Origin of the sequence: Rhizobium sp. 268, from assembly GCF_036571585.1 — a bacterium.
In the GTDB taxonomy this organism is placed as follows: Bacteria; Pseudomonadota; Alphaproteobacteria; order Rhizobiales; family Rhizobiaceae; genus Rhizobium; species Rhizobium redzepovicii.
The window spans coordinates 57,672-114,488 of the sequence record NZ_JAPPSO010000012.1; the positions used below are offsets into that span (position 1 = coordinate 57,672).

The 56,817-nt window shown below is 60.6% G+C and carries 53 protein-coding genes and 1 pseudogene (2 of these 54 running past the window's edge); 19 read left to right on the forward strand and 35 right to left on the reverse strand.

Annotated elements, in window-relative coordinates:
- Both OS035_RS23120 and OS035_RS23125 read left to right on the forward strand, forming a co-directional pair.
- Window positions 1-13, forward strand: the 3' end of a protein-coding gene (locus OS035_RS23120) for an ABC transporter permease (RefSeq protein ID WP_331814100.1). 1,007 nt of this gene lie to the left of the window's left edge; 13 of the gene's 1,020 nt are visible here — the last part of the coding sequence; the start codon falls outside the window, past its left edge; it ends in the stop codon at window positions 11-13.
- A gap of 2 nt (window positions 14-15) precedes the next feature.
- Complete coding sequence (locus OS035_RS23125; RefSeq protein WP_097627820.1) at window positions 16-1,020, forward strand: ABC transporter permease; 1,005 nt, start codon at window positions 16-18, stop codon at window positions 1,018-1,020.
- Window positions 1,021-1,043: 23 nt separating this feature from the next.
- Here OS035_RS23125 and glpK read toward each other — a convergent pair whose 3' ends face one another.
- From glpK to OS035_RS23190, 13 genes are all read right to left on the reverse strand, one after another.
- Window positions 1,044-2,546, reverse strand: coding sequence for a glycerol kinase GlpK (glpK, locus tag OS035_RS23130; RefSeq protein ID WP_097627821.1), 1,503 nt, complete (start codon window positions 2,544-2,546; stop codon window positions 1,044-1,046).
- Between the two features lie 149 nt (window positions 2,547-2,695).
- The gene (locus tag OS035_RS23135) at window positions 2,696-4,420 is read right to left on the reverse strand and encodes an ABC transporter substrate-binding protein (protein ID WP_097627822.1); all 1,725 of its coding nucleotides are present in this window, start codon (window positions 4,418-4,420) and stop codon (window positions 2,696-2,698) included.
- 81 nt (window positions 4,421-4,501) lie between these two features.
- Window positions 4,502-4,798: a DUF2160 domain-containing protein gene (locus OS035_RS23140; RefSeq protein WP_054184982.1), complete on the reverse strand. Its 297-nt coding sequence runs from the start codon at window positions 4,796-4,798 to the stop codon at window positions 4,502-4,504.
- A complete protein-coding gene (locus tag OS035_RS23145) occupies window positions 4,798-5,709 on the reverse strand; it encodes a carbohydrate ABC transporter permease (protein ID WP_003595819.1) in 912 nt (303 codons plus the stop codon). Before OS035_RS23145 ends, OS035_RS23140 begins: the two co-directional genes overlap by 1 nt.
- Before the next feature lies 1 nt (window position 5,710).
- Complete coding sequence (locus OS035_RS23150; protein ID WP_097627823.1) at window positions 5,711-6,577, reverse strand: carbohydrate ABC transporter permease; 867 nt, start codon at window positions 6,575-6,577, stop codon at window positions 5,711-5,713.
- Window positions 6,578-6,579: 2 nt separating this feature from the next.
- Window positions 6,580-7,650 carry an ABC transporter ATP-binding protein gene (locus OS035_RS23155; RefSeq protein ID WP_097627824.1) on the reverse strand — a complete coding sequence of 357 codons (1,071 nt, stop codon included), beginning with the start codon at window positions 7,648-7,650 and terminating at the stop codon, window positions 6,580-6,582.
- A gap of 9 nt (window positions 7,651-7,659) precedes the next feature.
- Window positions 7,660-8,739 (reverse strand): ABC transporter ATP-binding protein, encoded by a 1,080-nt coding sequence (locus OS035_RS23160; protein WP_097627825.1) that lies wholly within the window; start codon window positions 8,737-8,739, stop codon window positions 7,660-7,662.
- 41 nt (window positions 8,740-8,780) lie between these two features.
- Window positions 8,781-10,295: a glycerol-3-phosphate dehydrogenase gene (gene glpD, locus OS035_RS23165; protein ID WP_097627826.1), complete on the reverse strand. Its 1,515-nt coding sequence runs from the start codon at window positions 10,293-10,295 to the stop codon at window positions 8,781-8,783.
- A 143-nt stretch (window positions 10,296-10,438) separates the two neighbouring features.
- Window positions 10,439-11,212 carry a DeoR/GlpR family DNA-binding transcription regulator gene (locus tag OS035_RS23170; RefSeq protein WP_097627827.1) on the reverse strand — a complete coding sequence of 258 codons (774 nt, stop codon included), beginning with the start codon at window positions 11,210-11,212 and terminating at the stop codon, window positions 10,439-10,441.
- Window positions 11,213-11,623: 411 nt separating this feature from the next.
- Entirely contained in the window at window positions 11,624-11,857 is a 234-nt protein-coding gene (locus OS035_RS23175) for a hypothetical protein (RefSeq protein ID WP_097627828.1), read from the reverse strand.
- 52 nt (window positions 11,858-11,909) lie between these two features.
- On the reverse strand, window positions 11,910-12,374 hold the full coding sequence (locus tag OS035_RS23180) for an Hsp20 family protein (RefSeq protein ID WP_097627829.1): 465 nt from the start codon (window positions 12,372-12,374) through the stop codon (window positions 11,910-11,912).
- Between the two features lie 427 nt (window positions 12,375-12,801).
- Window positions 12,802-13,062, reverse strand: coding sequence for a DUF4242 domain-containing protein (locus OS035_RS23185; protein WP_003595804.1), 261 nt, complete (start codon window positions 13,060-13,062; stop codon window positions 12,802-12,804).
- Window positions 13,063-13,103: 41 nt separating this feature from the next.
- The gene (locus tag OS035_RS23190) at window positions 13,104-16,631 is read right to left on the reverse strand and encodes an adenylate/guanylate cyclase domain-containing protein (protein WP_097627830.1); all 3,528 of its coding nucleotides are present in this window, start codon (window positions 16,629-16,631) and stop codon (window positions 13,104-13,106) included.
- A 160-nt stretch (window positions 16,632-16,791) separates the two neighbouring features.
- Here OS035_RS23190 and OS035_RS23195 point away from each other — a divergent pair, with 160 nt between their 5' ends.
- Complete coding sequence (locus tag OS035_RS23195) at window positions 16,792-17,427, forward strand: hypothetical protein (RefSeq protein WP_183781203.1); 636 nt, start codon at window positions 16,792-16,794, stop codon at window positions 17,425-17,427.
- A gap of 41 nt (window positions 17,428-17,468) precedes the next feature.
- Here the strand turns inward: OS035_RS23195 and OS035_RS23200 are convergent, their stop codons facing one another.
- A complete protein-coding gene (locus tag OS035_RS23200) occupies window positions 17,469-18,386 on the reverse strand; it encodes a DMT family transporter (RefSeq protein ID WP_183781206.1) in 918 nt (305 codons plus the stop codon).
- A 72-nt stretch (window positions 18,387-18,458) separates the two neighbouring features.
- On the opposite strand from OS035_RS23200, the gene OS035_RS23205 reads away from it, so the two are divergent.
- Window positions 18,459-19,388 carry a LysR family transcriptional regulator gene (locus OS035_RS23205; RefSeq protein ID WP_183781209.1) on the forward strand — a complete coding sequence of 310 codons (930 nt, stop codon included), beginning with the start codon at window positions 18,459-18,461 and terminating at the stop codon, window positions 19,386-19,388.
- A 15-nt stretch (window positions 19,389-19,403) separates the two neighbouring features.
- On the opposite strand, the gene OS035_RS23210 is transcribed toward OS035_RS23205, so the two are convergent.
- The 6 genes from OS035_RS23210 to OS035_RS23235 form a co-directional block, all read right to left on the reverse strand.
- Window positions 19,404-19,874 (reverse strand): GNAT family N-acetyltransferase, encoded by a 471-nt coding sequence (locus OS035_RS23210; RefSeq protein WP_183781312.1) that lies wholly within the window; start codon window positions 19,872-19,874, stop codon window positions 19,404-19,406.
- Between the two features lie 90 nt (window positions 19,875-19,964).
- A complete protein-coding gene (locus OS035_RS23215; protein WP_097627832.1) occupies window positions 19,965-20,486 on the reverse strand; it encodes a DUF992 domain-containing protein in 522 nt (173 codons plus the stop codon).
- Between the two features lie 418 nt (window positions 20,487-20,904).
- Window positions 20,905-21,069, reverse strand: a complete 165-nt coding sequence (locus OS035_RS23220; RefSeq protein WP_003571841.1) for a DUF1328 domain-containing protein — start codon at window positions 21,067-21,069, stop codon at window positions 20,905-20,907.
- Window positions 21,070-21,170: 101 nt separating this feature from the next.
- On the reverse strand, window positions 21,171-21,761 hold the full coding sequence (locus OS035_RS23225; protein ID WP_183781315.1) for a hypothetical protein: 591 nt from the start codon (window positions 21,759-21,761) through the stop codon (window positions 21,171-21,173).
- Between the two features lie 69 nt (window positions 21,762-21,830).
- On the reverse strand, window positions 21,831-22,217 hold the full coding sequence (locus tag OS035_RS23230; RefSeq protein WP_183781212.1) for a VOC family protein: 387 nt from the start codon (window positions 22,215-22,217) through the stop codon (window positions 21,831-21,833).
- A gap of 103 nt (window positions 22,218-22,320) precedes the next feature.
- Window positions 22,321-23,943: an ABC-F family ATP-binding cassette domain-containing protein gene (locus OS035_RS23235; protein WP_183781215.1), complete on the reverse strand. Its 1,623-nt coding sequence runs from the start codon at window positions 23,941-23,943 to the stop codon at window positions 22,321-22,323.
- A gap of 143 nt (window positions 23,944-24,086) precedes the next feature.
- Here OS035_RS23235 and OS035_RS23240 point away from each other — a divergent pair, with 143 nt between their 5' ends.
- Together OS035_RS23240 and OS035_RS23245 are read left to right on the forward strand one after the other, a co-directional pair.
- The gene (locus tag OS035_RS23240; protein ID WP_183781218.1) at window positions 24,087-24,416 is read left to right on the forward strand and encodes a DUF6665 family protein; all 330 of its coding nucleotides are present in this window, start codon (window positions 24,087-24,089) and stop codon (window positions 24,414-24,416) included.
- Between the two features lie 98 nt (window positions 24,417-24,514).
- The gene (locus OS035_RS23245) at window positions 24,515-25,381 is read left to right on the forward strand and encodes an aldose 1-epimerase family protein (protein WP_183781222.1); all 867 of its coding nucleotides are present in this window, start codon (window positions 24,515-24,517) and stop codon (window positions 25,379-25,381) included.
- Between the two features lie 84 nt (window positions 25,382-25,465).
- Here OS035_RS23245 and OS035_RS23250 read toward each other — a convergent pair whose 3' ends face one another.
- Together OS035_RS23250 and OS035_RS23255 are read right to left on the reverse strand one after the other, a co-directional pair.
- A complete protein-coding gene (locus OS035_RS23250; protein WP_183781225.1) occupies window positions 25,466-27,049 on the reverse strand; it encodes a DHA2 family efflux MFS transporter permease subunit in 1,584 nt (527 codons plus the stop codon).
- A gap of 24 nt (window positions 27,050-27,073) precedes the next feature.
- Window positions 27,074-28,258, reverse strand: a complete 1,185-nt coding sequence (locus OS035_RS23255) for an HlyD family secretion protein (RefSeq protein ID WP_097627837.1) — start codon at window positions 28,256-28,258, stop codon at window positions 27,074-27,076.
- Window positions 28,259-28,393: 135 nt separating this feature from the next.
- Here OS035_RS23255 and OS035_RS23260 point away from each other — a divergent pair, with 135 nt between their 5' ends.
- A complete protein-coding gene (locus OS035_RS23260; RefSeq protein WP_097627838.1) occupies window positions 28,394-29,041 on the forward strand; it encodes a TetR/AcrR family transcriptional regulator in 648 nt (215 codons plus the stop codon).
- Window positions 29,042-29,106: 65 nt separating this feature from the next.
- On the opposite strand, the gene uxuA is transcribed toward OS035_RS23260, so the two are convergent.
- A complete protein-coding gene (gene uxuA, locus OS035_RS23265; protein ID WP_097627839.1) occupies window positions 29,107-30,294 on the reverse strand; it encodes a mannonate dehydratase in 1,188 nt (395 codons plus the stop codon).
- 44 nt (window positions 30,295-30,338) lie between these two features.
- A complete protein-coding gene (locus tag OS035_RS23270) occupies window positions 30,339-31,058 on the reverse strand; it encodes a GntR family transcriptional regulator (protein WP_097627840.1) in 720 nt (239 codons plus the stop codon).
- Window positions 31,059-31,202: 144 nt separating this feature from the next.
- Between OS035_RS23270 and OS035_RS23275 the strand changes: the two genes are divergently transcribed.
- The 3 genes from OS035_RS23275 to OS035_RS23285 all read left to right on the forward strand — a co-directional run bounded on the left by OS035_RS23275 (window position 31,203) and on the right by OS035_RS23285 (window position 33,511).
- On the forward strand, window positions 31,203-31,604 hold the full coding sequence (locus tag OS035_RS23275) for a DUF2934 domain-containing protein (protein WP_097627962.1): 402 nt from the start codon (window positions 31,203-31,205) through the stop codon (window positions 31,602-31,604).
- Window positions 31,605-31,641: 37 nt separating this feature from the next.
- A complete protein-coding gene (locus OS035_RS23280) occupies window positions 31,642-31,893 on the forward strand; it encodes a hypothetical protein (RefSeq protein ID WP_097627841.1) in 252 nt (83 codons plus the stop codon).
- A gap of 343 nt (window positions 31,894-32,236) precedes the next feature.
- Window positions 32,237-33,511, forward strand: a complete 1,275-nt coding sequence (locus OS035_RS23285; protein WP_097627842.1) for an O-antigen ligase family protein — start codon at window positions 32,237-32,239, stop codon at window positions 33,509-33,511.
- Window positions 33,512-33,621: 110 nt separating this feature from the next.
- Here the strand turns inward: OS035_RS23285 and OS035_RS23290 are convergent, their stop codons facing one another.
- The 3 genes from OS035_RS23290 to OS035_RS23300 form a co-directional block, all read right to left on the reverse strand.
- Window positions 33,622-35,616, reverse strand: a complete 1,995-nt coding sequence (locus tag OS035_RS23290; RefSeq protein ID WP_097627843.1) for a polysaccharide biosynthesis protein — start codon at window positions 35,614-35,616, stop codon at window positions 33,622-33,624.
- A 122-nt stretch (window positions 35,617-35,738) separates the two neighbouring features.
- Window positions 35,739-36,305: a sugar transferase gene (locus tag OS035_RS23295; protein WP_097627844.1), complete on the reverse strand. Its 567-nt coding sequence runs from the start codon at window positions 36,303-36,305 to the stop codon at window positions 35,739-35,741.
- 230 nt (window positions 36,306-36,535) lie between these two features.
- Window positions 36,536-37,063: a hypothetical protein gene (locus tag OS035_RS23300; protein ID WP_097627845.1), complete on the reverse strand. Its 528-nt coding sequence runs from the start codon at window positions 37,061-37,063 to the stop codon at window positions 36,536-36,538.
- 147 nt (window positions 37,064-37,210) lie between these two features.
- On the opposite strand from OS035_RS23300, the pseudogene OS035_RS23305 reads away from it, so the two are divergent.
- Window positions 37,211-37,429: pseudogene (locus OS035_RS23305) on the forward strand (integrase); the annotation flags it as partial.
- A gap of 142 nt (window positions 37,430-37,571) precedes the next feature.
- On the opposite strand, the gene repC reads toward OS035_RS23305, so the two are convergent.
- From repC to OS035_RS23335, 6 genes are all read right to left on the reverse strand, one after another.
- Window positions 37,572-38,864 (reverse strand): plasmid replication protein RepC, encoded by a 1,293-nt coding sequence (gene repC, locus OS035_RS23310; protein WP_097627846.1) that lies wholly within the window; start codon window positions 38,862-38,864, stop codon window positions 37,572-37,574.
- Between the two features lie 149 nt (window positions 38,865-39,013).
- On the reverse strand, window positions 39,014-40,066 hold the full coding sequence (repB, locus tag OS035_RS23315; RefSeq protein ID WP_097627847.1) for a plasmid partitioning protein RepB: 1,053 nt from the start codon (window positions 40,064-40,066) through the stop codon (window positions 39,014-39,016).
- A gap of 42 nt (window positions 40,067-40,108) precedes the next feature.
- Window positions 40,109-41,323 carry a plasmid partitioning protein RepA gene (repA, locus tag OS035_RS23320; protein ID WP_183781237.1) on the reverse strand — a complete coding sequence of 405 codons (1,215 nt, stop codon included), beginning with the start codon at window positions 41,321-41,323 and terminating at the stop codon, window positions 40,109-40,111.
- 309 nt (window positions 41,324-41,632) lie between these two features.
- Window positions 41,633-41,872: a hypothetical protein gene (locus OS035_RS23325; protein WP_097627849.1), complete on the reverse strand. Its 240-nt coding sequence runs from the start codon at window positions 41,870-41,872 to the stop codon at window positions 41,633-41,635.
- 130 nt (window positions 41,873-42,002) lie between these two features.
- The gene (locus OS035_RS23330) at window positions 42,003-43,952 is read right to left on the reverse strand and encodes an SARP family transcriptional regulator (RefSeq protein ID WP_183781240.1); all 1,950 of its coding nucleotides are present in this window, start codon (window positions 43,950-43,952) and stop codon (window positions 42,003-42,005) included.
- Window positions 43,953-43,979: 27 nt separating this feature from the next.
- Entirely contained in the window at window positions 43,980-44,438 is a 459-nt protein-coding gene (locus OS035_RS23335) for a helix-turn-helix domain-containing protein (RefSeq protein WP_097627851.1), read from the reverse strand.
- 352 nt (window positions 44,439-44,790) lie between these two features.
- On the opposite strand from OS035_RS23335, the gene OS035_RS23340 reads away from it, so the two are divergent.
- The 5 genes from OS035_RS23340 (at window position 44,791) to OS035_RS23360 (ending at window position 49,664) form a co-directional block, all read left to right on the forward strand.
- On the forward strand, window positions 44,791-45,993 hold the full coding sequence (locus OS035_RS23340; protein ID WP_183781243.1) for an MFS transporter: 1,203 nt from the start codon (window positions 44,791-44,793) through the stop codon (window positions 45,991-45,993).
- Window positions 45,994-46,210: 217 nt separating this feature from the next.
- A complete protein-coding gene (gene msuE, locus OS035_RS23345; protein WP_097627853.1) occupies window positions 46,211-46,771 on the forward strand; it encodes an FMN reductase in 561 nt (186 codons plus the stop codon).
- 244 nt (window positions 46,772-47,015) lie between these two features.
- Entirely contained in the window at window positions 47,016-47,855 is an 840-nt protein-coding gene (locus OS035_RS23350; RefSeq protein ID WP_183781246.1) for a MetQ/NlpA family lipoprotein, read from the forward strand.
- A gap of 89 nt (window positions 47,856-47,944) precedes the next feature.
- On the forward strand, window positions 47,945-49,030 hold the full coding sequence (locus OS035_RS23355; RefSeq protein WP_310806395.1) for a methionine ABC transporter ATP-binding protein: 1,086 nt from the start codon (window positions 47,945-47,947) through the stop codon (window positions 49,028-49,030).
- On the forward strand, window positions 49,011-49,664 hold the full coding sequence (locus OS035_RS23360) for a methionine ABC transporter permease (RefSeq protein WP_097627856.1): 654 nt from the start codon (window positions 49,011-49,013) through the stop codon (window positions 49,662-49,664). The genes OS035_RS23355 and OS035_RS23360 overlap by 20 nt, the downstream gene beginning before the upstream one ends.
- Window position 49,665: 1 nt before the next feature.
- Here the strand turns inward: OS035_RS23360 and OS035_RS23365 are convergent, their stop codons facing one another.
- The gene (locus OS035_RS23365) at window positions 49,666-51,024 is read right to left on the reverse strand and encodes an LLM class flavin-dependent oxidoreductase (RefSeq protein WP_183781249.1); all 1,359 of its coding nucleotides are present in this window, start codon (window positions 51,022-51,024) and stop codon (window positions 49,666-49,668) included.
- A gap of 233 nt (window positions 51,025-51,257) precedes the next feature.
- Here OS035_RS23365 and scpA point away from each other — a divergent pair, with 233 nt between their 5' ends.
- Window positions 51,258-53,396, forward strand: coding sequence for a methylmalonyl-CoA mutase (scpA, locus tag OS035_RS23370; protein ID WP_183781252.1), 2,139 nt, complete (start codon window positions 51,258-51,260; stop codon window positions 53,394-53,396).
- Window positions 53,397-53,459: 63 nt separating this feature from the next.
- On the opposite strand, the gene OS035_RS23375 is transcribed toward scpA, so the two are convergent.
- Window positions 53,460-54,620 carry a fumarylacetoacetate hydrolase family protein gene (locus tag OS035_RS23375; protein ID WP_097627859.1) on the reverse strand — a complete coding sequence of 387 codons (1,161 nt, stop codon included), beginning with the start codon at window positions 54,618-54,620 and terminating at the stop codon, window positions 53,460-53,462.
- Between the two features lie 367 nt (window positions 54,621-54,987).
- On the opposite strand from OS035_RS23375, the gene OS035_RS23380 reads away from it, so the two are divergent.
- Both OS035_RS23380 and OS035_RS23385 read left to right on the forward strand, forming a co-directional pair.
- Window positions 54,988-55,998: a Gfo/Idh/MocA family protein gene (locus OS035_RS23380; protein ID WP_097627860.1), complete on the forward strand. Its 1,011-nt coding sequence runs from the start codon at window positions 54,988-54,990 to the stop codon at window positions 55,996-55,998.
- A gap of 10 nt (window positions 55,999-56,008) precedes the next feature.
- Window positions 56,009-56,817, forward strand: partial view of a Gfo/Idh/MocA family protein gene (locus OS035_RS23385; RefSeq protein ID WP_097627861.1) — the 5' portion only. The gene runs 289 nt beyond the window's last position; 809 of the gene's 1,098 nt are visible here — the first part of the coding sequence; the start codon lies at window positions 56,009-56,011; its stop codon lies beyond the right edge, outside the window.

The following is a 56,817-nucleotide window of genomic DNA, read 5'->3' on the forward strand; positions in this document are numbered from 1 at the left end:
GCAGGAGACCTGACCATGTCGCTCCAGACCCCTACCCCCGCCACAACGACAGGCCTGCGGCGCCTTATCACCGGCGGCCTGTTGCGCTATGGGCTGATCCTCGCGCTGATTGCGGTCTTTGCCGCCTTTTCCGCGGCAACGCCGACATTCCTGACGCTTGCGAACCTGCAAAGCATCCTGGTCAATAACTTTACGCTGCTTGTCATCGTCTCGATTGCCATGACCTTCGCGGTCGCGTCGGGCGGCATCGATCTTTCGGTGGGCACGGCGATGGATTTTGCGAGCTTCGCCTTCGTCTCACTCGTGCTTGCCGGACAGCCGGTGGCGATCGCCGCGATCGCGGGGCTGGCGGCCGGAGCGTTCGTCGGCGCCTTCAACGCATTTCTGATCTCCGGGATCGGCGTGTCGCCGTTCCTGGCAACGCTCGGCACATTGTTCATCGGCCGCAGCGTCCAGCAATTGCTGACCAATGGCGGCAATCCGGTCTATCTGCCGCCGAACGGCGTGCCGGAAGCCTTCCGCTTCCTCGGCCACGGTGCGATCGGCGGCTTTCCCACGCCGCTTGCCATTGCCATTGTCGTCATCGCGGCCGTCGCGGTCGTTTTTGCCCGTACACGGTTTGGCCGCGTCATTCTGTCGATCGGCATCCAGCCGGGCGTCGTGCGTTATTCCGGCATCGCAGCACCGGCCCATGTCGCGGTGACCTTCATCCTGGTCGGGCTGATCGCGGCGATCGCCGGCCTGATCCTGACCGCGACCGTCACCACCTACATCCCCTCCTCGGGCAATGCCTTCCTGCTGAACGCCATCGGCGCGACATTCATCGGCACGACGCTCAGCCCGCTCGGACGGCCGAATGTCGCCGGCACCGTTCTCGGTGCGCTGCTGCTCGGGATCGTCGCCAACGGGCTGCTGCTGACCGATCTGAATTTTTACTGGCAGCAGGTCGGCACGGGAACGCTGATCTTCGCGGTGCTGGCTCTCAGCTTCATCAACAGGAAAGCCGCCGGCAGCGTATAAGAGAAAGCCATACGGGACAGGTGTCAGCCCGCCGAGGCGTCCGAAATCATCCGCGAGACGGCATTCTTCCAGCCGATGATCTTGGCCTGCCGTTCGCCCTCTTCCATCGCGGGGCTGAAGCGGCGGTCGCAGGCCCAGGCCTGCGCAAAATCCCGTCTGCCGGGCCAGATGCCGGCTTTCGAGCCGGCAAGCCAGGCGGCACCCAGCGCTGTCGTCTCGCGGATCGCCGAGCGGTCGACGGGATTTCCGGTCATGTCAGCCAGGCACTGCATCGTCCAATCCGAAGCCGCCATGCCGCCATCGACGCGCAGCACGGTTTCCAGCTGGTTGACGCCCCAGTCCTTCTTCATCGCCACCAGCAGGTCGAGTGTCTGGTAGGCGACAGATTCGAGCACGGCGCGGGCAAATTCCGCCGGTCCGCTATTTCGCGTCAGACCGAAGATCGCGCCGCGCGCTCCCGGATCCCAGTAGGGCGCGCCGAGGCCGGTAAAGGCGGGGACGATATAGACCTGCTGCCCCGGATCGGCTTTGGCCGCAAGCACGCCCGCCTCCGACGCCTGGCCGATGATGCCGAGCCCGTCGCGCAGCCATTGCACGGCGGCGCCGGCGATGAAGATCGAGCCTTCGAGTGCATAGGTCGTCTCGCCGTCGAGCCGGTAGGCAATCGTCGTCAGCATCCGGTTGGATGAGGAAACACGATCCCTGCCGGTGTTCAGCAGGGCAAAGCAGCCGGTGCCATAGGTGGATTTCATCATGCCGGGCTCGAAGCAGGCATTGCCCACGGCCGCCGCCTGCTGGTCGCCGGCGACGCCGAGGATCGGAAGCTCCGCGCCGAACAGCGCCTTGTCGACACGGCCGAAATTATCGGCGCATTCCCGGACTTCGGGAAGCATCACGGCCGGGATGCCGAGAATGCCAAGCAGCTCCTCGTCCCAAACGCCGTCGTCGATATTGTAAAGGAGGGTTCGCGACGCGTTGGTCGCATCGGTGGCGTGCACACGACCATCAGTCAGATTGTAGATCAGCCAGCTGTCGATCGTGCCGAAGCAGACCTCGCCCGCCTCCGCCTTCTCCCGCAGGCCGTCGACATTGTCGAGCAGCCAGCGCAGTTTGGTTCCGGAGAAATAGGGGTCGAGCAGCAGGCCGGTCTTGGCGCTGAACAGCTTCTCATATCCGTCGGCCTTCAGGCTCTCGCACATTTCGGCCGTGCGCCTGTCCTGCCAGACGATCGCCCGGTGAAGCGGCGCGCCCGACCGTCGGTCCCAGACGACCGCCGTCTCGCGCTGGTTGGTGATGCCGATCGCGGCAATGGCAGCGGCATTCGTGCCGGCATCGGCAATCGCCTTGCGCACCGTATCGACGACGGACTGCCAGATCTCAGTGGCGTCATGCTCCACCCAACCGGGCTGCGGGTAATATTGGGTGATCTCCGCCTGGGCCGAGGCGGCCATTTTCATGCCGCCATCGAAGATGATCGCGCGCGACGACGTCGTGCCCTGGTCAATTGAAAGAATATAGCCGCTCATATCCGTCTCCGGCTCGCACGAAACCGCTCCGCCCGGCAAGGAGGGCGGATGCGGAGATTTCATGAGAGAAAGATTGTGGGTGCCACCGGCCGTGGCCGGTGGCAGGAAGTGACGGCCGGAAGCCTCGTTGCCTCCGGCCGAGGTCCGCCTTACTTCGACTGCCAGCTCTTGACGAGTTCGTCGTAGTTGACGGTGACCGGCTTTTCCTTCTCGTTCTCGATCTTCAGCTGCGGCGCAAGGTTGCCCTTCTTCACCGCATCCGCGTTCCAATAAGCGAGATCATGCTCTTCGGCCAGTTTCGGGCCGATATCGCCCTGGACGCCCGATTTCTCGATACGGCCCATGACCTTCTCCTGCTCGCCGCAAAGAGAATCCATGGCTTCCTGCGGTGTCTTCGCACCGGAAGACGCATCGCCGATTGCCTGCCACCAAAGCTGAGCCAGCTTCGGATAATCGGGAACGTTGGTGCCGGTTGGCGACCACTGAACACGCGCAGGCGAACGATAGAACTCGATCAGACCGCCGAGCTTCGGAGCACGCTCCGTAAAGCTCTTATCGCGAATGGTGGATTCGCGAATGAAGGTGAGACCGAGCTGGCTCTTCTTCACGTCAATCGTCTTCGAGGTCACGAACTGTGCATAGAGCCAGGCGGCCTTCGCACGGTCCGTCGGGGTCGATTTCATCAGCGTCCACGAGCCGACGTCCTGATAGCCGAGCTTCATGCCGTCTTTCCAGTAAACGCCATGCGGGCTCGGTGCCATGCGCCATTTCGGCGTACCGTCTTCGTTCATGACAGGCAGGCCAGGCTTGACCATGTCTGCAGTAAAGGCCGTGTACCAGAAGATCTGCTGCGCGACGTTACCCTGTGCCGGCACCGGACCGGATTCCGAGAAGGTCATGCCCTGAGCTTCCGGCGGTGCATAGCCCTTCAACCAATCGAGATATTTCTGGATCGAGTAGACGGAAGCCGGGCCGTTGGTGTCACCGCCGCGAGCGACGCACGAGCCGACGGGACGCGACTTCTCGTCGACCTTGATACCCCATTCGTCGACCGGAAGACCGTTCGGCAGGCCCTTGTCGCCGTTGCCGGCCATCGAAAGCCAGGCGTCGGTGAAGCGCCAGCCGAGCGACGGGTCCTTCTTGCCGTAGTCCATGTGGCCGAAGACCTTCTTGCCGTTCTCGTCACGGCCGGTAAAGAATTCGGCAATGTCCTCATAGGCCGACCAGTTGACCGGAACGCCGAGGTCGTAGCCGTACTTCGCCTTGAAGTCGGCCTTGTTCTTCTCGTCGTTGAACCAGTCGTAGCGGAACCAATAGAGGTTGGCGAACTGCTGGTCGGGAAGCTGGTAGAGCTTCTTGTCCGGTGCCGTCGTGAACTTGGTGCCGATGAAGTCGTCGATATCGAGGCCGGGGTTGGTAACGTCCTTGCCTTCGCCGGCCATCCAGTCGGTCAGGTTGCGCACCTGCTGATAGCGCCAATGCGTACCGATCAAGTCGGAGTCGTTGACCCAGCCGTCATAAAGATTCTGACCGGTCTGCATCTGAGTCTGGATCTTCTCGACAACGTCACCCTCTTGAATGACGTCGTGAGTGACCTTGATCCCGGTGATCGCAGTAAAGGCCGGAGCCAGAACCTGGGACTCATACTGGTGGGTGGTCAACGTTTCCGAAACGACCTTGATCTCCATGCCGGCGAAGGGCTTCGCAGCATCGACGAACCACTGCATTTCCTTTTCCTGGTCGGCGCGAGAGAGCGTCGACATGTCGCCGACCTCTTTATCCAGGAAAGTCTTTGCCTCGTCCATGCCGGCATAGGCCGACCCGGTCATGGCCAGCAGTACCGCTGCTGTCGTCGTCAATAAATGCCTTCGCATAATATCCTCCCAGGGTTTGCGATTGCAGTCTTCACGTCTCAGGCGACCAGAAAAATCCCCGGCCGTCTGCATCAGTTTGCCTCACACGTAACGGAATACGCCGATGGCGTAGACCACGGAGAGAGCGAGAGCCCACCAGAGGCTTGATCCCGCGAGACCAAGCCAGGCAAGATGGATAAAGGCGCTGCCGAGCAGCGAAAGGAAAAGTCGGTCACCGCGCGTCGTCTCGAAGCGCAGGATTCCGATCCGCGGATTGCCGCCCGGCACGGCATACTCCCAGACACCCATGCCGATCAGCAGCAATACGATGACGATGAAGAAAGCGGCCGTCGGCCAGGTCCATGCCATCCATGAAAAATCGGGAAGCGAAAAGCTCATCAAACCCTCCCCAGGGCGAAGCCCTTGGCGATGTAATTGCGCACAAACCAGATCACCAGCGCCCCTGGGATCAAGGTCAGAACACCCGCGGCGGCGAGCAGGCCCCAATCCATGCCGGATGCAGAGACGGTGCGGGTCATGGTGGCGGCGATCGGCTTCGCGTCGGTCGTCGTCAGCGTGCGTGCAATCAGCAACTCGACCCAAGAGAACATGAAGCAGAAGAAGCAGGCGACACCGATGCCGCTCGCAATCAGCGGCGTGAAGATTTTCAGGAAGAACCGCGGGAACGAATAGCCATCGATATAGGCCGTCTCGTCGATTTCCTTCGGCACGCCGGACATGAAGCCTTCAAGGATCCAGACCGCCAGCGGGACGTTGAAGAGGCAATGCGCCAATGCCACGGCGATATGCGTATCGATCAGTCCAAAGGCCGAGTAAAGCTGGAAGAACGGCAGGGCAAAGACTGCCGGCGGCGCCATCCGGTTGGTCAGCAACCAGAAGAACAGGTGCTTGTCGCCGAGGAACCGATATCGGGAGAAGGCATAGGCCGCCGGCAGCGCGGCTGCCACCGAAATCACCATGTTCATGACGACATAGCTGATCGAATTGATATAGCCGGAATACCACGCCTTTTCCGTGAAGATCGTCACGTAATTGGCGATCGTCGGGTTATGAGGATAAAGCGTCAGAGAATTGACGATTTCCGCATTGGTCTTGAAGCTCATGTTGACGAGCCAATAGATCGGCAGCAGCAGCACGATGATATAGATGGTCGGAACCAGCCACCACCAGCGCGATTCTTCGCCGCGCCGGCGCATCAGACGGCTGACCTCATCGGCGGAGAGACCGCTCGCGACACTGGTAACGCCCGGGACGTTTCGGCTCGCTGTCGTTTCGTTGGAGGCGCTCATTTCAATTCTCCGCGTCGTGGCTGGTCATGACGGTGTAGAACACCCACGAAAGCAGCAGGATGATCAGGAAATAGATCAGCGACATGGCAGCGGCCGGACCGAGGTCAAACTGTCCCAGGGCGGTCTTGACCAGATCGATCGACAGGAAAGTGGTCGAGTTGCCCGGACCGCCGCCCGTGACGACAAAAGGCTCGGTGTAGATCATGAAACTATCCATGAAACGCAGCAGCACGGCGATCAGAAGAACGCGCTTCATCTTCGGCAGCTGGATATAGCGGAACACCGCCCAACGGGACGCACCGTCGATTTTGGCTGCCTGATAGAAAGCATCCGGAATGGAAACGAGGCCGGCATAGCAGAGCAAGACGACGAGGCTCGTCCAATGCCAGACATCCATGATGATGATCGTCACCCAGGCGTCGAGCGGATCCTGCACATAGTTGTAATCGATGCCGAGGGCGTTGACGTAATAGCCGAACAAACCAATGTCGTTGCGGCCGAACACCTGCCAGATCGTGCCGACCACATTCCACGGGATCAACAGCGGCAGTGCCATCAGAACCAGGCATACCGGCACGCCGATACCTGATTTCGGCATGTTTAGAGCAATGAAGATGCCAAGCGGAATCTCCAGGGCGAGGATGATCAACGAAAAAATCAGGTTTCGCTGCAGGGCGGCCCAGAAACGGTCGGAATGCAGGATTTCGACAAACCAGTCTGTTCCGTTCCAGAAGAACTGGTTGTTTCCGAAAGTGTCCTGAACGGAATAGTTCACAACCGTCATCAAGGGAATGACAGCCGAGAAAGCCACCAGCACGAGGACTGGCAGAACCAGAAACCAGGCTTTGTTGTTCCAGGTTTTTTCCATGATCAAGCCTCCCGTCCGGCGCGCCAAGAGTCGGCATAGATACTGATGCCCGATGGCTCGAAGGTCACTCGGGGATCAGCCGGAATTTCCTCGTCCTCAGGAACGACGATCGCGATCGGCTGGCCGGCAAACTGTGCGCGGACGATCTTCTGCCGGCCGATATCTTCCACCTTGCTGACCGTCACAGGCATACCCTCGCGGCCGACCCGGATAAATTCGGGCCGGATTCCAAGCTCTACCTTGGCCGCTGTCGACGTCTTTGGCGCATAGTCGAGCGTCAGCGCGTGCTCGCCGACCCGAACCGTACTGCCCTCCACCTTGGCCGGCATGAAATTCATGCCCGGCGAACCGATGAAGTAGCCGACGAAGGTATGGCTCGGACGCTCGAAGAGTTCGGCCGGAGTGCCGATCTGCACGATCTCGCCGTCATACATCACCACGACTTTGTCGGCGAAGGTCAGCGCTTCCGTCTGGTCATGCGTGACATAGACCATGGTAAAACCGAACTGCTTATGCAGGCGCTTCAGCTGCGATCGCAGCACCCATTTCATATGCGGATCGATAACAGTGAGCGGCTCGTCAAAGAGAATGGCGTTCACATCCGAGCGAACGAGGCCGCGGCCGAGTGAAATCTTCTGCTTTTGGTCCGCCGTCAAGCCTCGCGCGCGCCGCTTGGCCCAGCCGGCAAGATCGATCATTTCGAGGATTTCGCGGACGCGCCGGTCGACATCCGCCTCGGCCACGCCGCGGTTTCGCAGGGGAAAGGCGAGGTTGTCGTAAACCGTCATCGTGTCGTAGATGACCGGAAACTGGAAGACCTGCGCGATATTTCGCTGTTGCGTCGGCAGGTTCGTAACGTCCTGCCCGTCGAAGAGAATCCGCCCTTCGGACGGCTGAATGAGGCCGGAAATGATATTGAGCAGCGAGGTTTTTCCGCAGCCCGAAGGTCCGAGCAGCGCATAGGCGCCGCCGTCGTTCCACTCGTGATGCACTTCCTTGAGAGCGTAGTCCTTCTCGCTCTTCGGGTTCGGCCCATAGGCATGGCGAATATGATCGAGGGTGATACGTGCCATGATTTTCTCCTAGCCCCCTTGCCTGGCGGTGGTGATCGCCCGGCCGTCCGCGCCGAAAGCCATCAGGTGGCGTGTATCGATGAAAACGGAGATGTCCGTGTCCGGCTCGATATTGTGGATGCCGTGCGCAAGCATCACCCAGCGGGTGTCGGCAAATTGCAGGTGGACAAAACTTTCCGACCCGGTGATCTCCGAAACCTGTGTTCGCGCCGTCATTCGCGCCGAAGCAGCCGTCTGAGCTGTTGGTGCAAGATGATGCGGGTGAAACGCTATGGTTGCCGGCCCGTCCGGCACATTCTGAAGATGCGGCGGCACCGCAAAAATCAGAGCGCCGTCGCGCAGGAAATTGCCTTCCGATTTGACCAGATCAATGAAATTCAGCGGCGGATCGGCAAAGGTTTTCGCCGTCGTCAGATCGAGCGGATGGCGATAGACCTCGACCGTCGGGCCGAACTGCGTGATCCGGCCCTCGCTAAGCGTTGCCGTATTGCCGCCGAGCAGCAGGGCTTCGGAGGGTTCCGTCGTGGCATAGACGAAGATCGCGCCGGACAGCGCGAAGATCCGCGGCAATTCCTGCCGCAGTTCCTCACGCAGCTTGTAGTCGAGGTTGGCAAGCGGCTCGTCCATCAAAACAAGGCTCGCATTCTTCACGAGTGCACGGGCAAGCGCGGTGCGCTGCTGCTGGCCACCGGAGAGGTTGAGCGGCGTGCGATCGAGATAGGGACCGAGTTTCAGAAGTTCGGCAGCCTTGCGCACCTCCAGATCAATGACCTTGGCGTCCTTGCCGGCAATCCGCAGGGGCGAGGCAATATTCTCGTAGACCGTCAATGCCGGATAGTTGATGAACTGCTGGTAGACCATAGCGATGTTGCGCTTCTGGACAGGCATACCTGTCACGTCAGCACCATCAAAATGGATCGTACCGGTTGTCGGTCGATCAAGACCGGCCATCAGACGCATCAACGAGGTCTTGCCCGACAAGGTCGGCCCAAGCAGAACGTTCAGCGTTCCTCTTTCAAAAACAAGATCGGTCGGGTGGATATGATAGTCTCCTCCCACCATCTTTGCGGCCTTCCGCAGTTCCAGCATTCCTGTTCCCGTGCCTCCACGCAGCGGGGACCACACGCCGCCTATCCGACCATCGCCGGTATGGCGGCCATGTACTCCTCCAGTGACTGAGCCTGCTCCTTCGAAAGGCGCAGACCATCCTTTGTCCTTCTCCACAGCACGTCTTCGGCGTGCCGGGCCCATTCATGTTCGACGAGATAGGTGACCTCGGCCTCGTAGAGATCGCCGCCGAAGAGCCGTCCGAGATCGTCGAGGCTACGGGCTTCCCCGAGCAGTGCCTTTGTCCTCGTGCCGTAGCGGCGCACCAGCCGGCGGGCATGCCGATCGGCGAGGAACGGATAGCGCCGTTTCAGATCGGCGACCTCGGCATCGTATCCTCGGACCGGGAAGTCACCGCCGGGCAGATGGCTTTTGGCCGTCCACGGGGCGCCCTTGACGCCGATCGCAGCGCCGATCTTCTCCAGCGCATGTTCGGAAAGCCGGCGATAGGTGGTGAGCTTGCCGCCGAACACGTTGAGCAGCGGCGCGGCATTTCCTTCGCCCTCCAGCTTCAGCACGTAGTCGCGCGTAGCCTCCTGCGCCTTCGAGGCGCCGTCGTCATAAAGCGGCCGGACCGCCGAATAGGTCCAGACGATATCCTCCGGCCTGACCGGCTCCTTGAAATATTCCGAGGCGGCATTGCAGAGATAGACGGTCTCCTCCTCGGAGATCCTGACATCCCTGGGATCAGCGGTGTAATCGCGATCGGTGGTGCCGATCAGGGTAAACTCGCCCTCATAGGGAATGGCGAAGATGATGCGATTGTCGGGATTCTGGAAGAAATAGGCGCGAGGGTCGTCGAACTTCTTCTTCACGACGATATGGCTGCCCTGGACGAGGCGGACATGGTGAGCTTCGTTCTGACCAAAGGCGGAGCGGATGACATGATCGACCCAGGGGCCGGCGGCATTGACCAGCATGCGGGCCTGGTGGCTGTCATTGCGGCCGGTCACCGTATCGGTGGTCTCGATGTGCCAGAGGCCGTTCTCGCGCCTTGCCGACATCACCTTGGTGCGCGGCATGATGGTCGCCCCTTTGTCGGCGGCATCGCGGGCGTTCAGCACCACCATGCGGGCATCATCGACCCAGCCGTCGGAATATTCGAAAGCCTTGGCGAATAGCGCCTTCAGCGGCTTGCCGGCCGGGTCGCGGCGCATGTCGAGCACCGCAGTCGCCGGCAGCAGCTTGCGGCCGCCGAGATGATCGTAGAGGAAGAGGCCGAGCCGGATCAGCCAAGCCGGCCGGATGCCGCCCTTGTGGTAAGGCAGCACGAAGCGCAGCGGCCAGATGATGTGCGGCGCCATCGCCCAGAGGATTTCGCGCTCCATCAGCGATTCGCGCACCAGGCGAAATTCGTAGTGCTCGAGATACCGCAACCCGCCATGGATCAGCTTCGTAGCGCCGGATGAGGTGCCGGAGGCGAAATCGTTCATCTCGGCCAGCGCCACGGAATAACCGCGCCCGACGGCATCGCGCGCAATGCCGCAGCCGTTGATGCCGCCACCGATGACGAATATGTCGTAGATCTCTCGGCCCAATATCCCCTCCGAGCCCGCTGCGGATTTCGCATCGCACAAAAATTGCGCGATTGCGAAAGTGAGGGCAGTTAAAACGAAAGGAATACGAATGTCAAACGAATGTTTCGCGGATCTTCGTTTCGGAACGCCTCGCTGGCTCGCCCTCAGCGAAACCTGCCATTCGTTTCGATCAGCTTCACATTGTTTTCGAGGCAGAGATTGCGGATGGACTGCACCGGACAGTGGTCGGTGATGAAGGTGTGAACCTGGGAAAGCTGGCCGATCCTGACCGGCGCGGTGCGTTCGAACTTGGTGGAGTCAGCAACGAGAATGACGTGTCGGGCATTGGCAATGATCGCCTGAGCAACCTTGACCTCGCGAAAATCATAGTCGAGAAGCGCGCCGTCCATATCGATCGCCGATGCGCCGATAACGGCGTAATCGACCTTGAACTGGCGGATGAAATCGACAGCCGCTTCGCCGACGATGCCGCCGTCTGAACCGCGCACGACGCCACCGGCTATCACCACCTCGATCGCCGGAAGCAAGCGCAACCTATTGGCAACATTGATGTTATTTGTGATGACCATCAGCTCGTGATGGTTGGCGAGCGCCTCGCCCACCGCTTCGGTCGTCGTCCCGATATTGATGAAAAGCGAGGCCCCGCTCGGAATCAGCTCGACCGCAGCCATGCCGATCGCCTGTTTCTCGGAGGCGGCGATCTGGCGGCGCGCCTCGTATTTGACGTTCTCGGTTCCGCTCGGGAATGTGGCGCCGCCATGGATGCGCGTGAGCACTTGCGCATCGCAGAGATCGTTCAGATCCTTGCGGATCGTCTGCGGCGTTACGGAAAAGCGGGAAGCGAGCTCTTCGACCAGAACCCTACCGCTCGACCTCGCTATCGCCACGATTTCAGTTTGCCGGTCGGTCAAGAACATGGGCGCGCACCTTTCGATCAGCTTTCGTTTTAAAGAAAGCGAACGCCTGCGCAATGGCTATCTGTCACCTGCTCTCAACCTGAGAGTAAGATAACCATTTTTGCGGTGCGAAGCTCTTGCCGGATGGACATCGTCTTTAAACGACATCTGCACCTTAAACCTTCTTCCTCGGACCCGTGCTATAGGGTAATTCAGCCGATCTGATTCACGATTTTGAGATTTACGTACGGATCGACCCGCCGGACGCACATCCGCTCCGAAAGCGTCCAAGTAAAGTCGCCGCCGCCTCATGACCAAAAACGAAGGCTTGAGCCGCGAGAGCCGGGCTGCTTGGAACCGCCACCTCAAGATGACGACGGGATTATGACCAGGCGGGATGAAGGACGCCGCTGTCGTGCGGCGTCCTACCCCTTACGCAGCTTTCGCAATATTAATCCCGCGGGCGGATTCGACCACAACCCGCAGGCGGTCTGGCTCTTTCACTCCTTGGCGATAGAGCTGCACGACGATTGCCGCGATGCGCTCGCCCTCCTCAGACCTCGGCTCCACTCCTGCTTCCGAAGTGACAATGTCGAAGACGCCCTGGCAAATACGCAGATCGGCAGCTCCGAAGTAGTCTGGCTTATCGAAACCGGATGTATTCATCGTTTTGCAGCAGGCGACGCCTTAAGCGTCGCCCGCCTCCCTCGATCGACACTTACGCGACCTGCTTCTCACCTTCGATCTGCAGCGGCACCTGTGCGCCGTCGCCAATCGCGATCTTGCGTGGCTTCATCGCCTCTGGAATCTCGCGTTTCAGATCGATGTGCAAAAGACCGTTTTTCAGCGAAGCGTTTTCCACGCTCACATGGTCGGCAAGCTCGAAGCGGCGCTCGAAGCCCCGCGTGGCGATACCGCGGTGCAGGTATTCAGCTTTGGTGTCATCGGCCTTGCCGCCCTTGACGAGAAGCACGTTGCGCTCCTGCGTGATATCGAGATCGCCATCCTCGAAGCCCGCGACTGCCATGACAATGCGGTACTCATTGTCACCGACCTTAAGGATGTCGTAGGGCGGCCAGGCGTCGACGGCCTGCAGGCGCTGCGGATTGTTCAGCAGCGAAAAAACCCGGTCGAAGCCGATGCTGGAGCGGTAGAGCGGTGCGAAGTCAAACTCAGTTCTCATGACCAAAACCTCCTAGAAGCGAGATGGAAAGGAACGCGGCGGAAACCTGCGTCCCCGGCTGTCGGCCCCTTCTGGGCTGCCGACGATATCGATTTGGTTTTCGGTATTTTCGGTTTCAAGATGCCCTTTTGAAAAAATTTGGACCTCGCATATTGGACCACAGGACAGCTCGTGAAGACTGAAAATGTGGAATAATCTCACGGGCACCGCCTCGAAGGTTTTTATGATCCAGGAAGCTCGGGCAGTTGTCGCAGACCCCTGGCAGGACACGAGCGCGTGCATGCCAAGGAGATGGCTTCTGGGCATTCGCAGGATCCTAGATCCTGCGGTCGCAACAACGCCGGCCGACCGAAGCGGCCCTTACGGTTTGGTGAATTTTCTAACTGGAAGCGCGGCAATGCCTTGCTCCGGGCGTGGCCGAGGAGCGCTACGCAAACATATTGGGACCGATCTCCTCGCTGACTTCTATGATCACATCCGCGGGGACATTGTTCCTCCGGGCCGCAGCGAGAATGGCTTCCGTACTAGGCGCCTCGTAGAGGCAGTAAGTCTTTTTCCTGTCGGCGCTGAGGAAGGAAAAGATCCACTTCACTCCTTCCTGGTCATTGATCAGGTTGATTTGCTCTACCCCCTCTTTCGACAGATCGAGTTGTTCCGCGAAGTTTCTTTCAATGATGTAGCGTGGCATGACGAGACCTTCTTCCCACCAAAAGCAACGAACTGTTGGTTCTAATGAATCGTTGGCTTCAGTCGCTGTTGCAGCCGGACCATTCCCAGGTCGGCCGCGGTTGAACGGGCATTCTCGGATAGCAACATTGCTCTCTTTATCGCGGCCCGGCTACCTATTTTCATTAGCAAGTCCGCATAATCTGCCTGAGTGTGTGCGAGCCACGGCCGCGAGCCGATCGCCGCGTTCATCTCAAGTGCGTGCTCAAAGTGCTCCGACGCTCTGTCGAATTCACCCAGCGCCGCTGCCAGCACGCCCAGATAGCGGCTTGCCGCGCCGAAGCAAACGGTCGCCATACCGATGGTGACGGTCATCTCCTTGTAGTCGAGCATAAGCTTATAGAGGGTCTGGGCAGCATCTGCGTCGCCGAGACCGGCGGCGACTTCCGTCAGGAACGAGAGGGACGCACTTCGCTTTCCGTCAAGCGGAAGGGCAAAGCCGGTGCGGGCAAGCTCGCTCAACCTCCGCTGGGCCGCATCGCGATAGCCGAGGTCAAAGGCAACCAACGTAAAACCCGGCAACCAGGTGGTTCCCTCCGGGCTTTCCTCAATCAACAGCTTGATGACGGGTGCAACCTCCGAGAGGCGGCTTTGCTCCCGTCGGATCGCGAACATCTGCATGCCGTAAACGCCCTCCGGCGCAGCGCCAAGGATCCGCATACCCAGCTTTAGCGCTTCCTCTGCAAATTCCTCGGCGACGGTGAACCTTCCATCGAGGATGGCCATCATCGCTTTTGCGGTGCGAGCGTAGAACTGGACGTTGAGATGCTGCCGCGCGGTACCAAGTTCGTCGAGCGCGTCAACAGCCCGATCGGCTCGCGCGCGATCGCCGAGTTCCGTGGAGACATAGGCGTCAACGGAAAGCGCTCGGCTCCGCACATCGTCGTCATCGATCTCATCCGCGAGGCGCCTTATTTCATCGATACGAGCGATTCGGTCGTTTCTTTCCGTGGCGGACCTGACCGGTGCCGGCGTCAGGAATGGCAGAGCGGAAAGCTCCACAAGCGCAGTCTTATCTCCAACGCGTCGAGCCAGCTTTATTCCTTCATCATGGCATTTTGCAGCCTTCTGGCCGTCGCTGAGATAGGTGTATGCCCGCGCAAGGCGGCTGAGAATCTGGCACCGTGAACTCATATCCGCTGGTTCAACCATCTCGAGGGCTTCCTCGAGAAGCGGCATCGTTTCGGCAAGCGAATTCGAGGAGAGGAATTTGGTACCGTCTAGACCAATCACTGCACGAATAAAGGCTTGTGTGTCGGCCGCTTTGCGGGCCAATGGCGCGGCCAGCCTATATTTCGCCAGCGAATCCGTCATGCGACCCGCAGCGAACAGGGCGTCGCCGAGTTTGAGGATCGCGGTGAGCAGGTCTCTTTGCCGCTCAGGCCCTTCAGGCAACTGCTCTGCAATTGCCAAGGCGTTCTGGAAATTGTCGACCGCCTCGTAGTTGGCGGATCGTGCGAGGGCGCGCTCTCCAGCCTTCATCCAGTAGGGAAGCGCGAGCTCAATCCGTTGGGCTTTCTCGTAGTGCTGAGCGATGAGTTCGGGCTGCGTGGCAGCGACATCGTCATAATGTTCGACGAGAACCCTTGCGATCCTCTCGTGGAAATGCCGCCGGCGCCGGTTGAGGAGCGATTGGTAAGCCGCATCCTGAATGAGCGCATGTCGAAAAACGAGCGCATCATGCAAGACGCCGCCTTCGACGACGATCTGGCTGGACTCGAGCTGGTTCAGTGCTGTCTCGAGCGCTCGGTCGTCGACGCCTGCGATCTTCGAAAGAAGGCCGCGATCGAATTCCCTGCCTATTACGGCGGCAATCTGCGCGATCTCCTTGGCCGTCGGCGCTAAATGATCGAGACGTGTCATCAGGGAGCCCTGCAGACTGTCCGGGATTTCTGCGTTGAGCGACGACGGCTTTCCGCTCTCCACGACCGAGCGGGTCAACTCCTCGACGAACAGCGGCACCCCGTCCGTCCGCTCCGCAATCTTTTCGGCGAGCTGTTCGGGAATGTCGGACACCATGGATTCGATCAGTTCACGCATCTGCTGCCTGGTCAGGCGGCTAACGGAGAGCGTCGTCACCTGCGCCAGTCCGCCTGCCCAGTTCGCGCTCCATTCCGGTCGGTGGGTCACAACGACGAGGGCGGCGGCGCCGTGCAGCCGGCTGACGAGTTCTCTCAGCACTTCGCTGGTGGATGGATCCATCCAGTGCGCGTCTTCGAAAACCATGAGCACTGGTGCGATCCTGGCTGCAAGCAGCAAGCGGTTCACCAATGTGCGAACGAGAAGCTCCTTGCGCTGGTGGGCGGAGAGATCCGGCGGCTTGAACTCGTCGCCGACGTCGAGCGAAAGCAGCTCGGCATAGATGGCGCCAACGTCGGAAGGATTTTCGCCGTAGCGGCGCACAAGCGTGCGAAACTTTTCGATGCGCGTGTTCCGGTCATCTGCCGGCGTAAACGATGCAACCCGGCTCAGTCGCTCAACGATCGGGTAAAAGGCCGAGGTAGCGTGATAGGGTGAGCACTGCAATCGGATGAGTTCATGCTGTGTCTCTCGCAGGTGTTCTTCGAAAGCCTCGACAAGCCGGGATTTCCCGATGCCAGCCTCCCCCAACAGGAAGACCGCCTGGCCTTGCCCGGCCTTCGCCAACTCCCACCGTTCGAGCAGCAGGCCGATCTCGCTAACGCGGCCGACAAATTTCGAAAGCCCGCTGGCATGCGCGGCTTCGAAACGGCTATCCACCTCTCGCTGACCGCGGACTTCGAACAGCGCAATGGGAGAGGCGAAGCCTTTGAGCTCCTGCGCGCCGAGGCTCTCGATTTCAAACGACTGCCCGGCGAGGCGGCGGGTGCTGTCGGAGATCACGATCTGGCCTGGGGCGGCCGCGGCCTGCAGGCGTGCTGCCAGGTTGGGAGTGTCTCCTGCGATCGATGCCCGCTCCTTCGCGCTGCCGTCAGTGTTGCCAACGACCACGCGCCCAGATGCGATGCCGATGCGGGCCTTCAATCGCTCTGCGTTCGGCGGCTGCAGGGCGTCGACGGCGGCCATCGCCGCGAGGCCGGCCCGGATTGAGCGCTCGGCATGGTCCTCGTAAGCCATTGGCCACCCGAAATAGGCTAGCACGCCATCGCCGAGATATTTCGCGACGTAGCCCCCGAAGCGGGTGACGGCGCCGGCGACGCTATCCTGATAACGGCGGGTCAACTCGTGCATGTCTTCCGGGTCGAGCTCTGCTGACAGCGCTGTCGACCCGACCAGGTCGCAAAAGAGCACGCTGAGCAGTCGCCGGTCGGCCGCAGCTTCGGATACGGCCTCGGTAGCGACCGACGCAGGAGGCTGTTCGTCCGACCGTTGATCCGCAAGTTGGTTTATGGCAGCTAGAATAATCTTCCGATGCCCCAGCGAGACACCGAGCTCCTGGAGGTCGGATTCGGCAAGATGAGGGAGCGCTCGCAGATCCACGTCATTCTCGATGAAGGTGTCGGCGTACTTGCCGAGACCGAGTTGACCTAGCCAATCCTCAATCGTCTGCATCGACGTTGATCCTGCTCCACCGTTTTTAAAAATACCACGAACGCCGGTGTCGTGCCACGCCGTGGCGCAGGAACTGTTCGTCTTGGCGGGAAGCGAGGACTCACTGTATCAATTGTGGTGATCGTTGACGGGGCCGCGCCTTGATCCCATCTGTGTGCGCATGGCGAAAAACAAGAAGAATGACATACCTTCTCTGCTCGAAACGTGGACGACGCTATCGCCCGCGGCCACTCTAGGGTCTTCCGTGCGCGCCAAGGGCATCCTCTTGGAAATCCGTGCGCGCCTCCCGTCGTCCATGCGAAAATCGCTGGATATCAGCGGGAGGTTTTTGACGCTGGCAATGCCTGAAAACGCAAGGAGCGAGTTTCGGCATGCCTCGGCGATCATTGCGAAGTCGCTCGAAGGCATCGAAAGCCTGCCGGTCATCCCGCGCGAAATCGAGGACATCCTCACAATCTCAACGACCGAGAGACGTCGCTGGCTAGAGGACGGCCGTCTGCCCAGCGGGGGAACGCGAACCGTGAAGCTTCGGGGCCGCGCCAGGCAGATCACCTTCCACGTCTTCGAACCACAGATGGTCGAGGATCTGCTCGACCGGGGCGCTGTCGAAGAGTGGCGCGAAGAGGATGCCGCGGCTGCCATGGAAAACAGGCGGAATGCTGCCTACAAGGCGAAGCTGACGCGTTCCCTGAAGGAGGACAGCAAGGCGACTGCGGCATCGCAGGACGTCACCGACGAAGCGTCCGCAAAGCTGCGGGGCTGGAAAGAGTTTGGGCGGGACGGGCTGCTCCGCTAGGTCTGGATGAGACCCCGATCACCTTCCGGGGCAAATTGCGCCTATCGCTTCCGCATCACATTGACGACGAGCACACCGAGGATCGCCATGACGCCGCCGGCTGCACCGAGCGCCGTCGGCGTCTCGCCCAGCCAGACGAACCCGATCAGCGTTGCGACGGGCGGGACGCCATAGAGGAAATTCGAAGCGCGGGCGGCCGTAAGTCGCTTCAGCGCGATCGCCCAGGTGAGGTAGCCGATCGCCGTCGGGAAGATGACGAGATAGGCAACACCCCAATTCACTTCCGCCGGGGCGGCGGCCAACGCCTGGACCGTTGCCGGGACAGCCGGAAACAGCGGCACGGAACCGATCAGCAGGATCCAGGCGGTGACGGCAAGCGCCGGCAGCCGACCGAGCAGCGGCTTCTGCAATACGCTGGCGATCGCCGAGCAGAGCGCTGCGCCAAGGATGAGGACGGCATTCGGATCGAGCCTGAAGCCGCCGTCTGAGGCGACCGCGATCAGCGCCACGCCGCCGAAGGAAATGGCGGTGCCCGCCCAGCCCCAGCGGCCGAAGCGCTCGCCGAGCGCGAATGTGGCGATAAGGGCGGTGAAGACCGGCATGGTGTTGATGATGAAGCTCGCCGGCCCTGCTGCAACAGTCTGCTCGCCGGTGTTCAACAGAACCGCATAAGCGGCGATGAATAGCACGGCGGCAACGGAAAGACGGACGAAATCGCGTTTTTCCGGCATCGGCCGATAGATGGCGAGATAGACCAGAGCGATGACTCCGGCGGCAACGTAACGCGCCGTCGCCAGCTCGATCGGCGTCAGCGGTCCGAGGCAGATACGGATCACCACGAAGGAAGACGCCCAGAAGAGGATGGTGACGACGATCGCGGCAAAGGCCACCAGATCCAACCCACCTTGCTGTTTCGTCGAAATCGGTGCGCTTGCCGCCATGCTCATTTTCGCCTCCATATGTTCCTGTGACAGTGAGTAGCCCTTCGACGCGTGCTTGAAAAGCATCGCAATCGATGATCAAATGTGTCTATGGTTCACAGCTCCCCGGTTCTTCCGCCGCTCGATACACTTGAGACCTTTGCCCGCGCTGCCCGGCTCGGATCGTTTTCCGCCGCGGCCGAGGAAAGCGGCATCACTCATGGCGCGGTGTCGCGGCAGGTCTCGCGCCTCGAGCGCTGGATGGGGGTGCGGCTTTTCGCACGCGAAGCCAGAGGTGTGCGCCTGACGCCGGAGGGCATGCGGTTTTTCGCGCGGGCGGAGGAAGCGCTTGCGCTGCTCGGCAATAGCGGCGAGCGCTGGCTGCCTCGCCGCAACAAGGCGGTGGTGCGTCTTTCGGTGACGCCCTCCGTCGCCTCGTTGTGGCTGTTTCAACGTCTGCCGAAGCTCGAAGGAAACGAGCTGCATGTCGAACTGACGCTCGAACACCGGCTGGCGGATTTCGGCGAAGGCACGGACCTTGCCATCCGCTGCGGCAAAGGCCCTTGGGCCGGCGTGCGCGCCTTGCCACTGTGGCAGGAAAAGTCGTTTCCGATCGCCGCCCCGGCGCTGGCAGACCGGCTTGGCCAGCGATCCGACGCTCTTTCGCTGCTGGAACTGCCAATCCTGCACGATTCCAATATCGAAGGCTGGCGCCGCTGGCTCGCCCGCGAGGGCGTCGACTATACGCCACGCGGCCATGACCGCCGCTTCGAGGATTACAATCTGGTGATCGATGCCTGTGCGCAAGGGCTCGGCATCGCGCTCGCCCGGCGGCCGCTATCGGATGCCGCGCTGGCATCCGGGCGCGTCGTCGCCGTGTCGCCGCGGACGCTCGATTATCATGTGGCCTTTCATCTGATCCGACCGGACGATGCGCTCAGAAGCCCAGCCATCGAATTCGCCAGCCGCTTCCTGCGCGAGGCCGGCCATGATGAGGCGACGATCGCCGCTTTTGTCGCACCCGGCCGGGCGAAAACTTAAGCGGAGAATTCTTCGTTACTCCGCCGGAAACTGCAGGCGCATTTCCTTGGCCAGTTCGAAACCGGCGGCCCGATAGACCGGCTCGCCGGCATCCGAGGCATGGATGACGGCTGTAGTGCAGCCGATCGATTTCAGATAGTCAGCGGCCTTGTTGGCCAGCGCCGATGCGATACCGCGCCGGCGAAAGGCGTCGGCAACATAGACGGACCAGATGTAGCCGTGCAGCCGCTGTTCTTCCCGGATGACCTCTGGAAATGGCGATTGGTGCAGCTGACAGGATGCGGAACCGGCGATTTCACCGTCGACGATGGCAAGGAACGACGTCAGACGCCGCTCCTCGCGGCCGCTTCTGATGAAAGACAGGATCCGCGCCGCCGCATCGGGCCTGTAATGTTCCGGTGGCGTACCGTAGCTGACCCAGATCTTCAGATAGTGCCCCACAAGGACCTCGTCCTCATCGGGCGTTGCCATTCGAATATCGATCATGTCGTAATCCGGCTGGGCTGCGAACACGAAATCGGCCTCAATGACGTGACGCTCCCTGCCGTCCGCGGCAGGGAGCGTCAAAAAGCCATATCAATTGTCGGCCGTCAACGTCATCGAGGCGCTGCCGGCGGCAACATTGAGGCCGAGCTGGCCGGTCAGGCTGACCGTCTGCAGATGGATCGAGCCGGAAGTGCCGCCGACTAGCAGATTGGCGCCGACACCGGCGCCGAGCGTCGCCTCGGCGGTGGCGCCGACATAAAGGCCGGCGAGCGATCCGCGGTGATAACCGGCCGTCGGCGCGAACACCGCCCAGATCAGGCGGCTGCGCGTGGTGAAGCCAAGGTCGATGCCGAGCTTTCTCACTTCGCCGGTATAACGATCCGAAAGCTCATTGCCGACGGTCGACTGGAAGATGCAATCGGCCTCCTTGGAGGAACCGAGCACATAACCCGTCCCGCCGCCGATATCGCAGGTGAGGTAACCGATCTTGACGCCATTGCGCAGGTCCGGCTCTTCATATGTCCTGGTGACGAGGTCGGCGGCATTGACCGCCCCTGCGCCGACAACCGTCAACGATACCGCGGCAAACGCCGTCGCAAGAATTTTATTCATAAGTCTCTCCTTCTCAAATCGTGACGGGAGCATACCCGGCTACTCGCCACCAGATTCGGCAACAGATAACGGACGGGACCGCAAAACGATCCGATCCCGCACCATTTTCGCATCGCAAGTCAAAGCGCCTGGGAGGCGCAAGCGACAAACAGGTTTACGGTTCAGCCCCCAATGGGACATTTCGAAGGCACTAATTCACGCCATCCGGTTATTTCATGATGTTGTCAGGAATGGTTGCCGGAAAGGCACGGTCCTGCTTGCCGTCGACACTTCGCGGACGGCATTCATGCAGCGGCTCATGCGGATTTTGCAGGGGCCGACCGCAACCGGGAACCGTCAGTGGTGGGGCCGTCAAAGGTGGCAACAAAGAAAAACCCGGCGATGTGTTCGCCGGGTTTTTATACTTGTTCGATCCGATTTATACTCTTCGCATAAAGCGCATGACGAGAGATACGACGAACAGCACCAGGAAAATAAAGAACAGAACCTGGGCAATAGAAGCTGAAGCACCTGCTATACCGCCAAATCCGAGGACGCCGGCAATCAAGGCCACAACGAGAAACACCAGAGCGTAATAAAGCATCGCAATCTCCTTTTACGTTGCTGCTCACATAACGGAAGCCGCCCCCATTTGGTTCCCTGTCCCTCTCACGGCCGGCGCATGCAACGTCGCATCGGCCCGGTTCAGCCGAAATGGAAGGCGCCGCTGAACATCCGGTCGCCTTCATTCGGCTCGGGAGGTTCGGCTGCATCGAGATAGGCCTTGAGCGGCCCAGTCAGGACGAACCAGATGCTCGCCCCCAGCATGAAACAGGCTCCCGCCGGATCGTCGATGCGGGCGATGAAGGGAAGGCAGGCGGAGGAAAACAGGACGATGATCCGCACCGACCACTCCGCCTCACGTTTGGCGATGGCGCGCGCTCTCAGTGACTTGTATTCCCGGGCGCCGTAGCCGCCTCCCCTCGCCTTCATCGCCGAAAGCAGTTTTCGTGCTGACGGCAGCGCCAGCATGATCAGCGCGGTAACACCGAGCGCGAAAGGTTTGCCGGCCAGGACTTGCCCGCTGGCGATCAGGAGAAAGGCGAGCACGACGAGATTCCATGTCGGCTCCAGCAGCTCCGGCGGTTGCCGTGTGCGAAGATGCCAGCTCCGCAGCAAGCCCGCCGCGCCGTGCAGTAGCGGCTGATCGATATAGCGATTGATCCAGTCCATGCCGATGCGCCCGTCCCCGATTGCATGAAGAGGGCTCCGAACACCACGGAATTTGGTCATCATCGTGGCAATAAGCACCGAAACCGTCCTCCGCGTGAAGGAAGCGGCCTGCCAAGGCCTTGGATGCAATGTTTAGCGCAGTTCCTGCGCAACCTCCCAGACATGGCCGGACGGATCCGCAAAAGCGGCCGTGCGGCGGCCCCATGGACGATCGATCGGACCGTTGAGCAGTGTTACACCAAGCTTGCGCAGCTCCGTGCAGACCGCATCGACATTGTCGACCTTGATCGTCAGCAGGACGCGACTGCCCGAGCCGGATGCCGCCACCGTCAAGGGCTCGACCAGCTGCGGCGCTTCGGTCACCTGGAGCAGATTGACCATCGTTTCCGAAAACTTCAGCACCGAGCAGACGTCGTCCTGATAGACGACATCGGCGGCAAAGACCTTTTGGTAAAATGCCCTCGCCACGTCGATCTCGTCGACGAACAGGGTGATGACCTCGATCCTATCCAGCAGCATGGGCAGTTCTCCTCGTTGCTCCGACCATCCGACCGATATCGCCGGCCGGCTCGTTGCTGGTCGCTTCGGCTCCGGCGGTTTCGACATGCCGCACAAAATAATCTCAGTTCCTGAGACCCGGCGCCTCGTGGCCGGTGCGCGCCACATATTCGGTGTAGCCGCCGCCATATTGATGGATGCCCTCAGGCGTCAGCTCTAGCACCCGGTTGGAGAGTGCGGCGAGGAAATGCCGGTCATGCGAGACGAACAGCATGGTGCCCTCATATTGCGAGAGCGCCTTGATCAGCATCTCCTTGGTGTCGAGGTCTAGATGGTTCGTCGGCTCGTCGAGCACCAGCAGGTTCGGCGGGTCGAACAGCATCATCGCCATGACCAGCCGCGCCTTCTCGCCGCCCGACAGCACGCGGCACCGCTTCTCGACATCGTCCCCGGAAAAACCGAAACATCCGGCAAGCGCCCGCAAAGGCCCCTGCCCCGCTTGCGGAAACCGGTCTTCCAGCGCTTGGAAGACGGTGTGCTCGCCGTCGAGAATATCCATGGCGTGCTGGGCGAAATAGCCCATCTTGACGCTGGCGCCGAGAGCGACGCTGCCTTGATCAGGCTCGGCGGCGCCCGTCACCAGCTTCAGCAGTGTCGACTTGCCGGCGCCGTTGATGCCCATGATGCACCAGCGCTCCCGCCGCCGCACCATGAAATCCAGCCCTTCGTAGATGCTTCGGCTGCCGTATTTCTTGTAGACGTTCTTGAGGCTGACCACGTCCTCGCCGGATCGCGGCGCTGGCTGGAATTCGAAGGAAACAACCTGGCGGCGCTTGGGCGGCTCCACCCGGTCGATCTTCTCCAGCTTCTTGACGCGGCTCTGCACCTGCGAGGCATGTGACGCCCGCGCCTTGAACCGCTCGATGAACTTGATTTCCTTGGCCAGCATCGCCTGCTGGCGTTCGAACTGGGCCAGCTGCTGCTTCTCGTTCTGCGCCCGCTGCTGCTCGTAGAATTCGTAATCGCCCGAATAGGTCGTCAATGCGCCGCCATCGATCTCGATGATCTTGGTGATGATGCGGTTCATGAACTCGCGGTCGTGGGAGGTCATCAGCAGCGCACCTTCGTAGCCTTTCAGGAACTCCTCCAGCCAGATCAGGCTTTCGAGATCCAGATGGTTGCTTGGCTCGTCGAGCAGCATGACATCGGGACGCATGAGCAGGATGCGGGCGAGCGCCACGCGCATCTTCCAGCCACCCGACAGGGCTCCGACATCGCCGTCCATCATTTCCTGGCTGAAGCTCAGGCCGGCGAGCACTTCGCGGGCGCGTCCTTCGAGCGCATAACCGTCCAGCTCCTCGTAACGCGCCTGCACCTCGCCATAACGCTCGATGATCTTGTCCATGTCGTTGGCCTGCTCGGGATCGGCCATGGCCGCCTCGAGCTCACGCAATTGCTCGGCAACGACACTGACAGGGCCGGCGCCGTTCATCACCTCGGCGACGGCACTGTGGCCCGCCATCTCGCCGACGTCCTGGTTGAAATAACCGATGGTGACGCCCTTCTCACAGGAGACCTGCCCTTCGTCGGGCTGTTCCTCACCGTTGATCATCCGGAAGATCGTCGTCTTGCCGGCGCCGTTCGGGCCGACGAGACCGATCTTCTCGCCTCTATTGAGCGCTGCTGATGCCTCGATGAAGAGGATGCGGTGGCTGAGCTGCTTGCTGATATTCTCGATACGAATCATGATGTGCGTGGGAGCCTGGGAAAGAGATTTTGCCGCGCTTATGCCATGCGGGGAAATCGGGGGATAGTCCCGTTTCCGACCCTCTCGATCTGCACGTTTGATTTGGATAATATTGCCGCTCGCGCCAACGGAGACCTGTGCCAATGAGCGTTCGTCCGCCGCAGTCCTTCAGACAATCCGAGCAGGACAGAAACGGTTTCAACGTCCTCGAATACGAGTTGATGTCGGAACGCGCCGATGCGCTCGGGCGTCACGGGCGGAAGGTGGAGTCAACACTTGCTGCGCTGAAGGCTTGGACCGCCGACCGCCAGAGTGCCGAAGAACGCGAGACACTTCTCGATGCAGCGTCCGACGCGGTCTGGGCCTTCTTCATCCAGCGTGAGATCTGCGGGCTCAGAAACAACCGCGACGCCATTCAGCGCTACGGCATTCCGAACGAGGTAATCGCGAGATTGGGCGCGGTGCGGAAATAACGCGTTGCGAGGGCGGAGGCCGCTCCCTTCCCTATTGAGTGGAAATCAACGGCGCAGAAAGATATGGCTTGGTGCCGAACCAGCGAAAGGGAATTGCGATGCCAAGCTCAATCCGGATTGGAAACCAGCATCTCACTGTCGACGTCTCCTCCCTCGGGGCCGAGATGCAGGCGCTCTCCACCAGCGACGGGCGCTCATGGCTGTGGACGGGCGATGCGGCCTTCTGGAGCGGACGGTCGCCGATCCTTTTCCCGATCGTCGGCAAGGCGCCGGACGACAAGATAACAATCGACGGCACGATCTATCCGATGGCTCAGCATGGTTTTGCCCGCCGCAGCGAATTTGCGCTTGCGGAAACCACCGCGACAATGTGCCGATACGAACTGGTCACCTCGGCGGCCACCCAGGCTGTTTATCCCTTCGACTTTCAGCTAGCTGTGACCCATGCGATCGAGGGACGCGCCTTGACGGTGACGGCAGAAGTTACCAACCGCGACCAAAAGGCGATGCCATTCGGCCTCGGGTTCCATTCGGCCTTTGCCTGGCCGCTGCCGGGTGCTGCCGGGCACGCCCATGTCGTTACGCTCGACAATAAGGGCGAGCCGCCGCTTGTGCGGCTGCAGGGTGGCCTTATCAATCCTGTGCCGCTGCCCTCGCCGTTCGAGGATGGCCGGCTGGTGCTCGATCACGCAATGTTTGATGCGGATGCGATGATCTTTCCGCAAGGAGCGGGCGAACGCTTAAGTTATAGCGCCGAAGACGGGCCGACCATGCGGTTCCGGTTCGAAAATCTGCCCAATCTTGCCCTGTGGACCAAACCGGGTGCGCCCTTCCTCTGCATCGAGCCCTGGCATGGAACCGCCGCGGAGGCTGGGAGCTCGGGCGAGCTTTCGAAGCGGCCCTCGACGACGATCCTGGCACCGGGCGCGATCGCTCGCTTCGCCTTTACCGTCGAGATTTTATGATAGAAGGCCGCGCGCCCGACAGAGCGCGCGACGCAGGCTTTTCTCCGGCGGCAGTATTTTTGCGGCTATAGCTGGAGGCAGTTGTCAGTGCACGCCGGCGCCAGCGCCAGCCCGCGGCTTCTGGGTGAGCAGCAGGGCGACGGCAGCAATGGCAAGAACCACGCCGATGACGGCGAAGGTATCGGCGAAGCCCAGGATGAGCGCCTGGCGCCTGACGATCTGACCGAGAGCGACAACGGCCTTCTGCCCGGCGAGAGCGGGGTCGGAAATGCCGTGCTGCATGAAATAGGCGGTCGTTTGCGCAAGCCGGTCGCGAACCTCATCGCGGCCGAGCGTTACCGACTGGCCGATGATGTTGGAGTGGAACTGCTCGCGCTTGGTCAGCACCGTGCCGAGCGTTGCCGTGCCGACGGCGCCGCCGAGATTGCGCAGCATGTTGGTCAGGCCCGAGGCGGCGGCTGCATCCGTGGCCGCGATACCGGCGGTGGTGATGGCGGTGATCGGCGTCAGCACCAGCGCCTGGCCGATGGCGCGAACGATGTTCGGGATCCAGAACTGGTCGCCTGCGGTATCGGCCGAAAGCGTGACGTTCATGAAGCAGCTGATCGCGAAGATCGAGATGCCGAGAAAGCCGATGTAACGCGCATCGAAGCGCTTCATCATCAGCGGAACGAGCGGGATTAGCAGCAGCTGCGGCAGACCGGTCCAGGCCAGCACCATGCCGATCTGCTCGGCATTGTAGCGCTGCACCTGGCCGAGATATTGCGGCAGGATATAGACGGTGCCGAAGAGGGCGACGCCCACCAGCACGTTGACGGCAACGCCGATGCCGAAATTGCGCTGCGTCAGCAGGCTGAGCTTGACCAGCGGCTTCTTGACGGTCAGCTCGATCCAGATGAAGGCGGCAAGGAAGACGAAGGCAAGGATGCTGAGCTTGACGATGAAGGGCGAGGAGAACCAGTCCTCCTTGTTGCCTTCTTCGAGAACCGTCTGCAGCGCCGAGAGACCAATCGCCATGGTGATAATTCCCGCCCAGTCGCCTTGCCTCAGCAGGTGGAGCTGCATCGGCTGCTTGTCGAGCGTCAGCGCAAGAGCCACGGCCATGATCGCGCTCGGGATGGCGTTGATGAAGAAGATCGTCTGCCAACCGTAGTTTTCGGTGAGATAACCGCCGATGGTCGGGCCGATTGCCGGCGCGAAGGTGACCGAGAGCGCAAAGATCGCCAGGCCGAGCGGCTGCTGCGGTTTCGGCAGCTTGGTTAGCACCATGGTGAAGGCCATTGGGATCAGCACGCCGCCGGCAAAACCCTGCAGGCCGCGCAGCACTATCATCGTGCCGAGATCATGGGCGAAGGCGCAGGCGATCGAAAACAGTGGAAACAGGATCGAGTTGACGAGGATATAGCGGCGGAACGAAAACACGCTGCTAAAATAGGCCGTCAGCGGAATGACGACGATCTCGCCGATCAGGTAGGAGGTGGAGATCCACGCACCGTTGTCGACCCCTGTTCCGATGCCGCCCTCGATATCGAGGAGGGAGGCATTGGTGATCTGGATGTTGAGGATCGCCATGAAAGCGCCGATCATGCCGGCGAGGACGGCGATCCATTCCCTGGTGCTGGCGCGCGGTTGCGGAATGGCCCCAGCGGTGGCTGCAATGCTGGACATGACACGATCTCCTGGTCCCTGCGCTTAGTTGCGGCTAGCATCGGCCTTGGTGTCGATGCTCGGTTGGACGGACATGCCGGGACGCAGGTCGGCATTGGCAGTTTGCCCATCCAGGACGATCTTGACGGGGATGCGCTGCACGACCTTGGTGAAATTGCCGGTCGCATTGTCGGGAGGCAGCAGCGCGAATTCCTGGCCGCTTGCCGGAGCAAGGCTGTCGACATGGCCGCGATAGATGCGGCCCGGGAAGGTATCGACCTCGATATCGACCGGCTGGCCGGCCCGAACATCGGTAAGCTGCGTCTCCTTGTAGTTGGCGATCACATAGACGGCGCTCGTCGGCACGACCGACATCAGCTGGGTGCCGGCCTGCACATACTGGCCGGCACGTAGTGTCCGGTTGCCGATAGTGCCGTCGACAGGTGCGGCAATGGTTGCGTAGGAGAGGTTCAGCTCAGCCTGATGCAGGACGGCCTGGTTGCGCGCAAGGGCCGCCTTAGCCTGGGCGAGTTCGGCATTCAGGAGATCGACCTGCTTAACGGCGGCATCGAGAGCGGCGCTGTCGCGAACAATGGTCGCCTGAGCCGCGGCGATGGCGGAAGCCGCCTGCTGCGCCGTCTGCACCGGCGCATAGCCGTTGGTCGCGAGGTTGGCATAACGCTTGTTGTTTTGTTCGGCAAAGGTCTCATTGGCCTTGTCGACTTCGACCGTGGCGCGCGCGGCGGCAATCGTCGACTGCTGTATATCGAGCGAGGCCTGCTTGGCGTTGAAGGTCGCTTCGGCCGCAGCGACATCGGCCTTGGCCTGGTCGAGGGCAGCGCGGAAATCGCGATCGTCGATGCGGGCAAGCGGCTGGCCAGCCTTGACGACCTGGTTATCGCTGACCAGCACGTCGGCGATATAGCCCGATACCTTCGGTGCGACGGTGCTATTGTCAGCCTTTACATAGGCATCGTCGGTCGCGATCTCGAAGCGGCCGACGGTCCAGTAGTTATGGCCGTAGTGAGCTGTGGCGGCGATCAGGACGATGGCGGTTGCGCCGAGCAGCAATCCGCGGCCGGCGCGCTTGCGGGCGGGAGGCTCTGACACGACGGCAGGTTCGACGATGTGCGGTGTGCCGCCGGCATCAAGGGTTGCGGGGGCGGCTTCCGCCGTGGTCTCCGGGACAGGTGCGTTGTTGTTCAAGGCCTGCAGCGTTTTGACGGACATTGTCTCTCTCCTGGGAGTGGTCGCTGTCGCTATCGGCCGCGGCCATTGAATTCAGGTGGAATGCACTTTGGAAACTTGCTGTTTTCCAAAATATGTATTAGAAAATGGATGTCAACGAGAATTTGGAAAATTGTCATGGTCCAAAATCACGAAATCGAGAAGAGGCCACGAGGCCGACCGCAAGTCCGTTGCGACGACGATACGAGAAGCGTGATCATCGAGGCGGCCAACCGGCAGTTCCATGAGAGCGGTTATGCCGCCGCAAGCATCGCTGCAATCGCACAGGACGCCGGGGTTTCGACCAAGACGCTCTACCGCCTGTTCCCGACGAAGGCGGATCTCTTTTCCGAAATGATCACGGAGCGCACGGGACGCTTCGTCACGGCGCTCGACCCCGGCACACTCGCCGTGGCGGACCTGAGGCAGGGATTGGAGCGCATGCTGACGGCCTATGGCATGCTGACGCTCTCGCTGGATACGATCACCGTGACCCGGCTCGTCATCAGCGAGTCGGACCGTTTTCCCGAAATCGCCACCAGCTTCTATGAGAAAGCCATTGTCAGAACCAACACGCTGATGGAGAACTGGCTTCGCAAGCAGATCGACCGCGGGCTGATAACCCTTGAGGATCCGCATGCCGCCTGCGGCATGCTGCGCGGCATGATGATTTTGGAGCCGCAGCGCGCCGCGATGCTGCGTCAGCAACAGCCGCCTGGGATTGAAGAGATCGCCGCAAGGGCGAGGATGTGCACAGATCTGTTCTTGAAGGGCTGCGCGCTCTGAAGCATCGATTGGGCTTCAGAGCGCGACGATTTCCGCTAAAGGCGCGACGCGGCGTCCGGGTCGCCTCAGTTCGGCGGAGCGCCCAGCGCATGCAGGATGCCGCGCAGTTCGGCGAGGCCGCGCATGCGGCCGATCGCCGGGTAACCGGGGGTGACGGTCTTATCGAGATCGTCGAGCATGCGGTGGCCATGGTCCGAGCGGAAGACGATGGTGTCCTCTGCACTGCGGCGCTTATCTTCCGCGACCAGTTCCCTGAGCACCGCGACCATGTCGACATCGCCTTCGAGATGCGCGCTTTCATGGAAGGTCCGGCCGTCGCCCTCGCGGGTCGTGGCACGCAGGTGGGCAAAGTGGATGCGCGAGGCGAAGCGCCGGGCGATCGCCGGCAGGTCGTTCTCGGCGCGTACGCCGAGGCTGCCGGTGCAGTAACACATGCCGTTTGCTGGCGATGGCACGGCATCGAAGAGAGCGGCATAATCGTCGCCCGTCGAGGCGATGCGGGGAAGACCGAACAGCGAACGCGGCGGATCATCGGGATGCAGCGTCAGTTTGACGCCGCGGGCCTCGGCAGCCGGGGTTACCGCCTCCAGGAATTCAATCAGATGCCGGCGCAGCCGTGCGGCGTCGATGCCGCTATAGGCGACCAGCTTTTCCCGGAAGGCTGGAATGGTCAGAGGCTCGGTGGTCGAACCAGGCAAAGCCGAGGTGATGATACGGGTGATCTCGGCGATTTCCTCTTCCGACATCGCCTCAAAGACGACACGGGCCCGTTCGCGGTCTTCCGCGGAATATTGCTTTTCCGCATCCGGCCGTTCCAGAACGAAGAGGTCGAAGGCCGCGAAGCGCTCATGATCGAAGCGCATGGCGGTGGCGCCCGTCGGCGTCACGAAGTCGAGATCGGTGCGGGTCCAGTCGACCACCGGCATGAAATTGTAGCAGACGATCGGAATATCGCAGGCGGCGACTGCTTCAAGGCTGGCGATCCACGCCTCGATTTCAGCCTTCGCCTCCCCGCCCTTGCGCTTGACGGCATCGGGGATCGGAATGCTTTCGACCACCGACCAGACCAGCGGCGAACGGTTGCCAGGCGTCGTCTCGATCAGAGACTGGCGCTCGCGCACCTCCTTTTCCGTCCAGGCCCTGCCGATCGGCACCTGGTGCAGCGAAGAGACGATGTTGGTCGCGCCCGTCTGGCGGACATCATCGAGCGTCACCGGCGCTTCCGGCCCAAACCATCTCCAACCTTGCCGCATCCTTCTTCCTTCCTTGGCTTTTCGTTTCGTGTCTGGATCTGCCGTCAGCAGAAATAATCGGGGTAGCGCGAGCGCAGCTCGTCGACATCGGGAATGACGGCGCTCAGGTGATGGATCATTGCAGCACGTGCCGCCGCCGCATCATGGGCGGCGAGCGCATCGCGGATGATGATATGTTCGTGCACCACATTGTCCATTCGCCCGAGCACCGGCAGCGTCAGCCGCCGCGCCCGATCGATCTGCACCTTTACCGTCTTCAGGATTGCCCATATGCCGGGATAACCTGATATCTGCGCGATCGCTTCGTGAAAGGCCTCGTCCTCTTCATGGAAGCCCGAGGCATTGCCGGTTGCGGCATGCGACCGCTGCCGGGCGATGATGGCGTCGAGACGGTCAATATCGGCAGCGGTGGCAGTCAGAGCAGCAGTCTCGACGGTCGTGCCTTCGAGCGCCTTGCGCACGACGACCGCTTCAGGGATCGCCGAGACCGGCACCCGCGACACGACGGTACCCGACTGCGGATAGATATCGACCAGCCCGCTTTCAGAAAGCCTCAGAAGCGCCTCGCGGACCGGTGTGCGGCTGACGCCGAAATCCTCGGCGATGCGCTTTTCCTGCAGTGACATGCCAGGCGGCATCCGAAGGGAAACGATATTGGCATGCAGGCGCTCATAAATGGCGCCCGCGGTGGTGACCCGGCGCAGCCTGCCGCCGATCTCTTGCGACGGGACGACCAAAACCTTGGTTTCTGACGCCTGCGGCATAACATACCCGGACTTTGAAGTTTGCTTGGCATACTAGTATACCAGTTATCACAGCCCTGCCAAGCTATTCCCTGAGCTAATGAGTAGACACTCTTTTTGGAACTTAGATCGACCGAGTTGGTTGAAATCCGCAAGGAGACGCTCATGAAAAACCCAGCACGACGCAAGGCAAGCGAAACCAAGGCACTCGGCGCCCAGCCGGAATTGCCATCTGCCGCGGACACACGCGGACGGAAGAAGGTTCGGCAAGCCGCAAGCGAAATCGACAGGCAGAGTGGCGGATCGCCGTCAGCGACCCGCGAGGAGGAAATTCGAAAAAGGGCATATTCCCTCTGGGAGAAAGAAGGCAGGCCGGAAGGCCAGCACCGGCATCATTGGGCCCTGGCCGAGCATGAACTCGATGCACGGGGCGAAATCGGCAATACTCCCAATCTCGCAGCACTGCGGGAGGCCGGGCGCGAACATACCGATGCCTTCCTCGTCAAAACGGATCTCGAAGATGCCGATCAACGCGAAGCCTCCCCCGGCACGCGCGAGCAGAGTTGAACGTCTCCCTCCAGCTCATTTCAGGAAAGGTCCCGACATGGCCGACAAACAAAACTTGAACGCCGGATTTACCGGAACACCCGCCGAGCAGCCAGAGGGGTTGACCAAAGCTGCGATATCGGCCGCCGATGGGGTGAAGCGGGAGGCCTACGCCGTCGTCTCCGGCGCAAGGGCTCACCCGCAAACCGCAACCGCCTTGGTGCTCGGCACCGGCATTCTTGCATTCGGCCTCGGCTATCTCCTCGGTCGATCATCGACCGATAATATGACACGCCGCTATTGGCGATAGCCGTTACTGCCGCGAGGTCCAAGCCGACCGTACGACCGCGACCTTCGCATCATCTCCGGCGATGCATCGCGCCCGCACTGCGTCCTCGGGCGTGACGTCGAGTTCGGCGATCTCATGCGAAAATAAATGCCGCCAAACCTCCGGCCAACCTGCACCTCAAACGTGTCTACTGCTGAAGCTGGCGATATGTCGGATTGCGACATTCCATGGAAGCACCTTCGCCCATAGATCCTGTTGCTGGAATACCACGAGGCTTAAAGCCATAGATTGCGCGCAATCCCCTGCTTGACAGGCGTGATCACGATCCTTAGCGAAGCGGCATGAGCGTGGTCAGGATCGGCAAGTGAAATACCTCAGACAACTGAAGATAGCAGTGCTCTATCCCGAAAATGGGGCGGGAAGCGCACTAGATCGGAACAACCGCATTGCGGTGTTTCTGTTCGCAATCCTTCCCGGACTTTCGCCGAACTTTAACTCGTTCATTCTTCTCGGATCGATGGTGTGGGGTCTCTGCTGTCTGGCTACGGGCGGCCTGGCCTTGAACCTGTCCAAATCCGACCGGCTGGTTGCCATCGGCATCTCGATCTACCCATTGGTGATGATCGCGAGCATATTCGTCAATCCACCCTACTCCGAAGAACTGGACTGGATATTCCGGCTGCTGCCTTTCTTTTCGGTCTGGCTGTTATTGCCGCGAATGCGCCACTCCCCCGATGGCCGCCTTGTGCCGCTTTTCATCCTCGGCGCAGGTATCGGCATGATCGTTACCTTTCTTTTCAGTCTGCTGCAGATCATGTTCCTGATGGAAAGAGCGGAGGCCGGGACATCGAACGCCGCGCTGCTGGGCGTCATAGGCGTTCTCTTCGGTGGAATCGCGCTTCTCAACGTTCAATCACCCAAGAGTGTCGAGCAACGAATTGCCATACTGGGATATGCCGCCGGTCTGGGCTGCGTCCTACTATCGGGAACGCGCTCGGCCTGGCTGGTCATTCCCGTTCATATCGTCATCTTTCTCTGGTATTTTCGCAAACACAGTTTCCATCTGAGCTTGCGCAGCCTCGCCATTACCGGCTCTTTGCTGTTTGCCGGACTTATTGCCCTGGGCAGCGGCCAAATCCTTCATCGCATCGAAGCGCTGCAGCAAAACATGGCATCGCTCGAACGCAGCGACGGCGAGGTCACATCGCTGAGTGCACGGTTTGCTCTTTACAAAGGCGCAGTATCGGCAATCAGCAAGGACCCGTTGACGGGATATGGTCCGCAAAACCGGATGGCTTCGGTGTTGGCAGAGCTGCCCGACAGCCTAAGGCCGCAACTGACCTATTCCCATGTTCACAACGGTTTTTTGACCGCGGGGATCGACGCCGGCATTTTCGGCATTGCAGCGCTTTCGCTGATGCTCGCGACACCCGTAATCGGCGCCTGGAGAAAGGAAGCCGGGCCGGGCCGGGATCTGGCCATCGCGCTCGCTTTGCTGCTCGTCAGCAGCTACGTTATAACCGGCAGCTTCGGCATCATGTTCAATCAGAAGGCCCTGGATCCGATCTTCGCCTATCTCGTCGCTCTCATTTGCGTCGATCGCGGCAGCACGGGCTTTGCGCCCGTCGTTCGAAGCTAATTGCCTGTCGCCCGCGGAAGTGGGCGGCTATGGATGACGGCATGTATAAAAACTAAAGCGCATTGCATAAATCAGGTTTGACGCAGACGCGCTTCGTCGTCTGCGACGGCTCAGGCGGCCGTATTGGTTTCGGCGCCGGTGAAAGCTAGATCCGAGACCTCACCCGTCGACGAATAGCCCGAAACAAGCTCGGCCAATATCGCACGTGCAGCGACCATATCGTTTCGATCCAATGCCGCGTTCAGCGAGTTGAGCCTTTTCAAAAGCTCCGGCCAGAACAGGAAATCCTCACGCGCCTTCATGATCCGAGGATGTTCGGTTGTTTCCGGATTATCCCCGATCAGAAGTTCTTCATAGAGCTTCTCGCCGGGCCTGAGACCGGTCACGGAAAGCTCGATATCCCCCTCGGGGCTGTTCTCGTCGCGGACGCTCAGCCCGGACAGCTCCACCATCTTGCGGGCAAGATCGGCGATGCGAACGGGTTCTCCCATATCGAGCAGGAACACATCGCCGCCCTCGCCCATCGCGCCGGCCTGGATGACGAGCTGCGAGGCTTCCGAAATGGTCATGAAATAGCGGGTTATTTCACGATGCGTCAGCGTGACGGGGCCGCCCTCCTTGATCTGCTGCCTGAAAAGCGGCACGACGGATCCGGAGGAGCCGAGGACGTTTCCGAAGCGGACCATGGAAAAATTCGTTCGCAGTCTGTCGGTTGCCGATTCTGCGGCGAGCGCCTGCAGAACCATCTCCGCCAGTCTCTTGCTGGCGCCCATCACATTTGTCGGACGCACGGCCTTATCCGTACTGATCAGCACGAAATTCGAGACGCCGTATTTACGCGCCGCGCGCGCCGCAACAAGCGTACCCATGACGTTGTTCTTGATGCCTTCCACGGCATTGTGCTCGACAAGCGGCACATGCTTGTAGGCCGCGGCATGATAGAGCGTCTGCGGTCGCCAGCTCTGGATGATATGCTCGATGCGATCCTGATCGCGGACGGAACAGAGGATCGGAACGATCTGCAGATTTTCATGCTCGTAGAGTTCGGCGAGCTTCCGCAACTCGGCATCGATATTATAAAGCGCAAACTCGTTCTGATCGAGGAGGATCAGGCTGGAAGGCGCATTGCGCAGAATCTGGCGGCATAACTCGCCGCCGATCGAGCCGCCGGCGCCGGTGACCATCACCACCTTGTTGCGCATCGCCTTGTCGAGCAACTCCTGACGCGGCGCGACCGCTTCTCTCCCCAGCAGATCTTCGATCTCCAGCTCACGAATGTCGGAGACGGCGACACGTCCCTGAGCGAGCGCCGTGAGATCAGGCAATGTGCGAACATTCACCCTGGCTTTGCGGATATGCTCCAGGATTTCGTTGCGTCGCTGCCGGGAGGCAGATGGCAAAGCAAGAAGCACATTGTGCACGCCAAGGGTTTCGGCAAGCACCGGTAGATCCGAGGGGTCATAGATCGGCAAACCACCCATGACGCCGCCCTTGAGGCGCGGATCATCATCCAGATAACCGACGACGTTGAGCTCGGCGCTGTTCGTCAAAGCGGCAGCCAGCTGCCGCCCTGCCTTGCCCGCCCCATAGATCAGGACCTTGGCGAGCATATTCTTGTGTAGGATACGCTGGTAGGCATCGCCGAGCCAATAACGGATTCCCAGCCTCGACAGCCCGATCCCGATCAGCAGCAGGAAAGGCTGGAGAATGCCGACGGTTCTCGGGACACCAGGCACGCTGAGAGCCGTAAATATCGTCATGAAGGCGAAGCCGTAGATCGCAATCGCCTTTAAAACGGTAATGAAAGCGGCCAGATTGGCATAACGGAAGATCGCCCGATACATGCCCATGACGATGAAGATGGGAAGCGCCATGCACAGCGAAACGAAAACCGGCAACCACTGCACGCCGGTCAGCACCGTCCATTCATTCAGCCGGAAGCAATAGGCCAGCCAGATCGTCAACACACAAAAGCTGGAATCCACCAGCAATGCCAGAGCGCGTTTGGCAACCCGCGGCATCGCCAGCAAAGGGGCGACGAGCGCTTGCATCGGCACTAACAACCATCGTGAGCGCGAGGTCTCAGAGGGAGAATTTTCAGGCATCGCTCACCAGCGTCTCGCAGATCAACAGACAACCACCTTCTTGTCGCTTTCTGCAACGAGCGCAACTGAAATAATCGGAAACCAAGGTCTTCCGCACCGCTTATCTATCAGAAGTAGGTAGCCTAATGCCGTATTCCCTTGCGGCGGATTACCTTGCCCGCGGTCAGAAACAGGATGCGCATGTCGAAGCCGAATGAACGCCGCTTAAGATATTCGACGTCGAATTTCACCTTCTCCGGAACAGGCAACTCGTCGCGGCCGTTGATCTGCGCCCACCCGGTCAATCCGGGCAGAAGCTGGTCGACACCATGGGCCGTGCGCAGCTCGATCAGATCATCCTGATTGTAAAGCGCCGGCCGTGGGCCGACGAAACTCATCCTGCCCCCCAGAATGCACCAGAGTTGCGGCAGTTCGTCGAGGCTCGATTTGCGCAGAAACGAGCCGATGGGTGTCAAGAACCGATCCGGATTTTCGAGCAGATGCGTGGCGACGGTTGGCGTGTCTACCCGCATGCTGCGGAATTTCGGCATCAGGAAGACCCGATTGAAACGGCCGACACGTTTTGACCAATAGAGGATTGGTCCCGGCGAAGTGAGGCGAACACAAAGAGCGACGATAAGGATCGGAACGAACAGGATCATCGAAGCAATCACAGCCAGGAAAAAATCCACCGCCCGTTTCAAGTCCATGTTCCGCAGCTCTTCCTTGCTCACCGGCGCTTACCGCTCTTTGCGCTATCGCCTTGCCGTATCGTCAAAAAGCGTTTCGCGTCAACTGCGAGACATCGTGAATCACCCGACATATTGGCGGCCCGCTCTCGCCTGGAAGAATTAGCCATCAGACGATGCCGTCGTGCCATTGCCTGATAGCTGGACGTAGGGATGACGGGAACGGTATCGGCAATACAGGCCTGGGCCATTCACTTCCACTCGTAGGACTTAAGCGAGCGGTACGGCCGCTCCGCCACCAAGGCAGACGGATCGTCGATCGTCGACAGACGCTGCAAAGCATCCGCCTCATCATTAAACCCGATGAATACCATCAGCATCGACCGGGCTGCCGGCTGACCCTTCTTGCGATAGGAAAAATTGACTGCGCAGTGGGGGTATTGGGCGTCCACTGCGCGCGCAGATGCACTGCCGCTTCCGGCGCGCTTATCAATCCCGCCGGCCATTGCGACGAACTGACCAAGAGCGAAAAACCGGTCGATTGCGGAAAAAGCCGTGGACTGCGATATCTGATGGTTGGACGCGGTTTCAGCCGAGTGGCCGTAATAGATGCTGTCCGTCAGGCCTTTGCGCCGTTTCGTCTCATAGACGATGAGGCCGCCCGCCGCCACCAACTCCAGACGAACGTTAAAAGTCTGAAATCGTTCAGGATGCGTATCCAGTTCGGCAAACAAGGTCCTCAGGTCCGCAATGTAGTCCGCGTATAGAGCAACGTTCATGGGCCTCACCCGTGGATCTCTCGTCTTGAATTCGGGTTTCCTAACACACGCGCGTTAAACGCAACACGTGTTTCCAGGTTGGAAGCAGAGTGGTCATTGGCATATTCAGAGACAAAACCACCCGTCGCCCTCGCTCGGAGATCACCGGGCTGGACCGCGGCCGCGGCTGACAAAGGCCTGCTCGTCACGCTGCGTGGTACGACCAGTTGGATCGAGGTTGAGACCTGGATCAAGTTTGCCCGGATTGCAGAGGGTCCCCTCTCCCGCCGCGTCCGTGGCCAAGGCAAGGATGTTGGACCGGACCGCCTCAACGACCAAGAAGTGACGCGCCTCGTCGAGAAGGTGCCGGACGCGGTATCCGCGGGCGACCTGTTCGCGCCATGCGCAACCATCTAACTGCATGATCCAAAAGCAAGAAGCCCCCAATCAGAAGTTATCTCCGCTTTCATTTCCGTCACATCTCGTTAACCATAAAAGTTGTGCTGGATCGGTCTTGAAAAGCGAACCTTCATCCTGTCTTCCCTCTGATCGGCGAATTGGCGCGGGCAAGGGCCATCAGCATCGGACCGATGGCAAATTCTCCTTTCTCGGCGCGGCGTGTCAGATCGCGCAGATAGCCGCCGGCCGAGTTGATATGGCCTGCCCTTTCGAGGACGCAGGCCATGACGGTTGCGGCATTTTCAGGCCCCATGATCTCGCAGGCCTCTTCATAGGCAGAGGGGCTGACGCCGAGCATCGAACGAACGACCACGGCCGCCCCCATCAGATCGCGCCACGTGTCGACCGACCCTTGTGGTCCATAGGCTGCAATCTCAGGGCAGGCCTGCAGCACCAGCCCCAGCGGGAAGGATTTGAGCCCACCATTGGCAGCGGAGGCAGCGTGTGCCCTGGACACATGCTCGTTCTTCCGTTCATCTTTGTGTATTTGGGCTATCGGTTCGGCCCGACCTGCCGATCGATCATCCGACCTCGCCCCCTGCTTCGTTTCGAAGCTTGGTTCAAGTTCAGAAGTGCATTGTGAGTTTGAATTCTGTATGTGCCGCTCAGTGTGTTGGGCATTGCCGCCTTGATTGCGGGTTTTAACCTGCATTTCCAACTGATTGACGATCTCTTCGCGCAACAGTTCCAATTCGTCGAGCGTGGCGGCGACCTGTTCCGCGGATGCCGACCGTGGCAGGCGCTCGACGGCATTGCGGAAATGCAAATGGATCGCACTCCAATCGCCGGCAGCCCCCTCCTCTAACGCCATCTCGATAAGTTTGGCGACGTCGCGCCGGCAAAGCGTCAGACGTTCTCTGAGCCGCTGCAGGTGCAACCGTTCCGCAACCACCTCCGCCGCCAGCCGCTCGATCTCCTCTGCGCGCGCGAGCAGCGGCGCCAGCGAGAAGCCGAATGCCTCGCGCAGCTCTCCGCCCTGCTCCTTGCGGGCGTAACGCTTGCCGTTCGGGCTATCCTTGCGGATCAGCAAGCCGGCCTCGATCAAGCTCGCCAGATGCCGGCGGATCGTCTGCTCCGCCATTCCATGCGCGCGCAGGGAGAGTTGTGCATTGGAAGGAAACACGACAAGCCCGTTGTCTTCAGAGATCTCTCCCTTGGGGTAGAAGCTCAGCAAGGCGTTCAGAATAGCGAGCGCCCGGTCGGTGACGCCGAGCAGCGGCCTCGCCTCGCACAGCGCACGATAGAGTTTCCACTTATCAATTGATTGGCCGGGCTCGATGTTTCGAGCAGCCGCTTGGCTTGCCAGCATGCCAAACGTCATCGGCCGCCGCCCGAAGGGCGTCGTCACACTTCCGCTTTCCATTGTCTTCGCCTTCTTCAAGGCAAAAGAACGCAGCTCACCAAATTCGGTGCCAAAGACTCTTGACTATGATTCGCGGAAATGTGATTCTCTGGGTGTCTAGATCAGAGAGGGCTTCCGCGACGGCAACGTTCGGGGGCCTTTTCTTTTGCTTATTGATCTCCGTTTTTCGTCGAATCCTGTGTCTTCTCGAACGCCTCGTAAAGACGATCCAGATTGCTGGCGATATAGGCTCCAAAGGCAGATGCCTTTTCCGCCTTCAGCGCAATGGTGAATTGTTTCCCGTCATCCTTGATCTTCGCCTTGACCGCGCCGTCCTTGCGCTGCCAGGCGTGAGCCGCGGGCTGAAGCGTCGCTGTCGATGATGCCGGTTGTTGCTTCCTACTGATGAAGGCAACCAGCATATCGAAGCGGGCATCGGGCTCCGCTGTCTCGAATTCCGGCGACCTGCTGAACGCGATCGCCCCCGCAGAGATGTTTTCGGTCTCGAATTTTACCGACAGATCGTGCCAGCGGTCACGGCCGGTGGTCTTTGCCGCGCCGATCGCGGTCAGGACTTCGGCCGGGATCCGCTTGGTGACGGACAACATCTTGGAAACCGTCGTCTTGTCGGCGCTGAGTGCCGACATGATCGTTTCCCTATCGAAACCCAACGAGTCGAGCTTGTCGGCGAACATTGTCCTCTCGATGAACGAGAGATCGGCGCGCGCCGAATTCTCCTGGCCCTGTGCGATCACATGGTCGCGATCGTCAAGTTTCTTGACGACGGCGCGGACAGGTCTGCCGAGTTCTTTGGCGGCCCGGGCGCGACGGTGGCCGAAAGCGATCTGATACCGTCCGTCCTTGTCAGGATGCGGGCGGACGAGGATCGGCGAATCCTGACCACGCAGGCGGATCGCCTCGACCAGTTCGCGAAACTGTTCGTCGGCATGCGCCAGCCGGTCGGTCACGAACGAATCTTCGATCAGGGCGGGGTCGAGATCGATCACGGTCTCGCCGGTTGCCAGCTTCTCCTCGATCGCTTTGGCCGCGTCCGCCTTGGCAGCGAGCGCATCGATACTGCGCGTGACGGCACCGAGCGCGCCGATTCCCTTGTAGGTGATCTGCTGTTTCTCGTCCCTCTGAAGTGGCTCGTCCGCGTTGTTTACCGCAGTAAACTTCTTGGAATCGTCCATCAGGCCCGAGAGGAGGTTCTTACGCGCCATCAGCCGGCTCCTTGCCCCTGTTTACCGTAGTAAACTTTCCGGTCATTTCCGCCCCCAGGCCTTGTGAATAAGGTCGACGATCTCATTGTTGACCGCATCCATCGCCTCCATGGCGCGGTCATAGGTCGCGCGGGTGAATTGGCTCCGCTCGACCTCGTAAAGCGTTTGGTTGGTCATCGCCGCATCCGAGATCGCGACGCTGCGCAACATCGGATTGGTCAGCACATGATTCTTGAACATCGAACGCATGAAGGCGACCATCTGCGTCTGCGGCCCGTCCTGCGGGTCGTAGCGGGTCACGAGATAACGCAGCCAGTCGAGGTTCATATCGCCGCCAGCACCTTTCAGCGTGTTCAACACTTCGCCGAGCATCTGCAGGAACTGGCACATCGACATGACATCGAGCATCTGAGGATGGACGGTGATCAGAACCGCCGTGGCGCCGCAGATGGCGCTCATCGTCAAAAAGCCGAGCTGGGGAGGGCAGTCGATGATGACGACATCGTAGTCATCGGCGACCGAAGACAGCGCCTCGTCCAGCCGCGCGAAGAAGACACGGCCATAGTCGCCGGCCTTGCCCTGAGCAAGCACGCGCGGCGTATCATGCTCGAACTCCATCAGCTCGAGATTGCCCGGCACCAGATGCAGTTTCGGGAAATTCGTCGGCCGGATGATCTCCCTCAGCGGCCGCCGCTGATCGTCATAGCGAATGGCGGCGTAGAGCGTCTCATTCTCGTTGACGTCGAATTCAGGCTGAAAGCCGTGGATGGCAGAGAGAGATGCCTGTGGGTCGAGGTCGACAGCAAGAACACGATGGCCGGTCAGGGCAAGGTGCTGGGCAAGATGCGCGGCACTGGTGGTCTTGCCGCTGCCGCCCTTGAAATTGACAACGGCTACGACCTGGAGATGTTCGCTGCCTTTACGGTGACGCATATAATGCGTTCCGGCGCGGGCATTGTGCTCCAGGAAGCTGCGCATCTCTTCCATCTGCTCGGCCGTATAAGATCGGCGGCCTGATGGCGTGACCTGGGGAAGGGCGCCTTTGCCTTCCAGCGACAGATTGCGAAGATAGCCGCTGGTCACGCCGAGAAAACGCGCCGCTTCGGCCAGCTGAAATTCCCTAAGCCCCTTCAGCGCACGCGGCGGAAACATTTCGAGCCGATGCTGCTTCAGCTTGTCGGATAGTTCCTGCGCCTGACCAATAATCAGTTGATCGACATCGGAAATTGCTTTTTCTATCTGCGGTGCCATATTCATGGAAATCTCGAAAATGCGATTTAAAAGCCCTGCGAGCTTTGAAACCGCATTTAGCGCCGATTCTGGAGGGGTGGCAAGGCAAATAGGGTTAACAAGACCCTACCGCGAGGTTGTCCAATCCTTTTCAAAGGCTTGAACATGACGCCCGCTGGCGCTGCCGGCGCAGCCGCGGGGTGTTATAGACCGAATCGCCAGAGCAAACGCCGTATCGCTATGATAGCCGATTGGCACAAGCAGGAATCGAAATATGAATGCGTGGAGTTTTCCAGGCAAGCCTGCAACGGCTGTCAGCTGGACTGCGACCGCCGCTCAGTGCCGCGTGCCGAGCAGACTACCGTCCTGACCGCTTTCGTGGGACAGGGATACGCCGCTTCTATCGAGGTCTTGCATCAGGGCGCCAAACGCAAGGTCGAGGCAATAGGCGGAGAATTCGGCGTTCAAATCTCTGGCGTTCTCTCGGGCATAGGCAACGAGCCGGGCGAGCGATACCAGCTCCTTGAGCTCGTCGTCACTTTTCGGCGTCGTGGTTGCTTCGTTTGCATCGTGCATCTGAGAATTCTCCAGCTTCCCTTGCCGGCGCATTCCGACAGAGCAAAGACAGCTTAATCCTCTTGAACGAAAGACGCGCGTGACACAGGCGTGACAGGAATTGCCGGCTTACACTTTTCGGCGCCAGACTTCAGAAGCCGGCCCTGCGTAATGCCTCGCGATACTGTTCCTTCTGCCATTGCTCCTTGAAGGGAACGACCGAAAGCCATTTGTCGACATCGAAATCCGGATAGATCTCGCGCACCTTGCGCATATAGATACGCGCGTTTTTCATATCGCCGAGCATCGCCCAGCAGGCAGCCGAAAGCCGGTCGGCCGGTGTACGATCGTCCATGATAGAAATTTGCTCGAGCGCCTCGGCATAATGGCCAAGGGCGAAATTCGCGCCGGCCGCCGTCCATAGATAGTCGGTCGGACTCAACGGATTGAGGGAGATGGCCCGCTCGATCTTGGCCAATGCATCGGCAGGGCGCGACGCATGGACGAGCGTATCGGCATAACTTGCAATGCCGTCAGCATAATGTGGGCTGAGTTCTTCCGCGAGCCTCAGCGCCACGACGCTTTCATCGATGTCCTTGAGATAAAGTTTGGCAACGCCCAGCTCGCGAAAGCCGGCCGCAAACGACGGATCGGCAACGATCGCCCGGTTCGCGTACTCCTCCGCAAGGCCGAGCAGCTCGCTGTCGCCGCGTGCCGTCAACAGCCATTCGACAAGAAAAGTGCGCGACAATCCGCTGAGCGCAGGGGCAAAATGTGCGCTGTGCTGAAGCGCCTCGCGAAAAGCCTTCCGGGAGCGGCGTACATCGGGGAGGGCGAGCCGCTTGATGTCCCGCAGACCGAGAAGATAGCTGTGATAGGCGGCCGAATTGCCCTCGAAGGAATCGCGCATGGTCTCATGCCGGCGGACCTGCCCGGCAAGCTCTTTGGCAATCTGCCGCGCAATGTCGCGCCGGTGGCTTATCAATTCGTATTTCTCGAGGCTGAAACGCTCGGCCCAGATGACTTCATCGCTGCCGGCATAAATCAGCTGGACAAAGAGCGCAGGGCTGCCCGCACGATTGGTCAGCCTCGTGTCGAGAACATAGGAAATCGAATGGCGCAAGATCAGCTGGGCCTTGTCGGCATTATGTGCGATGCGAGCGGCCGTATGGGGTGCTACCACCGAAACAGTATTCAGCGCACAAAGGCCGATGGTCACGTCCTCGATCAGCGCCTCGGAGAGAATCGGCAAGGCACCGATGGCATCCGTCCCGCTCGGCGGCAACAGCACCAGACGGGGGAGGGGACCGGGAACTCGAACGCCGCCATCAATGAGCGGCACCGCAACGCTCTGTGGTGGTCGACTACCGGCGAAGATCTTGCGGACCTCTCCCAGCGCCTGCACGTCAAGGCCGATATCGACTGCGCTTTCCAACTGATGCCTGCTCGTCTCGAAAAGGCGGCGCGCTTTCTCCAGCTGACCTTCGGACTCATAGGCATCGAGAAGGATGCGACGAATATTCTCGTCATCCGGTGCCTCGCGGAAAATCCTGAGCGCCGCCTCCTTGATCAGGCTGACATCCTCTCGCGACCGGGCAGCGGGCAGCGCCGTCTTCAGCGCATCCACCAGAACTGCCATGTGCCGGTCACGCTGGCCGGCGATCCACTGCCGCGTCCTCACGCTTTGGTCGGCGAGCCCAGCCAGGAAATCCTGGCGAAGGATGGCAACCAGCCGCCGCAGCCTGCCAAGTGCGTCGTCGCCGTCGGGGTCGGCAAGTTCGAAGAGATCACCTGAAAATGCATCCGACCTGACCCGCACGCCGGTCGCCGTGAAGGCCAAAAGCTCGGCACCGAGCTCGGTCTGACGCTTCTGAATGCGCGATATGGTTTTGCGCAGGTTGGCCATGATGTCAGAGTTGTCGTGGCTGTCCCACAAGAACCGCGCCAGCGCCGAGCGCGGATATTCGCTCCCGGCTCCGTCCCGCAGATCACGGTCCCGCAGATAACAAATCGCCAGCAGGCCTTTTTCCGGGAACGCCGCCGGTCGCCCGGCGGGGTCGATCAGCCGCAACTCACCAAATGATTCGAGCCTGAGCTTCATGCGGATAATGCCTGCCGATATGCCTGACTATTCTCCGAGCGGAAGGGTGATATCCGCGACCGGGGCACCCAATGTTACGCCGCTGCTTTCCGCCTGTGCCATCGCCTTCACCAATGCGATGATCGTTTCCCGGATATTCCGGTCGGCGATCTTCAGAAAGGCGCGGTTGAGCACCAATCCCTCTTTCGTTTGCAGGAATTCGGCAACCGGGTCGCTATTTGCCGGCAGATCGAGCCCTTGCAACGTCAACGGCTCGGAATTTTCCTGTTCAAAGAAAAAGCTTGGCGACGTGTGAAGCACATCGGCGATTCGCTGCAGACGGCTCGCGCCGATGCGGTTGATGCCCTTCTCGTATTTCTGAACCTGCTGAAAGGTCACGCCGATTTGCTCGGCAAGCCGTTCCTGGCTCATTCCGAGCAACTGCCGGCGCATTCTTATGCGCCCTCCGACATAGCCGTCTATTGCATTCGGTGTCTTGACATTCATCGCGTGTTTTCAGCCTCGATCGCATTTCAATCGACGCAGCTGTAGTATCCCCCGTCGCCGTTTTCCATGGTTGTTTTCACATCGCATACGATACATGCCATGATCGCAACCCAGTGTGGTAGGAAAACCCCCGTCCGGCAAGGGGTAAAGCAGCGCAGGATAGGCTGCAAAACGGCAAATCGAACAAAAGCCGTACCGATCCTGATGAAACTGGGCTGTTGCTGCCCCCCGCCTTACGCTAAATGCACTTCAGCGACCGCCGCTCAATCGTCTTCCCAGCCCCGATCGCCCGAAATCCATCGAATAAAGCGACGCGGCACGGCAACCAACCGGGCCGTCCAGGAGGAATTCCATGGCAACTGTTGCCGAGCGCGCGCCCCGTTTCGAAAAAACAACGATGTCTATCCTGATGGCGGTCAGCTTCTGTCACATGCTGAACGACATCATGCAGTCGCTGCTCGCCTCGCTCTATCCGCTGTTCAAGGCGAATTACGATCTTGATTTCGTCCAGATCGGCCTGCTGACCATGACCTTCCAGGTCACAGCGTCGCTGCTGCAGCCGCTGGTCGGCATCGTCACCGACCGCTGGCCGATGCCCTATTCGCTGCCATTCGGCATGGCGAGCACCTTTTGCGGCCTCATCCTGCTCGGCAATGCCGGCAGCTTCGCCCTGCTGCTCGTCGCCGCCAGCCTGATCGGCTTCGGCTCGGCGGTCTTCCACCCGGAATCCTCGCGCGTTGCCCGTCTTGCCTCGGGCGGCCGCCACGGTTTCGCGCAGTCCTTCTTCCAGGTTGGCGGCAATGCCGGTCAGGCGATCGGTCCGCTGCTCGCCGCCTTCATCGTGCTGCCGCTCGGCCAGCACAGCGTCTCCTGGTTTGCCGCCATCGCCATGGTCGGCATGGTCGTGCTGAGCTGGGTCGGCAACTGGTATATTGGCCATCGTCGCCAGAACGCCAGTAAGCCTGCGGTGAGCCGGACCCTGCCGCTGCCGCAGAACAGGGTGGTCTGGGCGCTGCTGATCCTCGTGCTGCTGACGGCGACGAAAAACGTCTACATGGCCAGCGTGTCGAGCTACTTCACCTTCTATGTCATCGACAGGTTTGCGCTCAGCGTCCAGCAGGCACAGCTGATGCTCTTCCTCTTCCTCGGCTCGGTCGCCGTCGGCACGTTTCTCGGCGGGCCGATCGGCGATCGCTTCGGCGCTCGTTTCGTCATCTGGTTCTCGATCCTCGGCGTCATTCCCTTCGCGCTGATCCTACCCTATGCAAACCTGTTCTGGACGGGCGTGCTCAGCGTCGCCATCGGCCTGATTTTCGCGTCGGCCTTCTCGGCAATCGTCGTCTTCGCGCAGGAACTTGTGCCCGGACGCGTCGGGCTGATTGCCGGCGTCTTCTTCGGTTTTGCATTCGGGGCAGGGGGGCTCGGTGCAGCACTGCTCGGCAGTTTCGCCGATACCCACGGCATCGACTTCGTCTACCGCATCTGCTCCTATCTGCCGCTTCTCGGTCTGCTGACGATCTTCCTGCCGCGCATCCCGAAGCCAAAGTCAGTCTGAGGCGATATCGCGCCTCGACAACGCATCGACCCGAAATATCCGCCATATTCGGGGCTCGGTGACTGATGCGCTGTCGCAAGCAGGCGACCACCCGCAGATGAGAATGTATTTTTCTCCTCATCATGATGAAGAGGGATAGGCTTCCTTTAATCCACTATTTTTATAGATAATATCTATCCAATAATCGGTCCCGGCACGATATCGGAAGGAAAATGGCATGTCTGCTTACAAACTGGTCGGCCTGGCGGGTAGCTTCAACCGTCCCTCGAAGACCTTCACGCTGGTCGAAAACATCGCCGGCCTTGCCGGTGACAAATACGGCTTCGACAACACCCTCTACGATCTGACCGATGTCGGTCCGTCGCTCGGCCAGGCGCTACGCCGCGACGATCTCGACAGCCGCGCCAGGGAAGTCATCGACGATATCGTCAATGCCGATCTGCTGGTCATTGGCGCGCCGACCTACAAGGGCAGCTATCCCGGCCTGTTCAAGCACCTGATCGACCTGATCGACCCGCATGAGCTGCGCGCCAAGCCGGTCATCATCACCGCGACAGGCGGCGGCGACCGGCATGCGCTGATGGTCGAGCATCAGCTGCGCCCGCTCTTCGGCTTCTTCATGTCTCATACGCTGCCGACAGCCGTCTACGCCTCCGATCGTGACTTCACCGATTACCGCGTCTCATCCGAACCGCTTTCCAAGCGGATCGGCGAGGTCATCGGCGAGCTCGCAGCCTTCTTTCCTGCCCAAAAGCAGGCTCTTATCGCTGCCGAGTGAAAAGTACCCGCACAGACTTGAAACGGCGCCTTCGAGGCGCCGTTTCTCGTTCAGGCCATTCTTGCAAGCCATGATAATCCATAAATTTGGTGGAAATTTATCCTGCTGATATCGATGGCGGGGCAAGAGTTTTTCCAAGCCCTTCCTCGACATCGGACATTCGTGCTTCGCTCCCGATGGGCGCATTTGCCATGATCTGTCTGCTCGGGGCGCTTGGCCTCATTCAGTCAGACGGGATATAACAATGATCAAGAACAACAATCTTCACGGCTTCCCCCTTTCGCGCCGCGCGGCTCTTGCCGCCGTCGCCGTTTCCGCTGCCACGCTCTTTGCTTTTGCAGCACCCGCTCCTTCCTTTGCCGCGGACAAGTCGATCAAGGTCGGCATCATGGCCGGCGAGGAGGAGGACATCTGGCGCGTGGTCACCACCGAGGCGGCCAAGAAGGGCCTCAAGATCGAAACGATCACTTTCAACGATTATACACAGCCGAACGAAGCGCTGGAGCGCGGCGAACTTGACGCCAACGCCTTCCAGCATCAGCCCTATCTCGACAACCAGATCAAGCAGCACGGCTACCACATCACGCGCGTCGGTTATACCGGCGTCTGGCCGATCGGCCTTTACACCAAGAAGTACAAGTCCGTCGCCGAGATCCCGGAAGGTGCCGTCATCGGCGTGCCGAACGATCCCTCGAACGAAGGCCGGGCGCTGCGCGTTCTCCAGAACGAAGGCCTGATCAAGCTGAAGGACGGCACCGGCATTCTCGCAACGGTCGCCGACGTCACCGACAATCCGAAGAATATCGACATCAAGGAGCTCGACGCAGGCATCGTCGGCAGGTCCATCGACGATCTGGATGCCGGTGTCGTCAACACCGACTGGGCGCTGAAGAGCGGTCTTTCTCCGGCAGAACGCATCGCGCAGGAGCCGATTGCCGACAATCCGTATCGCAATTTCATCGCCGTCAAGGACGACAACAAGGATTCAGAATGGGTCAAGACGCTCGTGTCTTCCTATCAGAACGACACCGTCAAGGCCGAGTTCGACAAGGTCTACAAGGGAACCGGTCTCAGCGCCTATTGATCCGAAACAGGGCCGGGGTTAAGGCCTGCCGAGAGGCGGTCCGGGCGTTCTTTGCCCGGGCCGCCTTCAGCATTTGTAAGGAAAAACACATGAATTCCTTTGTTTCCACCACGGCGATCGAGGCAGAGCCGCAAACGGCGACCGAAGAGGTGGTGAGGCTGACCGAGGTGAAGCGGCGGTTCGGAACCACGGCCGCCCTCGACGGCATTTCGCTGACGGTGAAGAGAGGCGAAATCCTCGGCATCATCGGCCGCAGCGGCGCCGGCAAATCGACGCTGATCCGCTGCTTGAACGGCCTGGAGCGCGCCGATAGCGGCGAGATCCTCATCGAAGGCCGAGATATCACCGGACTTTCAGAACAGGACCTGCAGCCGCTGCGCCGCCGCATCGGCATGATCTTCCAGCATTTCAATCTGCTTTCCGCCAAGACCGTCGAGGAAAACGTCGCGCTGCCGCTGAAGATCGAGGGTCTTGCAAAGAGTGAGCGCCTGAAACGGGCGCATGAGCTGCTCGAGCTCGTCGGTCTTGCCGACAGGGCGAAGGCCTATCCGGCATCGCTGTCCGGTGGCCAGAAACAACGCGTCGGCATCGCCCGGGCGCTCGCGGCACGCCCGGCCCTGCTGTTGTCCGACGAGGCGACATCGGCGCTCGATCCGGAAACGACCCGGTCGATCCTGACGCTGCTCAAGGACATCAACCGTAAGCTCGGGCTGACCATTCTGCTGATCACCCATGAGATGGAAGTGGTCCGCGGCATTGCCGATCGCGTCGCGGTCATCGATGCCGGGCGGATCGTCGAGGAGGGACAGGTCTGGTCGATCTTCGCCAACCCGCAGGCTGATATCACCGGCAGCCTGCTCGGCGGCATCCGGCCGCAGCTTCCCGAGCATATCGCCGGCCGGCTGTCGGCGACGGCGGGCAGCGAAGCGATCCTCAGCGTCGATCTCGCCGGGCCGCAGGCGCAGGGCGCGCTGTTTGCCGAACTCTCGGCGGCGCTGCCGCATTCCTTCCGCCTCGTCCATGGCGGCATCGACCACATCCAGAACCAGCCGGTGGCGCGGTTCTTCATCGCCGTTCCCGCGCGCGACCCCGCGCTTGCCGGAAAGGTCCAAAAATTCCTGACGGCCCGGTCCGCCCGGGTGGAGGTACTTGGTTATGACACCGATCATGCTTGAACTGCTTGTTCGCTCCCTTAGGGAGACGATCCTGATGACCATCGCCTCGGGAGTGATCTCGCTCGTCGCCGGCCTGCCGCTTGGCCTTGCACTGGTCGCGACGGCGCGCGGCGGCATTGCCGAAAACCTCTGGATCAACCGCGTGCTCGGCGGCGTCATCAACGGCTTCCGTTCGGTGCCCTTCATCATCCTGCTGGTGGCGCTGATCCCGCTGACGCGGCTGATCGTCGGCACCGCGCTCGGCACCTGGGCGGCCATCGTGCCGCTCGCCATCGCCGCAACGCCCTATTACGCCCGCATCGCCGAAGTATCGCTGCGCGAGGTGGACCGAGGGCTGATCGATGCCGTGCGCGCCATGGGCGGCAGCCGCTGGACGATCATCCGCGAGGTGCTGGTGCCCGAAGCGCTGCCAGGCATCGTCGCCGGTTTCACCGTCACGCTGGTGACGCTGATCGGCGCCTCGGCCATGGCGGGCGCGATCGGCGCCGGCGGCCTCGGCGATCTCGCCATCCGCTATGGCTATCAGCGTTTCGAAACCAGTGTGATGATCGCGGTGGTGGCCGTCCTCATCGTGCTCGTCTGCGGCATCCAGTGGCTTGGCGACCGGCTGGTCGCCAGACTGGACCACCGATAAATCAGCGCCGGAATTGGGCGGCGGGATGAGCGGCGGGCAACCTGCCGTTCCCGCCGCCGAAAAGCTTCTGCCGCAACGGTCCTGCAGCATAGTCCGCCTTGAAGACGCCGCGCTCCTGCAGCACCGGCACCACCAGTTCGACGAAATCGCGCAGGCTTTCCGGCGCCACTGTCCGCGCCAGATTGAAGCCGTCGATGCCACTCTCTTCGATCCATGCCGTGAGATGATCGGCGATCTGGTCGGGCGAGCCCACCATCGGTTTCATCCGGCTGCCGAGGACCATCTGGTCGATGATGTCACGCAGCGTCACCGGCTTCGCTGCCTGTTTCGTAATGGCCGCAAGTGCGGACTGATTGGCGTTGGTCGAGTTCCGGTCGATGACGTCGTCCAATCCATACTTCGAAAAATCGATGCCCACAGAAGCGGAGTAATGCGCAAGCGAGGCCTCGACGCTCGCATGGCGGCGATAGTCCTCGAGCTTGTCCTGCGCTTCCTTCTCCGTCCGCCCGACGACAACAGTGATCAGGCTCAGGATCTTCAATGCGTCGGCGCCGCGGCCGAATTCCTCCGCCTTCGCCCGCAGCGCATCGACGGTCGGCCTGGCCGCCTTGGGATTGGGCCCGGCGATGAAGACGCATTCGGCGTGGCGTGCGGCGAAATCCTGCCCGCGTGCCGAGGCGCCGGCCTGAAAGAGCAGGGGCGTGCGCTGCGGCGAGGGCTCGGAAAGATGGATGCCTTCCATCCGGTAATATTTGCCGTCGTGACGAACAGTGCGCACTTTGGAGGGATCGGCATAGATGCCGCCCGCCTTGTCGCGCAGCACCGCATCGTCGTCCCAGCTCCCTTCCCAGAGCTTGTAGAGTATTTCGAGATATTCCTCGGCCGCATCGTAGCGCGCATCATGTTCCGGCAGCTTGTCGAAACCCATGCTGCGGGCCGCACTGTCGAGATAGCCGGTGACGATGTTCCAGCCGATCCGTCCCTTGGTCAGGTGGTCGAGCGTCGACATGCGCCGCGCCAGCAGGAAGGGTGGCTCATAGGTGGTGTTGACGGTCACACCGAAACCCAGATGTTTGGTGACATAGGCCATCGCCGAAATCGGAATCAGCGGATCATTGACCGGGATCTGCGCGCCCGTCTCGATCACCGGCGCCGGACTGCCCCTGTAGACATCATAGACACCGACGATATCGGCCATGAAGATGCCGTCCAGCTTGCCGCGTTCGGCGGTCTTGGCAAACTCTGTCCAGTAGTCGAGATCGGTATAATGCGCTGAGCAGTCGCGCGGATGCGTCCACAGGCCGTGGTTGATGTGCCCGACGCAGTTCATATCGAAGGCATAGATCTGCATGGTCTTCATGAGGCGGGTCCCAATGCCGGCAATAGAAATCAAGGATTTGCCGCATTAATTATCCAAGAGCATGATGCCGAAAAGTGCGAGCGGTTTTCGGACGACATCATGCTCTAACTATATAATATAGAACAGGATTCAGATTTTGGGCCGGCTCGGCCTAAAATCATCCTGTTCGGGCTCTATCGCACGAGGAGCCTGTGAAATGGTAGGGTTGGGATGAAAAAAGCCGGAGGAACCGCATGACGAAGAAGACGCTGTCGGATTGGGCGGAGCTTGCGCAAAAGGAACTGCGCCGCTCGCCCGAAACGCTGACCTGGCAGACGCCGGAAGGCATTGCCGTCAAGCCGCTCTATACGGCCGAGGATCTCGACGGCGCCGGGCACCTTGGTTCGCTTCCGGGCTTTTCGCCTTTCACCCGCGGCCCGCGGGCGACGATGTATGCCGGCCGGCCCTGGACGATCCGCCAATATGCCGGCTTCTCGACGGCAGAGGAATCGAACGCCTTTTATCGCCGCAATCTGGCGGCCGGCCAGAAGGGCCTGTCGGTCGCCTTCGATCTTGCTACCCACCGCGGCTATGACAGCGATCATCCGCGCGTCGAGGGTGACGTCGGCAAGGCGGGTGTGGCAATCGACAGCGTCGAGGACATGAAGATCCTTTTTGACGGCATTCCGCTCGGCGACATGTCGGTGTCGATGACCATGAACGGCGCCGTCATTCCGATCCTCGCCTCTTTCATCGTCGCCGGCGAAGAGCAGGGCGTTCCCCAGGCCGAGCTCTCGGGGACCATTCAGAACGACATCCTCAAGGAGTTCATGGTACGCAACACCTATATCTATCCCCCCGAACCCTCGATGCGGATCGTCGCCGATATCATCGACTATACCGCCCGCGAGATGCCGAAGTTCAACTCCATCTCGATCTCCGGCTACCACATGCAGGAAGCCGGCGCGACGCTGGTGCAGGAACTGGCCTTCACGCTGGCCGACGGCCGCGAATATGTGCGCGCCGCCATCGCCAAAGGCCTGAGCGTCGACGAATTCGCCGGCCGCCTGTCCTTCTTCTTCGCCATCGGCATGAACTTCTTCATGGAAGCCGCCAAGCTGCGCGCCGCCCGCCTGCTCTGGACGCGGATCATGGAAGGGTTTCATCCGGAGAAACAGTCCTCGCTGATGCTGCGCACCCATTGCCAGACCTCCGGCGTCTCGCTGCAGGAGCAGGACCCTTATAACAACATCATCCGCACCGCTTTCGAGGCGATGTCGGCCGTGCTCGGCGGCACGCAGTCGCTGCACACCAACTCCTTCGACGAGGCGATCGCGCTGCCGACGGAATTCTCCTCGCGCATTGCCCGCAATACGCAGCTGATCCTGAGCCACGAAACCGGCGTGACAAAAGTGGTCGATCCCCTGGCGGGCTCCTACTATGTCGAAAGCCTGACGGCCGAGCTTGCCGACAAGGCCTGGGCCTTGATGGAGGAAGTCGAGGCACTGGGCGGCATGACCAAGGCCGTAGCGGAAGGCCTGCCGAAACGGCTGATCGAGGAAGCGGCCGCACGCCGTCAGGCGGCCGTCGACAAGGGCGAAGAGGTCATTGTCGGCGTCAACCGCTACCGGCTCGACAACGAGCAGCCGATCGACATTCTGGAGATCGACAATAGCGCGGTGCGCAAAGCGCAGATCAGACGTATCGAAGAAACGAAGCGGCGCCGCGATGGCGGAGCCGTGCGCGAGGCGCTGGCGGCCCTGGTAGAGATCGCACAGAGCGGCAAGGGCAACCTGCTGGAAGCAGCGATCGCAGCGGCCCGAACCCGCGCCACGGTCGGCGAAATATCGGACGCGATGCGTGCTGCCTTCGGCGATCATGCCGCCACCCCTGTGGTGATCAAGGGCGTCTATGGCGAGGCCTATGAAAATGAGCCGGAACTCGCCGTGCTCAAGACTCGCATGACGGAGGTGACGGAAGCCATGGGGCACCGGCCGAAGATCATGGTTGCCAAGCTCGGTCAGGACGGACACGACCGAGGCGCAAAGGTGATCGCCTCGGCCTTCGGCGACATCGGCTTCGATGTGCTCGCCGGTCCCCTCTTCCAGACACCGGAGGAAGCTGCCGGCGTCGCACTCAGCGAAAAGGTCAATGTCGTCGGCGTCTCGTCGCTGGCGGCCGGTCACAGGACGCTGCTACCACAGCTTATCGACAGGCTGAGGGAACAGGGCGGTGGCGATATCATCGTCGTCTGCGGCGGCGTTATCCCGCGTCAGGACTATGAATTCCTGCACGAACACGGCGTTGCAGCCGTGTTCGGCCCGGGGACAAATGTTCTCGAGGCGGCAAACTCCGTCCTCGATCTGCTGGAGGGCAGGCGAAGAAACCAGTAGCTGAAGCATTTCCAGGAAAAGTGCGACGCGATTTTCCGCCCGGAAATGCGCAAAATCAAAGAATTAGAGCAGCCCGCGCTTTGCGAGGTTGCTCATCAGCGCCGAAATGCCGAAGGTCCAGGGCGAGCATTCGGTGGAAAGGCGCACGGTGTTGACGAGCGCACCGAGGCCTGCCGAGGAAATCTCGACGACATCGCCGATCTTGTGGGTGAAGCCTTGCTTCGGCGCGTCGCGGTCCTGCGTCGGCGCAAACAGCGTGCCGAGGAAAAGCATGAAACCATCGGGATACTGATGATGGGCGCCGACCGTCTGCTTGACGAGGTCGGTCGGGTCGCGGCTGATCTTTGACATCGAACTCTTGCCGTGCAACACGAAACCGTCCTGGCCTGACACCTTCAGGTCGAGTTCGGCCTTGCGTACATCATCGAGGCTGTAGCCGGCATCGAACAGGCGGATGAAAGGACCGATCGAGCAGGAGGCGTTGTTATCCTTGGCCTTGCCGAGCAGCAGCGCCGAGCGGCCCTCGACGTCGCGCAGGTTGACGTCGTTGCCGAGCGTCGCCCCCTTGATTTCGCCGCGGCTGTTGACCGCGAGCACGATTTCCGGCTCGGGATTGTTCCAGGTTGAGATCGGATGCAGGCCGACATCCGCACCCCAGCCGACCGAGGAAAGCACCGGCGCCTTGGTGAAAACCTCGGCATCCGGCCCAATGCCGACCTCGAGATATTGCGACCACATGCCCTCGTCGATCAGCGCCTGCTTGACCTTGGCAGCCTCCGGCGAACCGGCCTTGAGATTGGCGAGGCTGCCGCCGATTAGCGTGCTGACTCGCTCGCGGATCGAGGCGGCACGCTCCGGATTACCGGCGGCCTTCTCCTCGATGACGCGCTCGATCATCGACTGCGCAAAGGTAACGCCGCAGGCCTTGACTGCCTGCAGGTCGACGGGCGCAAGGAGATACGGGCGCGTTTGATCCGGAGCTCCGGTACTGTTGGCGGCGATGTCCGCCAGCGAGCCAACCGCCTTGCCATTTGCTGCACGGACGAAGGCGACGGCATCCTGCCGCTCGAGCAGGGCGCTCAGCGTCGGCGTCTCGCGCGACGTGATGTCGACCAGCATGCCCTGGCGTAACGTCACAATGCTCGGTCCCTCCGCTTCGGGATTCCAGATGCGACCGACAAAAAGACCATCCGAAGCGGCGACATCGAGAAGAGCTTGAGACATGGTGATCTTCCATCAAGGCGAGCGAGAAGAGCTCTTTTAAAAATTGCGGGGTGTTGCCGCCCTCCGACCCGGCGACGACCAAAATCGATCACATTCATGAAGGCGGGGCAAGATGCGTGGGGGAAAAAGACCTTTGTCTGATCGGCTCAAGCGGCGGGCTTCCTCGGGGAATCCAATTGCAAAAGGCCACAAAATAACTATTTAGATACAAAATTACCGTTAAATTTCAAATATTTAAATACAGGCCGCGACGATTTTGCCCTCCATCTCGCCTTGACAGGAGCCGGCTTTCGTTATCTGTTTTGCGCGACATGGAGGAGGCTGGCGTCAGCCGGCCGCACGAGAACCCCGGGAGGATATTGCAGCGATGCTAAGATTTGCCGTCGTCGGAATCGACCATGGGCATACGTTCGATCACGTGAAGGGATTGCTTGCTTCAGGCGGCGAATTCGTCGGCTATTGCCCGCAGACCTCGGTGCCGGCACTGCGCGAGGCCTTTGAGAAGACCTATCCTGACGCGCCGCAGATCGACCGGGAAAAGCTGTTCGACGATCCGTCGATCGACGTCATCTGCATTTCCGCGATCCCGCGTGACCGCGCCGGGCTTGCGATCCGCGCGATGAGATCGGGCAAGGATGTGATGACCGACAAGCCTGGCGTGACGACCTTCGCCCAGCTCGAGGACGTCAGGCGCACCGTTGCCGAGACCGGCAAGATCTTCTCGATCTGCTTTTCCGAGCGCCACTGCGTGCGCTCCGCCGTCAAGGCCGGCAAGCTCGTCGCCGAAGGCGCGATCGGCCAAGTGATCCAAACGCTCGGCGTCGGTCCACACCGGCTGCAACTGCCGACCCGGCCGGACTGGTTCTTCGATCCCGAGGCCTTCGGCGGCATCATCGTCGATATTGCTTCACACCAGGTCGACCAGTTCCTGTTCTATACCGGCTCGACCACAGGCGAGGTCATCGCAAGCTCGATCGGCAATTTCGGGATGCCTGACAAGCCCGCCTTCGAGGATTTCGGCGAGGTGCTTCTGCGCTCCGACAAGGCGGCGGGTTATGTGCGTGTCGACTGGTTCACGCCGGAGGCGCTGCCGACCTGGGGTGACGGGCGCCTGACCATCCTCGGCACCGAAGGTTACATCGAGCTGCGCAAATATATCGACATTGCCGGCCGGCCGGGCAAGGATCATCTCTTCCTGGTCAACGGCAAGGAAATGACCCATATCGATTGCAGCGGCGAAAAGCTCGATTATTTCGACGCGTTCACCGCCGACGTCGGCAACCGCACGCAGACGGCGATGACCCAGGATCACGTTTTTGAAGTCTGCCGTCTTTCGCTCGAAGCCCAGGCGAAAGCCGCTCGCATCGGCGCTCGCTGAGGAGGAAATCATGACCAGGAAATTGCGCGTCGGCGTCATCGGCGCAGGCATCGCTGCGCGGCATCTGGCCGGCTTCGGCTGGAACAAGGAGCTTTTCGAAGTCCCCGTGCTCTGCTCGCTCGACGAGGAACGCGGCAAGGGGCTGTGCGAGGAATACGGCATTGGCGAATACACGCAGGATGCGGATGCGCTGTTTGCCCGTGACGATCTCGACATCATCGACATTTCGACGCCGCCGAGCTCGCATTTCGAACTTTGCCGCAAGGGCATCGAATCCGGCAAGCACGTGATCTGCGAGAAGCCGCTCTTCGGCTCGATCGCCGAGGTCGACGAGATGGGGCGCATCCTCGATCGTTACCCCGGCAGGAAGCTGATGCCGATCTTCCAGTATCGCTACGGCTCCGGCCTGCAGAAGCTGAAGCTACTGATCGAAAGCGGCCTTGCCGGCAAGCCGTTCCTGACGACGATCGAAACCCATTGGTGGCGCGGGCCGGATTATTACGCCGTGCCGTGGCGCGGCAAATGGGCGAGCGAACTCGGCGGCGGCCTTCTCGGCCACGCCATCCACGCTCATGACATGCTGAACTATGTACATGGCCCCTGCGCCGAGGTGTTTTCCTATGGGGCGACGCTGGTCAATCCGATCGAGGTCGAGGATACGGCAGCCCTTTCGGTGAAGATGCAGAATGGCTCGCTGGCGACGCTCTCGATGACGCTGGGTTCGCGCAAGGAGATCTCGCGGTTGCGCTTCTGCTTCAACGACCTCGTCGCCGAAAGCATCATCGAACCCTATACGATGGGCCGTGACCCGTGGACTTT

Bases quoted from the DNA above. Each gene is read 5' to 3' on its own strand.
- OS035_RS23125 (WP_097627820.1), top strand. From the start codon at position 16: ATGTCGCTCCAGACCCCTACCCCCGCCACAACGACAGGCCTGCGGCGC.
- glpK (WP_097627821.1), bottom strand. From the start codon at position 2,546: ATGAGCGGCTATATTCTTTCAATTGACCAGGGCACGACGTCGTCGCGC.
- OS035_RS23135 (WP_097627822.1), bottom strand. From the start codon at position 4,420: ATGCGAAGGCATTTATTGACGACGACAGCAGCGGTACTGCTGGCCATG.
- OS035_RS23140 (WP_054184982.1), bottom strand. From the start codon at position 4,798: ATGAGCTTTTCGCTTCCCGATTTTTCATGGATGGCATGGACCTGGCCG.
- OS035_RS23145 (WP_003595819.1), bottom strand. From the start codon at position 5,709: ATGAGCGCCTCCAACGAAACGACAGCGAGCCGAAACGTCCCGGGCGTT.
- OS035_RS23150 (WP_097627823.1), bottom strand. From the start codon at position 6,577: ATGGAAAAAACCTGGAACAACAAAGCCTGGTTTCTGGTTCTGCCAGTC.
- OS035_RS23155 (WP_097627824.1), bottom strand. From the start codon at position 7,650: ATGGCACGTATCACCCTCGATCATATTCGCCATGCCTATGGGCCGAAC.
- OS035_RS23160 (WP_097627825.1), bottom strand. From the start codon at position 8,739: ATGCTGGAACTGCGGAAGGCCGCAAAGATGGTGGGAGGAGACTATCAT.
- OS035_RS23170 (WP_097627827.1), bottom strand. From the start codon at position 11,212: ATGTTCTTGACCGACCGGCAAACTGAAATCGTGGCGATAGCGAGGTCG.
- OS035_RS23175 (WP_097627828.1), bottom strand. From the start codon at position 11,857: ATGAATACATCCGGTTTCGATAAGCCAGACTACTTCGGAGCTGCCGAT.
- OS035_RS23180 (WP_097627829.1), bottom strand. From the start codon at position 12,374: ATGAGAACTGAGTTTGACTTCGCACCGCTCTACCGCTCCAGCATCGGC.
- OS035_RS23185 (WP_003595804.1), bottom strand. From the start codon at position 13,062: ATGCCACGCTACATCATTGAAAGAAACTTCGCGGAACAACTCGATCTG.
- OS035_RS23190 (WP_097627830.1), bottom strand. From the start codon at position 16,631: ATGCAGACGATTGAGGATTGGCTAGGTCAACTCGGTCTCGGCAAGTAC.
- OS035_RS23195 (WP_183781203.1), top strand. From the start codon at position 16,792: ATGGCGAAAAACAAGAAGAATGACATACCTTCTCTGCTCGAAACGTGG.
- OS035_RS23200 (WP_183781206.1), bottom strand. From the start codon at position 18,386: ATGGAGGCGAAAATGAGCATGGCGGCAAGCGCACCGATTTCGACGAAA.
- OS035_RS23205 (WP_183781209.1), top strand. From the start codon at position 18,459: ATGGTTCACAGCTCCCCGGTTCTTCCGCCGCTCGATACACTTGAGACC.
- OS035_RS23210 (WP_183781312.1), bottom strand. From the start codon at position 19,874: ATGATCGATATTCGAATGGCAACGCCCGATGAGGACGAGGTCCTTGTG.
- OS035_RS23215 (WP_097627832.1), bottom strand. From the start codon at position 20,486: ATGAATAAAATTCTTGCGACGGCGTTTGCCGCGGTATCGTTGACGGTT.
- OS035_RS23220 (WP_003571841.1), bottom strand. From the start codon at position 21,069: ATGCTTTATTACGCTCTGGTGTTTCTCGTTGTGGCCTTGATTGCCGGC.
- OS035_RS23225 (WP_183781315.1), bottom strand. From the start codon at position 21,761: ATGATGACCAAATTCCGTGGTGTTCGGAGCCCTCTTCATGCAATCGGG.
- OS035_RS23230 (WP_183781212.1), bottom strand. From the start codon at position 22,217: ATGCTGCTGGATAGGATCGAGGTCATCACCCTGTTCGTCGACGAGATC.
- OS035_RS23235 (WP_183781215.1), bottom strand. From the start codon at position 23,943: ATGATTCGTATCGAGAATATCAGCAAGCAGCTCAGCCACCGCATCCTC.
- OS035_RS23240 (WP_183781218.1), top strand. From the start codon at position 24,087: ATGAGCGTTCGTCCGCCGCAGTCCTTCAGACAATCCGAGCAGGACAGA.
- OS035_RS23245 (WP_183781222.1), top strand. From the start codon at position 24,515: ATGCCAAGCTCAATCCGGATTGGAAACCAGCATCTCACTGTCGACGTC.
- OS035_RS23250 (WP_183781225.1), bottom strand. From the start codon at position 27,049: ATGTCCAGCATTGCAGCCACCGCTGGGGCCATTCCGCAACCGCGCGCC.
- OS035_RS23255 (WP_097627837.1), bottom strand. From the start codon at position 28,258: ATGTCCGTCAAAACGCTGCAGGCCTTGAACAACAACGCACCTGTCCCG.
- OS035_RS23260 (WP_097627838.1), top strand. From the start codon at position 28,394: ATGGTCCAAAATCACGAAATCGAGAAGAGGCCACGAGGCCGACCGCAA.
- uxuA (WP_097627839.1), bottom strand. From the start codon at position 30,294: ATGCGGCAAGGTTGGAGATGGTTTGGGCCGGAAGCGCCGGTGACGCTC.
- OS035_RS23270 (WP_097627840.1), bottom strand. From the start codon at position 31,058: ATGCCGCAGGCGTCAGAAACCAAGGTTTTGGTCGTCCCGTCGCAAGAG.
- OS035_RS23275 (WP_097627962.1), top strand. From the start codon at position 31,203: ATGAAAAACCCAGCACGACGCAAGGCAAGCGAAACCAAGGCACTCGGC.
- OS035_RS23280 (WP_097627841.1), top strand. From the start codon at position 31,642: ATGGCCGACAAACAAAACTTGAACGCCGGATTTACCGGAACACCCGCC.
- OS035_RS23290 (WP_097627843.1), bottom strand. From the start codon at position 35,616: ATGCCTGAAAATTCTCCCTCTGAGACCTCGCGCTCACGATGGTTGTTA.
- OS035_RS23295 (WP_097627844.1), bottom strand. From the start codon at position 36,305: ATGGACTTGAAACGGGCGGTGGATTTTTTCCTGGCTGTGATTGCTTCG.
- OS035_RS23300 (WP_097627845.1), bottom strand. From the start codon at position 37,063: ATGAACGTTGCTCTATACGCGGACTACATTGCGGACCTGAGGACCTTG.
- repC (WP_097627846.1), bottom strand. From the start codon at position 38,864: ATGGAAAGCGGAAGTGTGACGACGCCCTTCGGGCGGCGGCCGATGACG.
- repB (WP_097627847.1), bottom strand. From the start codon at position 40,066: ATGGCGCGTAAGAACCTCCTCTCGGGCCTGATGGACGATTCCAAGAAG.
- repA (WP_183781237.1), bottom strand. From the start codon at position 41,323: ATGAATATGGCACCGCAGATAGAAAAAGCAATTTCCGATGTCGATCAA.
- OS035_RS23325 (WP_097627849.1), bottom strand. From the start codon at position 41,872: ATGCACGATGCAAACGAAGCAACCACGACGCCGAAAAGTGACGACGAG.
- OS035_RS23330 (WP_183781240.1), bottom strand. From the start codon at position 43,952: ATGAAGCTCAGGCTCGAATCATTTGGTGAGTTGCGGCTGATCGACCCC.
- OS035_RS23335 (WP_097627851.1), bottom strand. From the start codon at position 44,438: ATGAATGTCAAGACACCGAATGCAATAGACGGCTATGTCGGAGGGCGC.
- OS035_RS23340 (WP_183781243.1), top strand. From the start codon at position 44,791: ATGGCAACTGTTGCCGAGCGCGCGCCCCGTTTCGAAAAAACAACGATG.
- msuE (WP_097627853.1), top strand. From the start codon at position 46,211: ATGTCTGCTTACAAACTGGTCGGCCTGGCGGGTAGCTTCAACCGTCCC.
- OS035_RS23350 (WP_183781246.1), top strand. From the start codon at position 47,016: ATGATCAAGAACAACAATCTTCACGGCTTCCCCCTTTCGCGCCGCGCG.
- OS035_RS23355 (WP_310806395.1), top strand. From the start codon at position 47,945: ATGAATTCCTTTGTTTCCACCACGGCGATCGAGGCAGAGCCGCAAACG.
- OS035_RS23360 (WP_097627856.1), top strand. From the start codon at position 49,011: ATGACACCGATCATGCTTGAACTGCTTGTTCGCTCCCTTAGGGAGACG.
- OS035_RS23365 (WP_183781249.1), bottom strand. From the start codon at position 51,024: ATGAAGACCATGCAGATCTATGCCTTCGATATGAACTGCGTCGGGCAC.
- scpA (WP_183781252.1), top strand. From the start codon at position 51,258: ATGACGAAGAAGACGCTGTCGGATTGGGCGGAGCTTGCGCAAAAGGAA.
- OS035_RS23375 (WP_097627859.1), bottom strand. From the start codon at position 54,620: ATGTCTCAAGCTCTTCTCGATGTCGCCGCTTCGGATGGTCTTTTTGTC.
- OS035_RS23380 (WP_097627860.1), top strand. From the start codon at position 54,988: ATGCTAAGATTTGCCGTCGTCGGAATCGACCATGGGCATACGTTCGAT.